Origin of the sequence: Nocardioides sp. ChNu-153, from assembly GCF_030466625.1 — a bacterium.
Classification (GTDB): Bacteria; Actinomycetota; Actinomycetes; order Propionibacteriales; family Nocardioidaceae; genus Nocardioides.
Window position 1 is genome coordinate 1 of the sequence record NZ_JADEVT010000003.1, and the last position, 57671, is coordinate 57671.

General features: G+C 75.1%; 53 protein-coding genes and 1 tRNA gene (1 of these 54 running past the window's edge). 24 read left to right on the forward strand and 30 right to left on the reverse strand.

The window, feature by feature from the left end; genetic code table 11:
* Positions 1-1608 (forward strand): hypothetical protein (locus INN71_RS06055; protein ID WP_301799852.1); only part of this gene is annotated, 1608 nt, incomplete at its 5' end.
* 117 nt (positions 1609-1725) lie between these two features.
* Here INN71_RS06055 and INN71_RS06060 read toward each other — a convergent pair.
* From INN71_RS06060 to INN71_RS06085, 6 genes are read right to left on the reverse strand one after another with little or no spacing between them, the layout of a single operon-like run.
* Entirely contained in the window at positions 1726-3483 is a 1758-nt protein-coding gene (locus INN71_RS06060; RefSeq protein ID WP_301799853.1) for a fused MFS/spermidine synthase, read from the reverse strand.
* Positions 3483-4367: a universal stress protein gene (locus INN71_RS06065; protein WP_301799854.1), complete on the reverse strand. Its 885-nt coding sequence runs from the start codon at positions 4365-4367 to the stop codon at positions 3483-3485. Before INN71_RS06065 ends, INN71_RS06060 begins: the two co-directional genes overlap by 1 nt.
* A complete protein-coding gene (locus tag INN71_RS06070; RefSeq protein ID WP_301799855.1) occupies positions 4364-4768 on the reverse strand; it encodes an amino acid permease C-terminal domain-containing protein in 405 nt (134 codons plus the stop codon). Before INN71_RS06070 ends, INN71_RS06065 begins: the two co-directional genes overlap by 4 nt.
* Positions 4765-5481 carry an amino acid permease gene (locus INN71_RS06075; RefSeq protein ID WP_301799856.1) on the reverse strand — a complete coding sequence of 239 codons (717 nt, stop codon included), beginning with the start codon at positions 5479-5481 and terminating at the stop codon, positions 4765-4767. Before INN71_RS06075 ends, INN71_RS06070 begins: the two co-directional genes overlap by 4 nt.
* A 31-nt stretch (positions 5482-5512) precedes the next feature.
* Positions 5513-5812 carry a peptide methionine sulfoxide reductase gene (locus tag INN71_RS06080; protein WP_301799857.1) on the reverse strand — a complete coding sequence of 100 codons (300 nt, stop codon included), beginning with the start codon at positions 5810-5812 and terminating at the stop codon, positions 5513-5515.
* Positions 5809-6759 (reverse strand): SDR family NAD(P)-dependent oxidoreductase, encoded by a 951-nt coding sequence (locus tag INN71_RS06085; RefSeq protein WP_301799858.1) that lies wholly within the window; start codon positions 6757-6759, stop codon positions 5809-5811. Before INN71_RS06085 ends, INN71_RS06080 begins: the two co-directional genes overlap by 4 nt.
* A gap of 104 nt (positions 6760-6863) precedes the next feature.
* Between INN71_RS06085 and dtd the strand changes: the two genes are divergently transcribed.
* On the forward strand, positions 6864-7301 hold the full coding sequence (gene dtd / locus INN71_RS06090) for a D-aminoacyl-tRNA deacylase (protein WP_277501324.1): 438 nt from the start codon (positions 6864-6866) through the stop codon (positions 7299-7301).
* Between the two features lie 103 nt (positions 7302-7404).
* Here the strand turns inward: dtd and INN71_RS06095 are convergent, their stop codons facing one another.
* The 3 genes from INN71_RS06095 to INN71_RS06105 are packed head-to-tail and all read right to left on the reverse strand — an operon-like array spanning position 7405 to position 10010.
* Positions 7405-8160: a GntR family transcriptional regulator gene (locus INN71_RS06095; RefSeq protein WP_301799861.1), complete on the reverse strand. Its 756-nt coding sequence runs from the start codon at positions 8158-8160 to the stop codon at positions 7405-7407.
* Between the two features lie 22 nt (positions 8161-8182).
* Positions 8183-8956: a 3-oxoacyl-ACP reductase FabG gene (gene fabG, locus INN71_RS06100; protein WP_301799862.1), complete on the reverse strand. Its 774-nt coding sequence runs from the start codon at positions 8954-8956 to the stop codon at positions 8183-8185.
* A gap of 43 nt (positions 8957-8999) precedes the next feature.
* The gene (locus tag INN71_RS06105; protein ID WP_301799863.1) at positions 9000-10010 is read right to left on the reverse strand and encodes a phosphotransferase enzyme family protein; all 1011 of its coding nucleotides are present in this window, start codon (positions 10008-10010) and stop codon (positions 9000-9002) included.
* Between the two features lie 142 nt (positions 10011-10152).
* On the opposite strand from INN71_RS06105, the gene INN71_RS06110 reads away from it, so the two are divergent.
* From INN71_RS06110 to INN71_RS06120, 3 genes are all read left to right on the forward strand, one after another.
* On the forward strand, positions 10153-11490 hold the full coding sequence (locus INN71_RS06110) for an aspartate aminotransferase family protein (RefSeq protein WP_301799865.1): 1338 nt from the start codon (positions 10153-10155) through the stop codon (positions 11488-11490).
* Between the two features lie 125 nt (positions 11491-11615).
* A complete protein-coding gene (locus INN71_RS06115) occupies positions 11616-13406 on the forward strand; it encodes a GAF domain-containing SpoIIE family protein phosphatase (protein ID WP_301799866.1) in 1791 nt (596 codons plus the stop codon).
* A 78-nt stretch (positions 13407-13484) separates the two neighbouring features.
* A complete protein-coding gene (locus tag INN71_RS06120; protein ID WP_367619024.1) occupies positions 13485-14723 on the forward strand; it encodes a CaiB/BaiF CoA transferase family protein in 1239 nt (412 codons plus the stop codon).
* Between the two features lie 18 nt (positions 14724-14741).
* On the opposite strand, the gene INN71_RS06125 is transcribed toward INN71_RS06120, so the two are convergent.
* On the reverse strand, positions 14742-15365 hold the full coding sequence (locus INN71_RS06125; protein ID WP_301799867.1) for a FadR/GntR family transcriptional regulator: 624 nt from the start codon (positions 15363-15365) through the stop codon (positions 14742-14744).
* 103 nt (positions 15366-15468) lie between these two features.
* On the opposite strand from INN71_RS06125, the gene INN71_RS06130 reads away from it, so the two are divergent.
* Positions 15469-16824, forward strand: coding sequence for an SLC13 family permease (locus INN71_RS06130; protein WP_301799868.1), 1356 nt, complete (start codon positions 15469-15471; stop codon positions 16822-16824).
* A gap of 20 nt (positions 16825-16844) precedes the next feature.
* Here the strand turns inward: INN71_RS06130 and INN71_RS06135 are convergent, their stop codons facing one another.
* Positions 16845-17528: an HAD family hydrolase gene (locus tag INN71_RS06135; protein ID WP_301799869.1), complete on the reverse strand. Its 684-nt coding sequence runs from the start codon at positions 17526-17528 to the stop codon at positions 16845-16847.
* A gap of 76 nt (positions 17529-17604) precedes the next feature.
* Here INN71_RS06135 and INN71_RS06140 point away from each other — a divergent pair, with 76 nt between their 5' ends.
* From INN71_RS06140 to nhaA, 6 genes are all read left to right on the forward strand, one after another.
* Positions 17605-18804 carry an MFS transporter gene (locus tag INN71_RS06140; protein WP_301799870.1) on the forward strand — a complete coding sequence of 400 codons (1200 nt, stop codon included), beginning with the start codon at positions 17605-17607 and terminating at the stop codon, positions 18802-18804.
* Between the two features lie 95 nt (positions 18805-18899).
* Positions 18900-20024 carry a ferredoxin reductase gene (locus tag INN71_RS06145; protein ID WP_277498986.1) on the forward strand — a complete coding sequence of 375 codons (1125 nt, stop codon included), beginning with the start codon at positions 18900-18902 and terminating at the stop codon, positions 20022-20024.
* A 67-nt stretch (positions 20025-20091) separates the two neighbouring features.
* Positions 20092-21339 carry an acyl-CoA desaturase gene (locus tag INN71_RS06150; protein ID WP_277498989.1) on the forward strand — a complete coding sequence of 416 codons (1248 nt, stop codon included), beginning with the start codon at positions 20092-20094 and terminating at the stop codon, positions 21337-21339.
* Positions 21336-21803: a hypothetical protein gene (locus tag INN71_RS06155; RefSeq protein ID WP_301799872.1), complete on the forward strand. Its 468-nt coding sequence runs from the start codon at positions 21336-21338 to the stop codon at positions 21801-21803. The genes INN71_RS06150 and INN71_RS06155 overlap by 4 nt, the downstream gene beginning before the upstream one ends.
* Positions 21804-21833: 30 nt before the next feature.
* Positions 21834-22931 carry a DUF6882 domain-containing protein gene (locus INN71_RS06160; protein ID WP_301799873.1) on the forward strand — a complete coding sequence of 366 codons (1098 nt, stop codon included), beginning with the start codon at positions 21834-21836 and terminating at the stop codon, positions 22929-22931.
* Positions 22932-23048: 117 nt separating this feature from the next.
* Entirely contained in the window at positions 23049-24308 is a 1260-nt protein-coding gene (gene nhaA, locus INN71_RS06165; RefSeq protein ID WP_301799875.1) for a Na+/H+ antiporter NhaA, read from the forward strand.
* 57 nt (positions 24309-24365) lie between these two features.
* Here the strand turns inward: nhaA and INN71_RS06170 are convergent, their stop codons facing one another.
* From INN71_RS06170 to INN71_RS06195, 6 genes are all read right to left on the reverse strand, one after another.
* The gene (locus INN71_RS06170) at positions 24366-25217 is read right to left on the reverse strand and encodes a PhzF family phenazine biosynthesis protein (protein ID WP_301799876.1); all 852 of its coding nucleotides are present in this window, start codon (positions 25215-25217) and stop codon (positions 24366-24368) included.
* A gap of 28 nt (positions 25218-25245) precedes the next feature.
* Positions 25246-26181, reverse strand: a complete 936-nt coding sequence (locus tag INN71_RS06175) for a peptidoglycan-binding protein (protein WP_301799877.1) — start codon at positions 26179-26181, stop codon at positions 25246-25248.
* 223 nt (positions 26182-26404) lie between these two features.
* Positions 26405-27259: a hypothetical protein gene (locus tag INN71_RS06180; protein ID WP_301799879.1), complete on the reverse strand. Its 855-nt coding sequence runs from the start codon at positions 27257-27259 to the stop codon at positions 26405-26407.
* Positions 27256-27642, reverse strand: a complete 387-nt coding sequence (locus INN71_RS06185; protein ID WP_301799880.1) for a hypothetical protein — start codon at positions 27640-27642, stop codon at positions 27256-27258. The genes INN71_RS06180 and INN71_RS06185 overlap by 4 nt, the downstream gene beginning before the upstream one ends.
* Positions 27639-30086 carry a WXG100 family type VII secretion target gene (locus INN71_RS06190; RefSeq protein WP_301799881.1) on the reverse strand — a complete coding sequence of 816 codons (2448 nt, stop codon included), beginning with the start codon at positions 30084-30086 and terminating at the stop codon, positions 27639-27641. The genes INN71_RS06185 and INN71_RS06190 overlap by 4 nt, the downstream gene beginning before the upstream one ends.
* On the reverse strand, positions 30086-30415 hold the full coding sequence (locus tag INN71_RS06195; RefSeq protein ID WP_301799882.1) for a hypothetical protein: 330 nt from the start codon (positions 30413-30415) through the stop codon (positions 30086-30088). Before INN71_RS06195 ends, INN71_RS06190 begins: the two co-directional genes overlap by 1 nt.
* A 201-nt stretch (positions 30416-30616) precedes the next feature.
* Here INN71_RS06195 and INN71_RS06200 point away from each other — a divergent pair, with 201 nt between their 5' ends.
* Complete coding sequence (locus tag INN71_RS06200) at positions 30617-30934, forward strand: WXG100 family type VII secretion target (protein ID WP_277499002.1); 318 nt, start codon at positions 30617-30619, stop codon at positions 30932-30934.
* The gene (locus tag INN71_RS06205; protein ID WP_301799883.1) at positions 30931-31230 is read left to right on the forward strand and encodes a hypothetical protein; all 300 of its coding nucleotides are present in this window, start codon (positions 30931-30933) and stop codon (positions 31228-31230) included. Before INN71_RS06200 ends, INN71_RS06205 begins: the two co-directional genes overlap by 4 nt.
* A gap of 34 nt (positions 31231-31264) precedes the next feature.
* On the opposite strand, the gene sppA is transcribed toward INN71_RS06205, so the two are convergent.
* From sppA to INN71_RS06235, 6 genes are all read right to left on the reverse strand, one after another.
* The gene (gene sppA, locus INN71_RS06210; protein WP_301799885.1) at positions 31265-33109 is read right to left on the reverse strand and encodes a signal peptide peptidase SppA; all 1845 of its coding nucleotides are present in this window, start codon (positions 33107-33109) and stop codon (positions 31265-31267) included.
* A gap of 23 nt (positions 33110-33132) precedes the next feature.
* Positions 33133-33870 (reverse strand): nucleoside/nucleotide kinase family protein, encoded by a 738-nt coding sequence (locus INN71_RS06215; protein ID WP_301799886.1) that lies wholly within the window; start codon positions 33868-33870, stop codon positions 33133-33135.
* 2 nt (positions 33871-33872) lie between these two features.
* Positions 33873-34736, reverse strand: coding sequence for a sugar phosphate isomerase/epimerase (locus INN71_RS06220; protein WP_301799887.1), 864 nt, complete (start codon positions 34734-34736; stop codon positions 33873-33875).
* 166 nt (positions 34737-34902) lie between these two features.
* On the reverse strand, positions 34903-35661 hold the full coding sequence (locus tag INN71_RS06225; protein WP_301799888.1) for an ATP-binding cassette domain-containing protein: 759 nt from the start codon (positions 35659-35661) through the stop codon (positions 34903-34905).
* Complete coding sequence (locus INN71_RS06230) at positions 35658-36683, reverse strand: ABC transporter permease (protein WP_277499012.1); 1026 nt, start codon at positions 36681-36683, stop codon at positions 35658-35660. The genes INN71_RS06225 and INN71_RS06230 overlap by 4 nt, the downstream gene beginning before the upstream one ends.
* Positions 36684-36730: 47 nt before the next feature.
* Positions 36731-37759 carry a substrate-binding domain-containing protein gene (locus tag INN71_RS06235; protein WP_277499013.1) on the reverse strand — a complete coding sequence of 343 codons (1029 nt, stop codon included), beginning with the start codon at positions 37757-37759 and terminating at the stop codon, positions 36731-36733.
* Positions 37760-37914: 155 nt separating this feature from the next.
* Between INN71_RS06235 and INN71_RS06240 the strand changes: the two genes are divergently transcribed.
* The 4 genes from INN71_RS06240 to INN71_RS06255 all read left to right on the forward strand — a co-directional run bounded on the left by INN71_RS06240 (position 37915) and on the right by INN71_RS06255 (position 44975).
* Positions 37915-39168 (forward strand): ROK family transcriptional regulator, encoded by a 1254-nt coding sequence (locus INN71_RS06240; RefSeq protein ID WP_301799889.1) that lies wholly within the window; start codon positions 37915-37917, stop codon positions 39166-39168.
* Between the two features lie 261 nt (positions 39169-39429).
* Positions 39430-43455, forward strand: a complete 4026-nt coding sequence (locus INN71_RS06245) for a (Fe-S)-binding protein (protein ID WP_301799890.1) — start codon at positions 39430-39432, stop codon at positions 43453-43455.
* Between the two features lie 337 nt (positions 43456-43792).
* Positions 43793-44275 (forward strand): SigE family RNA polymerase sigma factor, encoded by a 483-nt coding sequence (locus INN71_RS06250; protein ID WP_301799891.1) that lies wholly within the window; start codon positions 43793-43795, stop codon positions 44273-44275.
* Entirely contained in the window at positions 44262-44975 is a 714-nt protein-coding gene (locus INN71_RS06255) for a hypothetical protein (RefSeq protein WP_301799892.1), read from the forward strand. Before INN71_RS06250 ends, INN71_RS06255 begins: the two co-directional genes overlap by 14 nt.
* A 29-nt stretch (positions 44976-45004) precedes the next feature.
* Here INN71_RS06255 and INN71_RS06260 read toward each other — a convergent pair whose 3' ends face one another.
* Positions 45005-46195, reverse strand: a complete 1191-nt coding sequence (locus INN71_RS06260) for an MFS transporter (RefSeq protein WP_301799893.1) — start codon at positions 46193-46195, stop codon at positions 45005-45007.
* A gap of 114 nt (positions 46196-46309) precedes the next feature.
* Between INN71_RS06260 and INN71_RS06265 the strand changes: the two genes are divergently transcribed.
* The 3 genes from INN71_RS06265 (at position 46310) to INN71_RS06275 (ending at position 50700) form a co-directional block, all read left to right on the forward strand.
* Positions 46310-46864: a pilus assembly protein HicB gene (locus tag INN71_RS06265; protein ID WP_301799894.1), complete on the forward strand. Its 555-nt coding sequence runs from the start codon at positions 46310-46312 to the stop codon at positions 46862-46864.
* Positions 46865-46967: 103 nt separating this feature from the next.
* Positions 46968-47855: a DUF4097 family beta strand repeat-containing protein gene (locus tag INN71_RS06270; protein WP_301799895.1), complete on the forward strand. Its 888-nt coding sequence runs from the start codon at positions 46968-46970 to the stop codon at positions 47853-47855.
* 331 nt (positions 47856-48186) lie between these two features.
* Entirely contained in the window at positions 48187-50700 is a 2514-nt protein-coding gene (locus INN71_RS06275) for a CocE/NonD family hydrolase (RefSeq protein ID WP_301799897.1), read from the forward strand.
* Positions 50701-50709: 9 nt separating this feature from the next.
* Here INN71_RS06275 and INN71_RS06280 read toward each other — a convergent pair whose 3' ends face one another.
* The 6 genes from INN71_RS06280 to dcd all read right to left on the reverse strand — a co-directional run bounded on the left by INN71_RS06280 (position 50710) and on the right by dcd (position 56487).
* Positions 50710-51681, reverse strand: coding sequence for a siderophore-interacting protein (locus INN71_RS06280; RefSeq protein WP_277499023.1), 972 nt, complete (start codon positions 51679-51681; stop codon positions 50710-50712).
* Positions 51678-52601 (reverse strand): ABC transporter ATP-binding protein, encoded by a 924-nt coding sequence (locus tag INN71_RS06285; RefSeq protein WP_301799898.1) that lies wholly within the window; start codon positions 52599-52601, stop codon positions 51678-51680. The genes INN71_RS06280 and INN71_RS06285 overlap by 4 nt, the downstream gene beginning before the upstream one ends.
* On the reverse strand, positions 52598-53659 hold the full coding sequence (locus tag INN71_RS06290) for an iron chelate uptake ABC transporter family permease subunit (protein ID WP_301799899.1): 1062 nt from the start codon (positions 53657-53659) through the stop codon (positions 52598-52600). The genes INN71_RS06285 and INN71_RS06290 overlap by 4 nt, the downstream gene beginning before the upstream one ends.
* A gap of 5 nt (positions 53660-53664) precedes the next feature.
* A complete protein-coding gene (locus INN71_RS06295) occupies positions 53665-54729 on the reverse strand; it encodes an iron ABC transporter permease (RefSeq protein WP_301799900.1) in 1065 nt (354 codons plus the stop codon).
* 7 nt (positions 54730-54736) lie between these two features.
* Positions 54737-55795, reverse strand: a complete 1059-nt coding sequence (locus INN71_RS06300; RefSeq protein ID WP_301799901.1) for an ABC transporter substrate-binding protein — start codon at positions 55793-55795, stop codon at positions 54737-54739.
* A gap of 116 nt (positions 55796-55911) precedes the next feature.
* Positions 55912-56487 carry a dCTP deaminase gene (dcd, locus tag INN71_RS06305; protein ID WP_301799902.1) on the reverse strand — a complete coding sequence of 192 codons (576 nt, stop codon included), beginning with the start codon at positions 56485-56487 and terminating at the stop codon, positions 55912-55914.
* Positions 56488-56554: 67 nt separating this feature from the next.
* Between dcd and INN71_RS06310 the strand changes: the two genes are divergently transcribed.
* The 3 genes from INN71_RS06310 to INN71_RS06320 form a co-directional block, all read left to right on the forward strand.
* Positions 56555-57352, forward strand: a complete 798-nt coding sequence (locus tag INN71_RS06310) for an SGNH/GDSL hydrolase family protein (protein WP_301799903.1) — start codon at positions 56555-56557, stop codon at positions 57350-57352.
* Between the two features lie 28 nt (positions 57353-57380).
* Positions 57381-57456, forward strand: a tRNA-Gly gene (locus INN71_RS06315).
* Positions 57456-57671 carry the beginning of a DUF2461 domain-containing protein gene (locus INN71_RS06320; RefSeq protein WP_301799904.1) on the forward strand. It continues 468 nt past the right edge of the window, so 216 of the gene's 684 nt are visible here — the first part of the coding sequence; the start codon lies at positions 57456-57458; the stop codon falls past the right edge of the window. The genes INN71_RS06315 and INN71_RS06320 overlap by 1 nt, the downstream gene beginning before the upstream one ends.

Consider the following 57671-nt stretch of genomic DNA (forward strand, 5'->3'; position numbering starts at 1 on the left):
CCGCCCGCCGCGACCCCGCCCGTCACCGACCCGGCGCAGACCGCGGTCGTGCCGGTCGTCGCGGCCCCCGCGACGGCGCGCACCGCGGCGGCGGGCGACGACCGTCCCGACCGGCGCCGGTGGCTGGCGGCCGCGGCGGTCGCCGCGGTGCTGACCGTCGTGGCCGGCGCGGGAACCCTGCTCGTCGACCGCGACGGCGACTCCCCGTCGCCCGGCGCGTCCCCCACCGAGGGGTCCGACGCACCGGAGGCGAGCGAGGTCGACGCGCTGCTGGCCGAGAGCGAGACGGTGTACGGCGAGGTGGCCACCGCCGTCACCGGCACGGCCGACCTGGCCGGCCTGCCGGAGGCCGCCGCGACCGCCCGCGACGCCGAGGCGGCCAGCGCCGAGCTGGTGACCCGCGCGGAGGCGCTCGACCCCGCCCCGTCCGAGGAGGAGACGGCGCTGCTGACCCGGCGACGCGACTTCGTGGCGACGGTCGCCGCCTTCGAGGGCCTGGACACGGCGACGCTGGCCAACTTCGGCGATCTCAACGCGGCGCTGCGCTCCAGCGCCGAGCTGCTCGACACCGCCGACGCCACGGTGTCGCTGCAGCAGGCCACCGCCTCGGGGTCGCCGGGGTCCGGCGCCGCGGGCGCCGACGGCGAGGCCGCCGAGATCGCCGCCGGCCGCACCGCGCAGCACCTCGCCGAGCTCGTCGGCACCGCCGCCGCCCGCACGGCGACGGAGGACCTCACCGCCGTGCTGGGCCGCATCGAGCTGGCCGGGCGCACCGCCGAGGTCCGGGCCGCCGCCACCGGGGCGGCGACGCTCACGACGTACGTCCGCGCCGCGCGCACCGGCTTCCCCGACGACTCCAGCACTGCCGCCACCCTCGACGGGCTCCTGGGGATCCTGACGCCGGTCGGGGCGCTCGCGACCCTCGACGGCACGACCCTCGACCTGTGGGACGACGTCGACGACCCGTTCCGCGCGGCGGCGTCGTCGGCCGAGGGGATCCTCGGCGCGTCGGCGCAGGCGGCGTACTCCCAGCTCGACACCCTCGTCGCCGGGGCCCGCACCACCATCGCGGCCTGGGAGGCGGAGGTCGCCCGGCTCGAGGCCGCTGCGCCGGCGGCCGGGTCGGACGCCGCGCTCGAGGCGTACGCGACCGCCGCGGCCCCGCAGTTCGACCGCTACCGGGCCCTGCTCGCCGAGGTGCCGCTGCTGTCCGCCGACGCCCCGCCCAGCTCGCGCCAGGGCAACCGGCTGTTCCAGGCCTCGAACCGCCTCGCCGGCCTCGTGAGCGAGCTGCGCGGCGCCACCGTCCCGCCCGCGATGAGCGGCGGTCACGCCGCGCTCGTGGGGCTCGCGCAGGCCGGCCAGCGCGCCGCGGCGGAGGGCAACCAGGCGTCGCTGCAGGGCGAGCAGTGCGTCGCCCGCGGGGGTACGGCGAGCCAGTGCCGCCTGGGTGCGCAACCGTCGTGGCCCGCCTACACGAGCGCCCTGGGCGAGGCTCGGGCGCTCGACGCCGCCCGCACGACCTGGACCGAGGCGCTCGAGGCGGCGCGGCGCGCCACCCCCGCCGCGGGCGCCTCCCCCACCCTGCCGCCCCGCCCCGAGGTCTGACGCCCCTCGAGGTCGCGGTGGTTCAGGTGGGTGCGCCGCGTCCCGGTGGTTGAGGTGGGTTGCTCTGGCAACCCCTCGAAACCACGCCCGGAACCCCGCTGGTGGTTTCGAGGGCCGCTAGCGCGGCCACCTCAACCACCGCGCCGCGTCGACCTCCGGTGGTTGAGGTGGGTTGCTCTGGCAACCCCTCGAAACCACGCCCGCCATCCCGCTGGTGGTTTCGAGGGCCGCTGGCGCGGCCACCTCAACCACCGAACGACGCGGCCACCTCGACCACCGGGCAGCGCGGCCACCTTCGACCCCAGGTCGCGGTACCAGCGATAGCCACCGACTACCGCTCCTACCGCGACCCGCCGGCCGAGGGTACGGCTGCAGTAGCTGGTCCACGGGGGCGTGGTCGTCGGTCAGCACGTCGGCGTCGCCGACCCACGCGTCGAGCTCGGCGCCGGCGAGCACCTCCCACCCGGTGCGGCGCTCGTCCAACCCGACGGCGACGGCGTCGAGGTCGACCTCGCGGTCGGCGGCGAGCACCACGAGGTTGCCCCCGTCCCCCGCCGGGCCCCGGCCGAGGTCGCCCGGCTCGCCGAGGACCGCGACGTGGGCGAAGACGTCCGCCAGCGTCGCCACCTCCGCACGGGCGAACGCGAGGGGTCCGTGGTCGATGAGGTTCGCGGCGTAGACCCCGTCGGGGGCGAGCGCGCGCCGTACGTCGGACACGGCCTCGCGCGTCGTCAGGTGCCACGGCACGCTGACCCCGCCGAACGCGTCGCCGACGACGAGGTCGCGGCTGCCGGGCTCGAGGCGCCCGAGGCCGAGGCGGCCGTCCTCGACCCGCACGGCCAGCCCGTCGGGGGCTCCCTCGCCGCGCAGCCCCAGCAGCTCGCGGTCCACCCGCACGACGCCGGGGTCGATCTCGGAGACGAGGCTGCGGGTCCCGGGCCGCTCCGCGGCCAGCCACCGCGGGAAGGTCAGCCCGCCCCCGCCCAGGTGGTAGGCGTCGAGCGGCCCGTCCCCCGGGTGGGCCGCGTCCGTCACCGCCGCGAGGGCGCGGACGTAGGCGAACCGGAGGTACGTCGGGTCCTCGAGGTCGACGTAGGAGTGCTGCAGCCCGTCGAGCACCAGCACGCGGCCGCCGTCGCGCTCGTCGTCCTCGACCACCGACGCGCAGTGGTAGGTCGTCTCCGCGTCGCAACCGCCCGGCGCGAGGGGCACGACCAGCGCCCCCAGCACCACGACGAGGCCCGCGAGCCCGGCGCCCCGCGGCCGGCGCCGCAGCAGCAGCACCTCCACGAGCGCGGCCGTCACCGCGAGCACCACCCCGAGCCCGACGAGGATCCCGCTGACCGGCACGCGCGACACGAGCACGAACCCCGTCAGCACGGTGCCGGCGATGGACCCGACCGTCCCGATCCCCGACAGGCGCCCGACGACCGTGCCGGTCGTGGCCAGGTCGGTCAGCCGCAGCTTGGTCACCATCGGCGTCACCGCGGACAGCAGCGCGCCGGGCACCACGATGCTCGTCGTCGCGGCGAGCACCAGCAGCGTGCCGTCGCCCGACGAGCCCGCCGCGCGCACGACCGACGGCGTCAGCGCCACCGCTGCGCCCGAGATCCCGAGCGCCGGCGCGATCGTGCGCCGGGGGTCCACCAGGTCGGCGAGCCGCCCGCCGGCCCACGACCCGATCGCGATGGCCGCGAGCGCGACGCCGATGACGAGCGTGTTGGTCTCGAGCGTCAGCCCGAGGTACGGCGCGAGCAGCCGCAGCGCGACCAGCTCCACGACGAGCACGGCGGCCGAGGAGCCGAGGACGAGGGCCGCCGCCCCGCGCGGGCCGACACCGGCGGACGCGCCGGGAGGAGCCGAGGAGTCGTCCATCAGGGGACGACCACCACCGGCACCGGCGAGGAGCGCACGATCTTCGTCGCGCTCGACCCCAGGAACACCCGCGACACCAGCCCGGCCGGCGACGACCCGACGACCAGCACGTCGCCGTCGTCCCACGGCAGCGAGCCCAGCGCGTGGGTCCAGTCGCGGCCGGTGGCGGTGCGGCTCGTGACGTCGTCGGGGAGCGACCCCGCGAGGCGGCGCAGGGCGGCGGCCTGCGCCGTACCGGCCTGCTCGACGAACGCGGCGAGCACGTCGGCCTCGCCCCGCACCTCGGGCGGGAACATGGTGCGGCCCTCCACCCCGAAGGTGACGACGCGCAGCGCGGCGCCGATGCGCACGCACATGCGGGCGGCCCGCTCGAGCGCGGCCTCGCTGGCGCGGTCGCCGCGGAAGGCGCAGGTCACGCGGCGCACCCGCGCGTCGGCGGCCCCGGTGTAGCCGCGGGGGGCGAGCGCGACCGGCAGCGGCGCCGAGTGGAGCAGGCGGTCGGCGGCCGAGCCGAGCACGACCCGGCCCCAGGCGCCGTCGTCACCGGACCCGACGGCCACCACCGAGGCGCCGACGCGCTCGGCCTCGGCGAGCAGCTGCTGCGGCACCGAGCGGCCGGGCACGGCCACGGCCTCCGTCTCGAGGTCGGGCGCGACCTCGGCCAGCGTCGCCCGGGCGTCGGCCACGACCGCCTCGCCGAGCTCGCGGGCCCAGGCGGCGTGCTCCCGGTCGGTGCCGCCCGGCAGCGGCGTGGGCCACGGGGCCGGTACGACGGCGACCGCGCGCAGCGGCAGCCCGGCGCTGCGGGCGAGGAGCGCGCCGTACGCCAGCGGGGCACGCCCGGAGCCGTCCGCGCGCGGCGGGTGGCCGACGAGGACGGTCACCGCCCGTCCTCCGTCCCGGCCGCAGCAGGCGCCGTGCCCGCCGCCACGTCGTTGAGGACCGCGTGGCGCCGGCCCCACAGCAGGTAGAACGCCAGGACCACCGCGAGCCAGCAGCCGAAGATGATCCAGGTGATGGCGGGCAGGCCGGACAGCACGTAGACGCAGACGACGATCGTCAGCAGCGGGGTCACCGGGAAGAACGGCACCCGGAACGGCCGCTCGAGGCCCGGCTGGCTGCGGCGCAGCACCATCACCCCGAGCGCCACGACGATGAAGGCGCCGAGCGTGCCGATCGAGACCGTGTCCCACAGGTAGTCGCTCGGCACGAAGCCCGCGACCAGGGCGACCACGACGGCGACGACCACGGTGGTGAACGTGGGCGTCAGCGTGCGGGGGCTCACCCGCGGCCGCCGCCGAGACGCCCGCCGCGCCCGCTCCCCAGAAGTTCCCGAACCGGTCGGCCTCGAAGGCCGTGAACGCGATGACGGCGAAGAGCACCAGCACCGCGAGCTTGACCACCACCATGATCGCGTTGGCCCGCGCCGACTCGCTGGCGCCGCGCACGAGCAGCACCATGCAGAGCAGCACGAGCACGACGGCGGGCAGGTTCATCAGGCCCGTCGGGCTGTCCTCGTAGGGGATCGGGGAGTACGGACAGGCTCTGCGGCAGGGAGACGCCGAGCGTCGCGTCGGTCAGCTCGTTGAAGTAGCCGGACCAGCCGACGGCCACGGCGGCCGAGCTCACGCCGTACTCGAGCAGGACGCAGGCCGCGATCACCATCGCGACCAGCTCGCCGAGGGAGTGGTAGGCGTAGGAGTACGTCGAGCCGCTGACGGGGATCGCGCTCGCCAGCTCGGCGTAGCAGATGGCCGACAGCCCGGCGGCGAGGCCGGCGACGAGGAACGCCACGACGACCGCGGGACCCGCGTCGGGCACGGCCTCCTGCAGCACGAAGAAGATGCCCGTGCCGACGGTGGCGCCGACGCCGAACATCATGAGCTGGAACGTGCTGAGCGTGCGCCCGAGCTCGGGACCGTCGTGCGGCCCCCGGGGTCGGGCGATCGGCTTGCGCCGCAGCAGCTGGGTGCCGAACGAGCTCGACGGACCGGCCAAGGGGGCCTCCTCGCGGACGGGTGGGGAAACGCTAGTCCGCGGCCGGTACGGCGGGAAGCACCGGGCCCCCGGGGCCGGGCTCCCAGCCGCGCAGGAACGCGAGCACCTCGGCGGCCGGCATCTCGCACGGGCGGAAGGTCTCGCCGTCGGCACCGAGGTAGACGTTGGCGCTGACGAACGCGGTGCCGCCGAGCTCCTCGGCCCACAGCTTGAGGCTCCGACCGCCGGCGTACGACGCGACGCTCACCGCCCATGCGCGCCCGCCGTACCGCACCGTCGACGCGCCGCGCGGCAGCCGGGCCACGAGGTCGGCGACGGGGGTGGTGCTCACCGGCCCAGCACGCGGTCGACGGCCGCGGTCGAGAGGTCCCACAGGCGGGTCGCGGTCGCCGGGTCGAGGGCCCAGCGGCGCACGCCGGCCCCGACCTGCGCGTCGTCGTCGACGGTCTCGGCCTCGTTGCCGTCCTCCAGGTAGCGCCCGCCGATGCCCTCGAGCTCGGGAGCGACGGCGGCGACCAGCGTGGTGGCCGCGCCCTGCTGGGGGGTCTTGAGCCCCTCGTAGCGCCGCCACTCGGCCTGCGTCTCCTCGGGCACGTGGCGCTGCAGCCGCGTCATGATGCCGCCGGGCATGAGGGCGTTCGCCGTGATGCCGTCGCTCGCCCAGCGGCGCGTGGCCTCGACCGCGAGCAGCACGTTGGCGGTCTTCGACTGGCCGTAGGCGCTCCACGGGTCGTAGGGGCGGCGCTCGAACTGGAGGTCGTCGAGCACGACCGGCGAGGCGAGGTGGCCGCTCGAGCTGACCGACACGATCCGTGCGCCCTCTGCGGCGAGCGCGTCGTGCAGGCCGGTGGTCAGGGCGTGGTGGCCGAGGTGGTTGGTGGCGAGCTGCAGCTCCCAGCCGTACGACGTGGTGCGGCGCTCCGGGACGGCCATCACGCCGGCGTTGTCCACCAGCAGGTGCAGCGGCCCGTCCCAGGCCTCGGCGAAGCGGGCGACGCCCACCAGGTCGACGAGGTCGAGGTGCGCGACCTCCACCGTCCCGGCGCCCCGGACGTCGGCCAGCGACGCGGCGATGTCGGCGGCCGCGCGCCGCCCCGCCTCGACGTCCCGGACCGCGATCGTCACCTCGGCCCCGGCGCGCGCCAGGCTGCGGGCCGTCTCGACGCCGATGCCCGACGCGCCCCCGGTCACGACCGCGCGGCGCCCGGTGAGGTCCACCCCGGCGACGACCTCGTCGGCCGTCGAGCGGGCGCCGAAGCGGGTGGTGATCCTGGCCATCGCGTGCTCCTGTCCTCGGGCGGACCGGCCCCGCGGGCCGGCCACCCCACCATCGTGCCGGGCGGGCCCCGGGGCGCACCCGCGCAGCCTGCGAGACTGCGCGGGTGCGTGCCGTCGTCCAGCGAACCCTGTCCGCCCGCGTGCTCGTCGACGGCGCCGAGGTCGGCGCCACCGAGGGCGAGGGGCTGCTCGTCTACCTGGGCGTCACGCACGACGACGGCCCCGCCGACGTCGCGTGGATCGCGCGCAAGGTGTGGGAGCTGCGCCTCCTGCGGGGGGAGCGCTCGGCCGCCGAGGCGGGCGCGCCCGTGCTCGTGGTCAGCCAGTTCACGCTGTACGGCGACGCGCGCAAGGGCCGCCGCCCGTCGTGGTCGGCCGCGGCCCCTGGCCCCGTCAGCGAGCCCCTGTACGACGCCACCTGCGCCGCGCTCGAGGAGCTCGGCGCCCGCGTCGCCCGCGGGGTCTTCGGCGCCGACATGCAGGTCGAGTCGGTCAACGACGGGCCCATCACCCTCGTGCTCGACTCGCCCCGCCCGGCGTGACGGCGGGGGAACCCGGCCGCGCCGCGCGCCGTCGTACCCGCGTGCGCCGTCGCCTCCTCCTCGCCCTCGCCGTCGTCCTGGCCATCGCGACGGCGTACGGGGCTCAGCCCCGCGGCAGCACGTCGGCCCGCGAGGGCCCGCCGCGCCGTGCCACGATCTGCACCCGGTCGGCGCGGAAGAGGTCGTCGGAGAGCTCGAACGGCACGTCGTCGGCCGTCCTCGCCACGCGGTAGAGGTGCAGCAGGGCGGCGCCGGGGGGCACGTCGAGGTGCTCGGCCTCCCGTCGGGTCGCCTGCGCCACCGTGATGACCTCCTCGCTCACGTCGGGCGCGAGCCCGAACCGCTCCTCGAGGAGGGCGTAGAGCGAGCCCGCCAGGTCGGCCTGCGCCAGCCCCGGCACGAGCGCCGCGGGGAGGCGGGCCCTGTCGAGCGACAGGGGGAGCCCGTCGGCGTACCGCACCCGCTCGACCTCGACCACCCGTGCGCCGGGGCCGAGCCCCAGCGCGGCGGCCTCGGTCGCATCGGCGGCGCGCTCGCGCGCGGAGAGCACCACGGTGGCCACCTCGCGCCCGCCGCCGACCGCCAGTCGCTGCGGGAGTCCGAGCTGCTCGGCGGCGTCGCGCTCGACGACGCCGCGCACGAAGGTGCCGCCGCCGCGACCGGTGCGGCGCTCGAGCACGCCCGCGCGGTTGAGCGGCACGAGGGCGCTGCGCAGCGTGGCTCGGGAGACGCCGAAGCGCTCCGCCAGGGCCCGTTCGGTGCCGAGCCGGTCACCGGTGACCAGGGCACCGGTCGCGATCATCCGCACGATGCGCCGCCGCACCTCCTCGGCGACCGGCCCGCCCTCCGACTCCTGCACGGGCCCCATCCTGCCGGGCCGCTCAGGCCAGCGCCTCCGGCGACTCCGGCAGGGTCTGGCCGCCGTCGACCACCATCGACTGCCCGGTGACGTAGGCGGCCTCCCGCGAGGCGAGGAATGCGACCGCGTGCCCGATGTCCTCGGGCGTGCCGAGTTCCCCCAGGGGGATGGATCGTGCCATCCGCGCCAGGTAGTCCTCTCCCAGGCCCGCCAGGCCCTCCGTCAGCACGTTGCCGGGCAGGACCGCGTTGACCGTGATGCGCGCCGGCGCCAGCTCGATCGCGGCGCTGCGCAGGAAGCCGAGCTGCGCGGCCTTCGTCGCGCCGTAGTGCGACCACCCCGGGTAGCCGGTGACCGGTCCCGTGATCGACGAGGTCATCACCACGCGGCCCCGGCCGGACGCGGTGAGCGCGGGCACCGCCGCCTGCACCGAGAAGATCGTGCCCTTCACGTTGACGGCGAAGACGGCGTCGACGTCCTCCTCGGTGAGCTCGGCCAGCCGCGCCTCCGGGAAGACGCCGGCGTTCGCGCACAGCACGTCGAGGCCACCGAGCGCCGCCACGGCCTCGTCGACGACGGCGGTGGCGGCGGCTCGCGAGCCGATGTCGCCGGCGACGGTGACGACCTCGCGGGCGCCCCGGGCGCGCAGGTCGTCGGCGGCCGCGGCGAGGGCGTCGGCGTCCCGGGCGGAGACCGCGACCGCGGCGCCGGCCGACGCGAGGACCCGGGCGATGCCGAGACCGATGCCACGGGAGCCACCGGTGACGAGGACGCGGACGTCGGAGAGGTCGAACACGGGACGCTCCTTCGGAGGGGCGGGCAGGAGAGGCTACGGGCCCTCAGGCGGGTGCGCCGACGGCCAGCCAGGACGGGTCGTGCAGGTACCGGTCGGCGAGCAGCACCGTCCCGGCGGCGTACGAGGTGCCGAGCTGCTGCGCGGGTGGGGAGTCCGGATGGGTCCCCAGCCAGGCCGAGAGCATGAGGCGACGCAGGAGCACGAAGGTGGGCACCATGGCGTGGTCCGCCTCGGTCAGCGGCCGCACCGTCGTGTAGCCCGCGACCCACTCGGCGACGGTCGCCGGCGTCGACTCCTCGTGCTCGAGCCACGAGGTGACCGTGGCCAGGTCGTAGAGGAACCAGCCGAACCCGCAGTCGTCGAAGTCGATGACGGTGATCCCGCCGGCGTCGTCGATCATCAGGTTCGCGAGCCGCAGGTCGGCGTGCACCAGGCCGAAGCGGTCGGGTCCCGTGCCGTAGTCCGAGAGCCGCTCGGCCACGTGCTCCGCCGCCTCGGCCAGCAACGGGACCGCCGCGGCGGCCAGCCCGGGCACGTCACGCCAGGAGCCCCACCGGGCGTCGCGTCCGTCGCCCGTCCCGAGGCACGCCGCCGCGTCCCAGCGGAACCGGCGGAAGCCGTCGGGCAGCCTCCAGGCCTCGACCTGGCCGTGCATGCGGGCGGTCAGCGCGCCGAGCTCGGCGACGGGCAGCGGCAGGTCGGTCTCCTCGCCGTTCGCCCCGGCCACGTGCTCGAAGAGCGCCACGTGGCGCTCGCCCTCGGGCCGCCTGATCGTCGTGAAGCGACGGCCGTCGAGCGTGGGCACGACGGCTGGCGTGCGCACCCCGACCTGGGTGCGCAGCGCGTCGGTCCACGCCATCTCCGAGGCGATCGACGCGGCGTCCTGGTAGCCGTGGCGGTGCACCCGGGCGACCACCGTCCGCCCGCCCTCGCGCACGCGGTAGGTGCCGTTCTCCGACAGGCTGAGCAGCCTGACGTCGGCGGCTCGGGTGAAGCCGTACGCCGGCAGCGCGGCGGCGAGCAGGGCGTCGCAGTCGACGGTGGTCAGCAGCACGGGGGGCCCTCCTGGGTCGGCACAAGCTCGATCCAACCCGCCACGATCGCGAGCAGACCAAATCACACGCAGGATTCACACACTTGTTACAAGCGAACTGACATGCTCGCCCTGCACTGACCAGACCAAAAAGGGGCGACCCGTGACCCAGACCTCGAGCATCCTCGACGCCAACGCCTTCACCGGCACGTCGGTCGACGGCTCCCTCGTGCGACGCCGGGAGCGGGCGCTCGGCCCGGCGTACCGGCTCTTCTACCGCGAGCCCGTCGAGCTGGTCCGCGGCAGCGGCGTGCACGTCTACGACGCCGAGGGCCGGGAGTACCTCGACGCCTACAACAACGTCGCCTGCGTCGGCCACGCGCACCCGCGCGTGGTGGAGGCGGTCGCGCGCCAGGTCGGGCGGATCACCACGCACACGCGCTACCTCGACGCGTCGCTGGTCGGGTACGCCGAGCGCCTGCTCGCCACGTTCCCCGCCGCGCTCGACCGGGTCATGCTCACCTGCACCGGCTCGGAGGCCAACGACCTCGCGCTGCGCCTCGCCTTCGCCGCGACGGGCGGGACGGGGGTGATCGTGACGGAGGAGGCCTACCACGGCAACACCGCGCTGGTGACCGGCACGTCGCCGTCGCTGGGGGCCGGGGCGGCGCCGGGCGAGCACGTGTGGACCGTGCCCGCGCCCGACCCGTTGCGCCGCCCCGGCACCCCGGCCGAGGTGGCCGCCCGGTTCACCGCGGCCGTCGAGACGGCGCTGGAGGAGATGGCCGCCGCCGGCGTGCGTCCCGCAGCGCTGCTCGTCGACACGATCCTGTCCTCGGACGGCGTGCACGCGCACCCGGGCGGGCCCGGGGGGCTGCTCGCGGGGGCCGTCTCGGCCGTGCGTCGTGCCGGCGGCGTGCTGGTCGCCGACGAGGTGCAGCCGGGCTTCGCGCGCACCGGCGAGCACGTGTGGGGCTTCGAGCGGCACGGCCTCGTCCCGGAGATCGCGACGCTCGGCAAGCCGATGGGCGGCGGTCTCCCGATCGCGGCCGTCGTCGCCCAGGAGGCCGTGCTGGCGCCGTTCGCCGGCACGACGCCGTACTTCAACACCTTCGGCGGGACGCACGTGAGCATCGCCGCCGCGACCGCGGTGCTCGACGTGATCGAGGCCGAGGGGCTGCAGCGACGGGCCGCCGACGTCGGCGCCGGGCTCGCCGAGGCCCTGCGCGACGTGGCCGCGCGCCACCCGGTCGTCGCGGACGTCCGCGGCGCCGGGCTCTACCTGGGCGTCGAGCTCGTCGCCGAGCCCGGCAGCACGGAGCCCGGGGGGGCGCTCGCCGCCGACGTGGTGAACGGGATGCGCGCCCGGGGGGTGCTCACCTCGGTGTGCGGCAGGTTCGGCAACACGCTCAAGGTGCGCCCGCCGCTGGTGTTCGGGCTGCGGGACGTCGAGCGCTACTGCACCGAGCTCGACGGGGTGCTGACCGACCTGGGGTGGTGAGGCTCCACGTCGGCCACCGCGGGCCGGCGCCCCCCGGGTACCGCCTCCGGCACGGCCGCTGACCTGCGGCATCATTGCCCCCGGACGCCGGGCGAGGGACCGTCGCCGCGACGAGGGGAGGGCCGGTGGACACCACGCCCCGGCTCACCGATCCCGCCCGCCTGCGATCCGTCCGCGAGACCGGTGTCGGCCCCCGCCTGGACGCCGACCTCGAGCGCTTCGCCCGCCTCGCCTCCGCCGCCCTCGGTACCCCGGTCGCCCTCGTCTCGATCCTGGAGGCCGACCGCCAGGTCTTCCCCGGCCAGGTCGGCCTGCCCGAGCCGTGGGCGTCGGCCCGCCAGACGCCCCTGAGCCACTCCGTGTGCCAGCACGTGACCGCGAGCGCCGCCCCCCTCGTCGTCGCCGACACCCGCATCCTCGAGCTCACCCGCACCAACCTCGCCGTCCCCGACCTCGACGTGGTCGCCTACGCCGGCATGCCCCTGACCGACGCCGACGGCGAGGTGTTCGGCGCGCTCTGCGCCATCGACCACGAGCCCCGCACCTGGAGCCCCGAGGAGCTGCAGGTGCTCACCGACCTCGCCGAGGCCTGCAGCGCCGAGCTGCGGCTGCGCATCGCGCTGCGCCGCGTCGCCGCCGCCCACCACGAGCTCGAGGAGGGCCGCCGTCGCTCCGAGCTCATGCTGCGGGCCGCCGTGGTGCTCGGCGACGCGACCGGGCTCTCCGACCTGCGCCAGCGGCTGCGCGACCTCGTCACCGAGCCGCTGCAGCCGTCGTACGTCGGGCTCTCGCTCGTCCGCGACGACGGCCGGGTCCTGCGCGTCCCCGACCCGGGCCAGAGCGACGGCCTCGAGCTGCGCCACGCCACCTACAGCCTCGACGAGGCCTGGCCGACCAGCCGGTGCATCGGCGAGCAGCGCACGATCGTGGTGGCCGACACCGCCCAGCTCGCCACCGACGGCTACACCCCCCGCGTGCTCGAGGAGTGGCGCGCGCTCGGCCTCCAGGCGGCGACGTGCCTGCCCCTCGTCGGCAGCCAGCGCGTCCTCGGCGCCCTCACCCTCGGGTGGGACGCGCCGCATGCCGCCGCGCTCACCGAGGAGGCGGCGCTCCGCTCCGTCGCGGCCTTCGCCGCCACCGCGGTCGAGCGGGTCGGCGCCATCGAGCAGCGGATCACCGCGGCGACCCAGCTGCAGCGCTCGATGCTGAGCGTGCCCCCCGCGGTCGACGGCCTCGAGATCGCGACCCTCTACCGGCCGGCGGCGACCGCCGACCTCGTGGGCGGCGACTGGTACGACGTGCACCGGCTGCCGGCGCCCGCCGACGGGTCGGGCCCCTCCCCCGTCGTGCTGACCGTCGGCGACATCACCGGTCACGACATGCGCGCAGCCGCCGTGATGGGCCAGGTCCGCAGCATGCTGCGCCAGGCCGGCAGCGACCGTCCCGAGGACGGGCCGGCCCACGCGGTGCTCGCCGTCGAGGCGGCCGCGCGCACGCTCGGCCTCGACGCCACCGGGACGCTCGTGCACGGCCACCTCGTGCCCGACGCCGACGGGTGGACCCTCACCTGGGCCAACGCCGGCCACCCCTCGCCGCTCGTCCTCGCGGCCGACGGCAGCCGGACGGTGCTGCGCCAGGGCGACGTCATCCTCCACCCCGACCTCCGCGTCGAGGAGCGTCACGACCACCGGGTGCACCTGGCCCGGGGCTCCGTCCTGCTCGTGCACACCGACGGCCTGCTCGACGAGCGCCGCCCCGACCTCGACGAGATGCTCGACGAGGTGCTCACGGTGCTGGCGCGACTGGTCCACGACGAGGGACTCCCGCTCGACCGGGCCGTCGAGCAGCTCGCCGACGAGCTCCTCGGGCGCCGCTCCGACGACGACGTCGCGATCCTCGCCGTCCGCCTCGCCTGACCGCACCACCTCCCCGCTCCCGCCCCTCCCCGCCGCCGGCGCGCGGTGGCATAGTGGTCAGTCCACTGTGAGGACACCGTGACCGACGCACCCGCCCCGGCCCCCGACCCCACGAGCCCGGGCGGCGGCCCGGGCAACCCCACTGGGGGTCCGCTGCGCGACGTCCTCGTCGTCGACCTGTCCCGCGCGCTGGCCGGTCCGCACGCGACGATGATGCTGGGGGACCTCGGCGCCCGCGTCGTCAAGGTCGAGGCGCCGGGCCACGGCGACGACACCCGCGGGTGGGGTCCGCCGTTCGTGGGCGACGAGGGCGAGCGGCAGTCGACGTACTTCCTGTCCGCCAACCGCAACAAGGAGTCCGTGGCCCTCGACCTCAAGGACCCGGACGACAAGGACGTGCTGCTGCGCCTCGTCGACCGCGCCGACGTGCTGGTGGAGAACTTCCGCACCGGCGTGCTCGAGCGCCTCGGCCTCGGCATCGAGGCCCTGATGGAGCGCAACCCGCGCCTCGTCGTCCTCTCCATCACCGGCTTCGGCCACGACGGCCCCGAGGGCGGGCGCGCGGGCTACGACCAGATCGCCCAGGGCGAGGCCGGGCTCATGTCGCTGACCGGCTCCGGGCCCGACGACCCGCAGCGCGTCGGCGTGCCGATCGCCGACCTGCTGTCGGGGATGTACGGCGCGTACGGCGTGCTCGCCGCCCTGCACGAGCGCACCCTCACCGGGGTCGGCCGCGTCGTGCGCACCTCGCTGCTCGCCGCCACCGTCGGCGTCCACGCCTTCCAGGGCACCCGGTGGACCGTCGCCGGCGAGGTGGGGCGGGCGCAGGGCAACCACCACCCGTCGATCGCGCCGTACGGCCTCTTCCGCTGCCGCGACGGGGCGGTGCAGATCGCGCTGGGCAGCGAGGGGCTGTGGCGGAAGTTCTGCGCCGGGTTCGACCTCGACCCGGAGGCCGAGGGCCTCGCCACGAACTCCGAGCGGGTCGGTGCGCGCGAGCGCGTGATCGCGGTCGTCGAGGAGGTCTTCGCGACCTGGGACGCCGCGCCCCTGCTGGCCCGGCTGGCCGAGATCGGGGTGCCGGCGGGCAAGGTCCGCACGCTCGACGAGGTCTACGGGTGGGACCAGACGCGCAGCCAGGGCCTGCTCGTGGACGTCGAGCACCCCACGCTGGGCCGCCTGTCCCTCCCCGGACCGCCGCTGCGGTTCTTCGACGCCGCGGGGGCCGAGGTCACCCGCACCGACCACCAGGCGCCGCCGCTGCTCGACGCCGACGCCGAGCGCGTGCGCGCCTGGCTGGACGCGCCGCCCGCCTGAGCCGGGCCACCGGGGGGCTCAGCTCCCGAGCAACCCCTGGCACGCGGTCGCGGCGCGCACCGCGTCACCGTCGACGATCGCGTCGGCCACCGCGTCGAGGCGCCGGTGGATCCCGTCGTCGCCCGCGGGCGCGGGGGCGTGCTCGGCGAGCACGTCGTCGAGCTCGGCGAGGAGCGGGGCGGCCGAGAGGCGTCGTACGCAGCGCCAGGTGTGGTCGAACGTGCGGCGGCGCCCGTCGGGGGCGAGCATCGCGACGCGCAGCGAGCTGTCCGGGTTGGTCGCGGCCGCGCGGGCCAGGCCGGCGAGCACGGCCTCACGGGCCACGAGCACCTCCGAGCGCGGGCGGGCGGCGACCCGGCGGTCCCAGCCGTCGCCGTCGCCCGGACCGAGGTCGGGCTCGCGCACGAGCGCCCCGACGCCGTGGCGCACCTCGATGCGACCGCGGGTCTCCAGTGCCGCGAGGGCCCGGGAGAGCGTGGCCCGGCTGACGCCCAGCTCGGCGGCGAGCTGCCGCTCGGGGGGCAGGCGGTCGCCGCCGACGAGGCCCTGGGCCTCGATGAAGTCGGAGATGTGGGCGGCCAGGCTCTCGTAGAGGCGCTCGCGGCGCAGGGGCGGCAGCCGCCGCGGGGCATCACCGGACATGGCGTCATCGTAGGGACCGGTTGGTCCAGTTGCCAGGTGGCCTAGCCACTGACATGATCGCTCGGTCCGCATGACCTGCGTCACAATCCGATGGGAAGTTCTCGTGTCCACCGAACTCGTGTCCCTGGCGGTCCTCGTGGTCGTCTTCCTGGTCGCGACGCTCCGCGGCATCAACATGGGTGCGCTCGCGCTCGTGGCCGCGTTCGTGGTCGGCCTCAGCGTCTTCGACCTGGACGCCGACGGCGTGCTCGTCGGGTTCCCGAGCGCCCTGTTCGTCATCCTCGTGGGCGTCACCTACCTGTTCGCCCTGGCCAAGAACAACGGCACGGTCGACTGGATCGTGCACGCCGCGGTCCGCGCGGTGGGTGGACGGGTGGCCCTCGTCCCCTGGGCCATGTTCCTGGTCTGCGCGGCCGTCACGTCCATCGGCGCCGTCAGCCCGGCGGCGGTCGCGATCGTCGCGCCGGTCGCCATGGGCTTCGCCCTGCGCTACCAGATCAACCCGATGATGATGGGCATGATGGTCGTGCAGGGCGCGACCGCCGGCAGCTTCTCCCCCATCGGCATCTTCGGCAGCATCACGAACGGCGTCGTCGACCAGAACGACCTCCCGGGCAACCAGCTGGTCCTCTTCCTCACGACCTTCACGGCCGCGGCCCTCATCGCCGCCATCACCTACGTGGCCTTCGGCGGCCGCGCGCTGATCGCCCGCGGCAAGGAGACCGAGACCGTGGCCGCGATGGCCGTCGAGGCCGAGGCCGCCAGCCACGCGGCGACCCGCCCCGGCGGTCCGGGTACGCCGCACTCGGCCGTCGAGGCCGCCCGCGCCCGCGCGTCCCACGGCGACGCGGGCGCCCCGCACGCCCTCGACGCGCAGCGCATCGTCACGCTGGTCGGCCTCGTCGCGCTCATGATCGGTGCGCTGGGCTTCGACCTCGACGTCGGCTTCACCGCGCTCACCATCGCCGTGGTCCTCACCCTCGTCTTCCCCGAGTCCGCGAAGGGCGCGGTCGAGAAGATCAGCTGGGGCACGGTGCTGCTCATCGGCGGCATCGTCACCTACGTCAACCTGCTGCAGTCCGAGGGCGTCGTCGACTGGGTCGGCGAGAAGGTCGCCGAGGTCGGCGCCCCGCTCGTCGCCGCGCTGCTCCTCTGCTTCATCGCCGCGGTGGTCTCCGCCTTCGCCTCCACGACCGGCATCATCGGCGCCCTCATCCCGCTCGCCGTGCCGTTCCTGCTCACTGACCAGGTGAGCGCCGTCGGCCTCATCGCCGCGCTGGCCATCTCGAGCTCGGTCGTCGACTGCAGCCCGTTCTCCACGAACGGCGCCCTCGTGGTGGCCAACGCCGACGACGAGGACCGCGAGCTGGTCTTCAAGCGCCTCATGCAGTGGGGCATGTCGATCGTCGTCGTCGCCCCGCTCGTGGCGTGGGCGCTGCTGGTGGTGCCGACCGCCTGAGGGCCCACCGGCCGCGAGGATCAGCCCCGCGCGACCCGCTCCACCGCCTCGGCCAGGGCCGCGGCGTCGGTCACCTCGACCGGCGGCCGCGGCCCTGCCGCGTCCACGACGTGACCGGGGCGCACGAGCCGCACGGTCGCCAGCCCCGCCTCGAGCGCGCCGCGCACGTCCCGCCCCGAGGCCGCGACGTGGACCAGCCGCTCGGGGGCCAGGGCGGCCGCGGCGGCGGCGTACAGCTCGAGACTCGGCTTGTAGGCGCCCAGCCGCTGCGAGGTGAGCACGAGGTCCGGGTCGACCAGGGCGTGCGCCCGGGTCCGTCGGGCCAGCGCGTCGTCGACGTTCGAGAGGATGCCGACCCGGTGCGCCCGCGCGAGAGCCGCGACGCCCGCGGCCACGTCGGGCCACAGCGGCCAGTCGGCGACCGACCCCTCCAGCAGGGCGAGGTCGGCGTCGACGTCCGCACCGTCACCCGGGCCGTGGCCGAGATCGGCCCAGGCCCGCGCCAGCGCCTCCCGCGACAGGTCGTGGAAGGTGGTCGGCGCCTGCGCGGTGCGCTGCAGCGCCTTGTTGTGGCCGTCCCACGCGTCGTACAGCTGCTCGCCGGTCTCGGGCCAGCCCCGCTCGCGGGCGAGGCCGGCCAGCACGGGGGACCCGCCGCGGCGGCTGTCGGTGAGGGCGCTGAAGAGGTCGAGGGTGACGATCACCCTGCCGACCGTAGCCCGTCCCGCATGTCGAGACCCATGTTTCACATGATGGACGTCGCGGCGTTGACTGCCCCTCGTGACCGACGTCGAGGTGCCCGCGCACGAACGCATCAGCGGCGCGCGGCGGTGGTCGATCCTCGGCGCCGGCACGGTGGCGCAGGCGGCCTCCGCGATCACCGTGAACGGCCCCGCGTTCCTCATCCCCACGCTGCACCGCGGCGAGGGCCTCACGCTCGCCCAGGCCGGTCTCGTCGCCTCTGCCCCGCTCGCCGGCATCATGGTCACGCTCTACGCCTGGGGCGCGGTCGTCGACCGCCGCGGGGAGCGCTTCGGCCTGCTCGCCGGCCTCCTCCTCGCCCTGCTCGGCAGCGTCGTGGCCACGCAGGTGCACGCCCTGCCCGCGCTCGCCGCGGCCCTCTTCGTCGCGGGCGCCGGTGCCGCGGCCACGAACTCGGCCTCGGGCCGGGTGGTCGTCGGGTGGTTCCCGCCGCACCGGCGCGGGCTGGCCATGGGCATCCGCCAGATGGCGGCCCCGCTCGGCGTCGGCATCGCGGCCGCGACCGTCGCGGTCCTCGCGGAGCGGTACGGCGTCGCCACCGCCCTGGGGGTGCCCGCGGTCGCCACGCTGGTCTCGATCGTGGTCGTCGCGGTCGTCGTGCTCGACCCGCCGCGGCCCGCCACCCCGCTCACCGCGGCCCCGAACCCCTACCGCGCCGACCGGTTCCTGGCCCGCATCCATGGCGTCTCCCTGCTGCTGGTGGTGCCGCAGTTCGTCGTGTGGACCTTCGCGCTGACCTGGCTGGTGACGGACCTCGGCTGGTCCGCCGCCGCCGCGGGGGCCGTCGTGGCCGGCGCCCAGCTCGTCGGGGCCGCCGCACGGGTCGGTGCGGGCTGGCTCTCCGACGTCGTCGGCTCGCGGATGCGGCCCCTGCGCTGGGTGGCGTGCGGCGCGGTGGCCACGATGCTGCTGCTCGCGCTGTCCGCTGAGGTCGCCCCCGCCGTGGCGGTCGTGGTGATGGTCGTCGCCTCGGCCGTGACCGTCGCGGACAACGGCCTCGCGTTCACGGCGGTGGCCGAGCGCGGCGGACCCTTCTGGGCGGGTCGCGCCCTCGGTGTGCAGAACACGGCGCAGAACCTCGTGGCCGCCGCCGTGCCGCCGGTGGCGGGGCTGACCATCGCCGCCTGGGGCTACCCCGCGACGTACGCCCTGGCCGCCCTCTTCCCCCTGCTCGCCATCGCCCTCGTCCCCGTGCGCGGGGAGCGGCCGGCGACCTGAACCGCGTCGTCGCCCCCCTTCCCCCGTCACCACCGTCGGTGTACAACTGACCACTGAGTCAGTGACCCGCATCACCCGATCACCGGGAGCCGCCCGTGGCACTCCGCACCGCCGTCAAAGAGCTCTCCCCCACGCGTCGCCGCCGTGACTGGCACGCCGTCCGCTCGCTCGCCGACGGGCTGACCACGCCGCTGCACCCCGACGACTACCTCCGCTTCGTCAACCCGCTGTGGACCTCGCGCGAGCTGCGCGGACGGGTCGAGTCCGTCGTGCGGGAGACCGACGACGCCGCGACGCTGGTCATCCGGCCCGGCTGGGGGTGGCGCTTCGACCACCAGGCGGGGCAGTACGTCGGGATCGGCGTCCCCGTCGAGGGCCGCTACCAGTGGCGCTCCTACTCGCTGACGAGCACGCCGCGACGCCGCGGTCGACGGATCACGATCACGATCCGGGCGATGCCCGAGGGGCTGCTGTCGGAGCACCTGATCAACGGCCTGGAGCCCGGGACGGTCGTGCGTCTCGCGGCCCCCGCCGGCGACTTCGTGCTGCCCGACCCGCCCCCGGAGCGCATCCTGTTCCTCGTCGGCGGCTCCGGCATCACGCCGGTGATGGCGATGCTCAAGACCCTGGTGCGGCGGGCGGGCGAGGGCCGTTGGCCCCTGCCGGACATCCACCTCGTCTACTCGTCCCCGACCCCGGACCGGATGATCTTCCGCGAGCGGCTCGAGGAGGTGGCGGCCGAGCACGCGTCCGTGACCTTCACGCCGATCTACACCGACACCGACGGCATGCTCACCTTCGACCGGCTCGGCGAGGTCGTGCCCGACTGGCGCGACCGGCAGACCTGGGCCTGCGGGCCCTCGCCGATGCTGGACGCGGCGGTCGAGCACTGGCGCGAGGCCGACCTGGAGGACGCGCTGCACCTCGAGCGCTTCACCCTGCAGATCGGCGACGACGTCGGCGAGGGCGGCAGCATCTCGTTCCAGAACTCGGGCAAGCAGGCCGAGGTCGAGCCGGGTACGACGGTGCTCGAGGCCGGCGAGTCGGTCGGCATCGGCATGCCGTTCGGCTGCCGCATGGGCATCTGCCACACCTGCACGCTGACCCTGGTCGAGGGCTCCGTCACCGACGTCCGCAACGGTGACCGCTACGACCAGCCCAACGAGCGCATCCAGACGTGCGTGGCCGTGCCCAACGGCGACTGCACGATCGCGATCTGACCGTCCCCCGACACCCTCCCCGCACGAGCACCCGCAGCACCGACCCCGCACGAGAGGCAGGCACGGCATGGCCATCGCCGACGTCAAGGAGTACACGCACCTCAGCGAGGAGGAGGTCGAGACCATCGGCCGCCGCCTCGACGAGCTGCGCGCCCGCATCGAGGCGTCCCGCGACGCGAAGGACGCGGCGTACATCCACCGGCTCATCAAGGTGCAGCGCGGGCTCGCCTTCGGCGCCCGCGTGGCGATGCTGGCCGGCTCCTACGCCCCGAAGGAGCGCAAGGCGCTGCGCCGCGGCTCGATGGTGGCCGGCACCGCCATGCTCGGGCTGGCCAAGATCCTCGAGAACATGGAGATCGGCCACAACGTCATGCACGGCCAGTGGGACTGGATGAACGACCCCGAGATCCACTCCTCGACCTGGGAGTGGGACACCGCCCAGCCCGCCGAGCAGTGGAAGCACTCGCACAACTACATCCACCACCAGTTCACCAACGTGCTCGGCTACGACAACGACATCGGGTACGGCATCCTGCGCATGGCCCGCGAGCAGAAGTGGCACCCGGCGAACTTCGGTCAGCCGGTCTACAACGCGCTGCTCAGCCTGCTGTTCGAGTGGGGGGTCGCGCTCCACGACCTCGACATCGAGCGCATCCGCAAGCTGGAGAAGGACCCGGCGGAGATGAAGCGCCAGCTGGCGCAGATCTTCCGGAAGGGCCGCAACCAGATCCTCAAGGACTACATCGTCTACCCGGCGCTGTCCGGCCCCGGCTGGAAGCAGACGCTGAAGGCGAACGCGGCGGCGAACATCACCCGCAACGTGTGGTCCTACGTGATCATCTTCTGCGGCCACTTCCCCGACGGGGCGCTGCACTTCACCGAGGAGCAGATCGAGGACGAGACCCGCGCGGAGTGGTACCTGCGCCAGATGCTGGGCGCCGCGAACTTCAACGGCAGCCGGGCCCTGCACATCCTGTCGGGCAGCCTCGGCTACCAGATCGAGCACCACGTCTTCCCCGACCTGCCGAGCAACCGCTACCCGGAGATCGCGGTCGAGGTGAAGGCGATCTGCGAGGAGTACGGGATCCCCTACACCACGGGCCCGCTGCACAAGCAGTACGGCCAGGCGCTGCGCACGATCACGCTGCTGAGCCTGCCGAACTCCTGGACCAGCCACGCCAGCGAGAAGTACGGCGAGATCACCCCGCCCACGAAGACCGTCACCGACCGCAGCCGCAAGAGCGACGCGGAGCGGCCGCGGCGGCGTACCGAGCTCGGCGGCTGGTCCCGTGCGGGGGCGAAGGCGCGCGCGTGAGTGCCCTGAGGATCGGCGAGGGGCTGACGCGGCTCGGACTGGGTGACCGGTCCGGGCCGCCGGCCCACCTCGTCGGCGTGCCCTTCGTCTGCACCGACCCGTCGGGGGTCGGCGACCTCGAGCAGCTGCGGCGCGCCCGCGTGCTGCAGTGCGCGCTGAGCCGGGTGTGCGCCGTGTGCGCGCAGACGCTCACGCACCCCCTCGTGCTCGTCGGCACGCCCGCCGAGGCCGACGACAACGCGTTCCGGGTGCCGCCCGTGCACCCCGGGTGCAGCGACGAGCTGCTGTCGCTGCTGCACGCCGCGACGGGCCCGGTGCTCGGGCACCCCGTGCCGGCCGCCGGGCGCGAGCGGGGCTGGACGGTCGTGGCGACCGGCGGCTTCGACCTCGTGCGGCCCGGCACGCGGGACGGCCTGCACCTGTTCCGCCCCAACTCGGTGGTGGAGCGGCGCGACGACGCGTGAGCGGGGCGTCGGTGGGGTAGGCACGGGGCCGTGATCCCCGGCCTCCCGTTCTTCTCCGGACCCACGCACCTGTCCTCGCCGCGCGACGACGCGGCGTGGGCGCACCTCGTCGACGACGCCCGCGTCGCGATGCAGGCGCGCCACGACGGCCACGACGCCGCCTGGGGCCTGGGCGGGATGCGCTGGGAGGTCCGGATGGACGAGGGCCTGCTGCGCTTCGTCGACGACGCGACGGGCCGCACCGCGGACTGCTCGATGCAGGTCGTCGGCACCGTCTCCCCCGAGGGCACGTGGCTGTGGGGCTGGGACCACCCGTCCGTGCCGCCCGCGCTGCGCGGCGCCGCCGAGCGGGTGCGGGCCCACGGCGTGGAGCACGGCCTCGACGCGCTGACCACGCGGCTGGCGGAGGCCACCGTCGAGGACGGCTGGGACTACTGCGCCGTCGCCGGGCGCCTCACCGGCGCGCAGGGCGTCTACAAGGGCACCGCCGGCGAGACCCACGTGTTCATGGTCCACGGGCCCGCCCGCGTCACCGAGCCCGACGGGACGGTGCGGGTCGTCGCGCTGCCCGACCTCCCGCCGTACGTCGCCCCCGCCGCCCTGCCGAGCCTGCCGCCGGTCGTGCCGACGAAGCACCTGCCGGAGCCGCGGACCACCGGGCCCGTGGCGGGCATGCCCCTGATGAGCGGCACGCCGGAGACCGCCGGCCCGGAGCCGGAGGTGCGCGCCGAGCAGGTGCTGCGCTTCGTGCAGCGCTACTTCGCGGCCCTGCGACCGACGTACGCTGTGGACCCCGATCGGCGTCGCCGCGGCCGGACGGACGAGGAGCGGGAGGACCGTCGGCGGTTGATGCGCCTGCAGCGGACCCTGCAGGAGCGGCACTGGCGCCGCGGCGACACCTACTTCATCGGTGGTGTGCAGGGCACGGGCTCCGACTACGACCTCGACGCCCACGACGAGTGGGAGGCCGTGCGCATCGCGCCGCGCCTGTGGCAGGTGACGTGGACCCAGCACGTCGGCGGCGCGGTCCGCGCGCGGTACGGCGGCTACGTCGTCGGCGTCTTCGACGACGGGTTCTGGCTCGTCGACGAGCTGGAGGAGGAGCTGGACCTCCGCCCCCGCTCCTGAGCGCGGTACGGCGGCGGCCCCCCGCCCCGCTAGGCTGGTCCGCGGTGTGCCGGGAAGTCTGGTCGGCGGTCGCCCCGGACCTCCCGGGGTCCGGACCCGACCCGTCGTAGGAGCACCGTGACCGCTCACGTCGAGCCCCACCCCACCCGCCGGCAGCGCCTCGCCACGTGGACCCGCCGGGAGACCACCGGCGGCATCCTGCTGATGATCGCCGCCCTCGTCGCCCTGGTCTGGGCGAACTCGCCGTGGCGCGACGGCTACGCCGACCTGTCAGCCTCCACGTTCGGCCCCTCGGCGCTGCACCTCGACCTGTCGCTCGCCACCTGGGCGGCCGACGCGGTGCTCGCGGTCTTCTTCTTCGTCGTCGGGCTCGAGCTGAAGCACGAGCTCGTCGTGGGGTCGCTGCGCAACCCGCGCGAGGCGGCCGTACCGGTGCTCGCCGCCGTCGGCGGCGTCGCGGTGCCCTCGTTGCTCTACCTCGCGGTGGTCGTCGGCAGCGGCGACGCCGGGCACCGCGACGGCTGGGCCATCCCCGCCGCGACCGACATCGCCTTCGCCCTGGCGGTCCTCGCCGTCTTCGGCCGTGGTCTCCCCGTGGCCCTGCGCGTCTTCCTGCTCACCCTCGCGGTGGTCGACGACCTCATCGCGATCACGATCATCGCGGTCTTCTACACCGCCGACCTCGACCCGGTGTACCTGCTGCCCGCCCTCGCGCTCGTCGCGCTCTTCGGGGTGCTGACCCGCCTGCGCCGGCCCCCGCTGTGGGCGCTCGTGCCGATCGGCGTCGTCACGTGGGTGCTGGTGCACGAGTCGGGCGTGCACGCCACGGTTGCCGGGGTGCTCCTCGGCCTCGTGGTGCCCGCGATCGCGGTCCACGGCGAGCGGGCGGGCCGCGCCCACCACTACGCCGACGGGTGGAACCCGTGGTCCTCGGCGATCGCCCTGCCCGTCTTCGCGTTCTTCGCCGCCGGCGTCACCGTCGTCGAGGACGGCGGGCCGCTCGCCGTGCTGCGCGAGGAGGTCGCGCTCGGCGTCATGGCGGGTCTCGTCGTCGGCAAGATCGTCGGCGTGCTCGGCACGACCGCACTGGTGACCCGGGCCACCCCGTTCCGCCTGCCCCAGGGCATCGGCGTGCGGGACCTGCTGCCCATCGGGTTCCTCACCGGCATCGGGTTCACGGTCGCGCTGCTCATCGCCGAGCTGTCGTTCTCCGAGGAGCACTTCGTGGCCGCGGGCAAGGCCGCCGTGCTCCTCGCGTCGGTGGTCTGTGCCGTGCTCGGCGCGCTGCTGCTGCGCTGGGACGCCCGCCGGGCCCGCACCCGCGACATGAACGAGGACGGCATCGACGACGGCGACCTGCCGCTCATCGGCGGCTGACCCCGGTTCGTGGGAGCAGCGCCGCGGAATGTCTGGCGCTCCTCCCACGAACGGGGCTCAGAGCTCGACGACGCCCTCGACGAGCCCGAGGGTCGCGCCGCCCACCCACACGCGCCCGTCGTCGCCGGTGGTGACGACGACCCGGCCGTCGCGCCCCAGCGCGGTGCCCTGACGGGCGACGTACGACGGGGGCAGCACCCCCGCGGCCGTGAGCCACAGCGCGAGCCCGGCGTTCAGCGAGCCCGTCACCGGGTCCTCCGGCACGGAGAGCGACGGCACGAACGCCCGCACCTCGACGTCGGCCGGGCCACCCTCGGGGTGGGCGCCGACGACGCCGACGCGGAGGTCGCCCATCGTCGCGAAGTCCGGCTGCAGGGCCAGCACGGTCGCTGCCGCGTCGAGCCGCACCCCCAGCCACCCGGGGCCGTTGTCGACCCATGCGAGGTCGAGCACCGCGTCGGGGTCGACGCCGAGCGCGGCGACCGCCTGCGCCCGCACGTCGTCCTCGACCGGGCCGGAGCGCAGCAGGGCGGGCGCCGCGAACGCCAGGCCGTCGGCGTCGCGCCGTACCTCCACGAGGCCGACCCCGCACTCCTGCACCACGACGTCGGCCTGCCGGGGCACCCCGCCCGCGGCGAGCCACGCGTGCGCGCTGCCGAGGGTGGGGTGCCCGGCGAAGGGCAGCTCCCGGCCCGGCGTGAAGATCCGGAGCCGGTAGTCGGCACCGGCCGCCGCGCCCTCCGGCGTGGGCGGCAGGAGGAAGGTCGTCTCCGACAGGTTGGTCCACCGCGCGAAGGCGGCGAGCCGCTCGTCGGGGACGCCCTCGGCGTCGTGGACGACCGCGACCGGGTTGCCGGCGAGCGGGCGGGGGGCGAAGACGTCGACCTGGTGGAACGGGTGCGTGCTCACGGCCCCCACCGTAGGCCGACCGCGGGGCTCAGCCGATGCAGCCCGACGTCGGCAGCGACGACGGCGACGGCGGGGTGCGGCCGTCGTACAGCGCCAGGGCGAACGCCTGCGGGCACCGCAGCGCGCCGCCCGCGGTGATCTGGAAGTGCAGGTGCGGCCCGGTGGAGTTGCCCGTGTTCCCGGTGCGCCCCAGCAGCTGGCCCGCCGCGACCGTGCGGGTGCCCGAGAACGCGTGGCTCGAGAAGTGGCAGTAGAGGTACGTGACGCCACCCGCGACGAGGCTGACGCCGTTGCCGCAGCGGCTGTTGCTCGTCGCCGTCGCGGTGCCGCCCGTCACGGCGTACGCCGGCACTCCGGTCGCCGTGGGCAGGTCGAGGGCCGGGTAGTCGTGGTGGGGGTCGTCGAACTCCGAGCGCGGCAGGTTGGAGCGCGGGATCATCAGCGCCCAGCCGGCGCTGCCGCCTCCGCCCCCGCCGGCCAGCGCCTCCCAGGTCACCGGGCCGACGATGCCGTCGGCGGTGAGCCCGCGGGCCGACTGGAAGGAACGCACCGCCGCGGCGGTGCCCGCCCCGAACGCACCGTCGACCCCGAGACCGGCGCCGTGCTTGTTCAGCATCACCTGCGCGGCCCGCACCGCGGGGCCCGAGTCCCCCTGGCGCACGGTGACCACCAGCGCGCCCCAGGTGGCCTGGCCGACCACGCCGTCGGCCGCGAGACCGCGGGCGGACTGGAAGGCCCGCACCGACGACGCGGTCCCCGGCCCGAACGCCCCGTCCGCGCCCGTGGCGTGGCCGCGCGCGGTCAGCAGGTGCTGCACGGCGGTGACATCGGGGCCGCTCGAGCCCTGCTGCAGCACCGGCCAGGCGGCCTGCGCCGGCGGCGCGGCCGCGGTCAGGGCGAGGCCGAGGGCGGTCACGAGGGTGAGTACGACGGCCGCGAGCCGTCGGCGGAACGTGCGGGTCATGGGTGGTTCCTCCCGAGAACGACCCGGTCGGCACCCGTCTGCGCCGACCGCTGCGCCCAGGCTGGTGGGCGGCGCGGACCCCGGACAAGGGGCTCGCCACCGGAAGGTGCCGGGTCGCGACGGGCGAGACCTGCGTCACGGCCTGTCGTTGCGCTGGTCACCGGGTGCCGGTGGGCCCGTGCCGGCGCGCTGGGGCCGTCGGCACGGGGCCGGCCCCGTCAGCTCACTCGGCCGCGACCGCGCCCGGCAGCGACCGCTCGCGCGCCTCGAGCTCGACGAGCTCGGCGCGCGGAGCGACGACCTCGAAGCAGCCGGGCTCGACCTCGGTCGCCCCGAGCCGCTCCACCGCGGGGGCCGTCGCGACGGTGAGCTCGAGCCGGGCCGACGTGCCGTCCTGCTCGAGCACGCGGACCTGCTGACCCCGCCAGCGGGCCGCCACGACCAGGTCGTAGAACCGTTCGCACGCGTCCAGCTCGACGAGCAGCCGCCGCACGCCGGGGCGCACCTCCTCGAGGTCCTCGAACCCCTCCGCCGCGTCGGCCGCCGCCCCCACGAGCACGACCTCGACGCGGTCGCGCTCGGGCGTGAGCTCGGCGGGCAGGTCGCGGCCGCGGAACACGGCGCGCGTGCCCACCAGGTCGACCGGGGGCCGGTAGCTGCGGGCGCCCGACCAGCCGAGCGCCGGGGAGGCGTACGTCGAGAGGTGCTGCTGGGTGCCGTCCGCCTGGATCCGCCAGTACTCGGCGCCCATCGGGATGCGGGTGCGCTCCAGCCACCACACGGGGGCGCCGTCGCGGAGGAACCCCATGTCGTACGTCGGCCACGGCTGCGGACCGACGGCCGCCGGCGTCTGCAGGTTCATCAGGTCGTGGGTGCGGAAGCGGAGCAGGTCCACGTACCCGAACGCGTCGAGCCCCAGCGCCGCCGGGTCCAGGCCGTAGGCGTCCGCCATCTGCGCGGGCGTCGCGTCCGCGAAGTCACCGGCGCCCACCACGGGGCCCTCGACGTGGCCCGCACCGGAGTGGGTGATGCGGCGGGCGGCGTCGCGGGTGAGCAGCTTCTGCAGCACCGCGGTCATGGTCGGCCTCCTCGGGGGGTTCTCTCGGTGACGCTCTCACGCCAGTCGGACAGCCGGTCGACCGGCACGCGGTACTGCCAGCCCTCCTGGCGGTCGCCGCCGACGGGTTCCAGCCCGACCGCGGCCAGTTCGTCACGCAGCTGCGAGCCGTTGACCCGCCACCAGGCGTGCTCGTCGTCGAAGCCCAGCAGCACGACGAGCACCCCGTCGTACGACGCCTCGACCCGCACGTCGACCACGGCGTCGAGGTCGGCGCCGTCGACCCGCTCGAGCGAGCCGTCGACCCCCACGAGGTACGACGTGCCCCTCCCCGGTCGCGCGGGCACCTCCGTGCCGTCGCGCCGGGCGTAGAGCCCGGGCTGACGCTGCACCCGTGCGCTCACGGCGTCCGCACCCACTTCAGCTCACCGTCGACCAGCGTGTACTCGCCCATCAGCCGCTCGGTGCCGTCCGAGCGCAGCTCCCAGATCTGGGCGCCCTCGCGCAGGACCGCCGGGTTGTCGCGGTCGGGCGTCGTCCACTCGGGCCGCGGGATGTCGCCGCTGGTGAAGCCGTTGCCGGTGAACGGCGGCGGGTCGTCGTAGCTCCCCCGCTGGTCCGGGGCATCCATGCCCGTGCCCTCGTAGAGGCTCGGCCGCGTCGGCACCTCGTAGACCGAGACGTCCTCGACCTGGTAGCGCATGACGGGGATGGAGTCGCGCAGCTGACCGGTGTCGGGGTCGTTGAAGGGGTGTCCGCCGTAGTCCAGCGCCAGGTCGTCGAAGGCCTCGCGGGGCGTGTTGATGTCCGCGACGTCCTCCAGGCGGGCGGTGAACCCGCCCGCGGTCCGGCTGAACTGGTTGTTGTCGAGGATGCCCTCGACGTGGTTCGGGTTGAGCACGCGCTGGAACTCGGTGTCGGGGTTCAGCTCGTACTGCGCGCGCTGCTCGATGAGCAGCTGACGCTGCTCGACCGTGAGCTCGTCCACCGGCGTGCGGACGGCCTCCTGGAACTCGCGGTAGGCCTCCTCCGAGCCGAGCTGGTCGCGCAGGTCGTGGCGGTACTCGCTGTACTCCCGCGGCGGGATGTCGCCGTCGCCGTCGCCGTCGCGGTCACCGTCCCGCGGCGGGTCGCCGGGCGTGCTGTCGTCGTCGCCGGTGCGCGGGTCGTCGGCGTCGTCGCCGTCGCCCCGGTCTCCGTCACCGCGGTCGCCGTCGCCGTCGTTGCGGTCGCCGTCGTTGCGGTCGCCGTCGTTGCGGTCGCCGTCGTTGCGGTCACCGTCGTTGCGGTCACCGTCGCCACGACCCTCGCCGTCACCACGGCCGTCACCACCGCGGTCACCGCCCCCGGTGTCGCCGCCCTCGACGTCGCGCGGGGGCCGGCTGCCGCCGTCGTCCCCGTCGCCGTCCGGCTTGCCCCCACCGGACGGGTCGGACGAGCCACCGGAACCGGACCCACCGGGCTGGCCGGAGCCGCCGGACGAGCCGGAACCACCCGTCCCGCCACCGGACCCGCCGCTGGACCCGCCGGACGAGCCGGAGCCACCCGAGCCACCGCCGGAACCACCCGAGCCGCCCGAGCCGCCGCCCGTGCCCCGGTCCTCGGGGGCGCCGGGCGTGCCCGGACCCTCGGGCGAGCGCGGGCCACCCGGCGAGCCGGAGCCGCCACCACCCGGCGTACCCGGGGAGCCCGGGGAGCCCGGGGAGCCCGGGGAGCCCGGGGAGCCCGGACCGTCGGGACCGCCGGGGCCGTCGGGGCCGTCCGGGGAGGGGCCGTCGTACAGGTCGGGGGTGCCGCCGCGTCCCCCGGGCAGCCCGCTGCCGGGGAGGTCGAGGCCGTCGAGCCCGCGGCTGCCGCGGCTCGCGGCCTGCAGCCCGTCGAGCACGTTGTCGATGCTGCCGGCGCCGCGGGTCGCGGCCGTCGCCGTGCCGCCCGAGAAGACCGCCGCGATGGCGTCGGGCACGAGGTGGCCGATCGCACGAGCGGGGTCGTCGGCCCAGGTGTCCCAGTCGAGCAGCCCCTTGCCGAGCTGCTTGCCGAACTCCAGCGGGTCGTCCTGCAGCGCCTGCAGCATGGCCTCGGCGTCCTCGACGCGGAGCTGCCACTGCATGGCGTACTCCTCCGGCGTGAGCTGCCCGGTGGAGAGCTTCCAGGCGGCCTCGACGATGGAGACGAGGCCGAGCGGCGACATGGAGACCAGGTCCCAGAGCGCCTCGCCGGCTCCCGTGAAGACGCCGCCGACGAAGTCGAGGCCCGACTCCAGCCAGTTCGGCTCCTCGGGGGCGTCGGCGCAGCCGGCCCGCACCTCGGAGGCGCAGGAGCTGCCGGCCCGGTCCCACTCGGCGCGGGCGCGCTCGAACTCGGCCTCGGCGTTGCGGCGCACGTCGTCGCCGGGGTCGGAGAAGGGGTGGATGGTCAGGTTGACGGTCTGGCCCTGCGCCCGCAGGGCGTCCGCCTCGCTGCGGGCCCGGCTGACGTCGGCGTCGTACGCCGAGCGGGCGTCGGCGGTGACCTGCTCCCCACGCTCGTACTCGCGCGTCGCCCACTCCGCGGTCGCCTGGGCCGACTCGACGACGTCGGCGAAGCCCTCGAGCGCGCGGGCGGCCCGCATGAAGCCGTTCCCCGCCTGCGTCCAGCGGTGCGGCTCGGTCTCGTGGGCGTCGCGGAACATGTCGGCGGCGCGCCCGATCCAGCCCTGCGTGTCGATCCGCGACAGCGCGTCCCCGGTGTCGAAGAACGTCTGGCCCTTGGCGCGCATCGTCGCCGCGCGGCTCCGGATCGCGCCCGGGTCACCCGGGATGTGGAAACGGCCCGTGCCCGCCAGCGCGGGCGGCCAGCCGGTCGTCATCAGGCACCCAGGACGTCGACGTCCCCGACCGAGCCGGCGACGCGGGTGAACCCGTCGTTGCCGGCCTGGTCGGCCTCCGCGTAGTTCATGGTGATCTTCCCGAGCCGGCCGGCCATCTCCTCGACGTCCTGGCAGAGGTTGTTCATGCCTTCCTCCCACCGCCCCTTGAACTCGTCGACCGCGTCCCACAGGCCGTCGTGGCCGATGGCGTCGCGGGACGGGACGAGGTCCTCCACGTCCTTGTCCTTGAACAGCTGCACGGTCTCGGCGAGACCCTGCGCGGCCTCGGCGAGGCTCGGCAGGTCCACCTCGTAGTCGTAGGACGGCACGGTGCTACCTCCTGCTGCTGGACGGGTGGACGGGGCGGGGGGCCGGCGACACCCGAGCTCGCCGACCGGCACCAGGGATCCCCGGGGCGGGACGCGCCCAAACCCGCGGATCGAGGTTTGACCCGGCCGTGCGGTGCCGACACTGCCCCTCGGGCCGACCGCGGTCGACCCTCCCCCGGCACCCGGACGAAGGACCCCGCGATGGACATCCAGCTCACCGTCGGCGAGCAGTCGACGGCCGCCCAGACGGTGCAGACGGCCTGCACCACCTTCCAGGAGTTCCTGCAGTCGCTGAGCGACTCCCTCGAGACCGACCTGACCGGCTTCCAGGGCAACGCAGCCGTCGCGTTCGGCACCGCCGTGAGCGGCTGGTTCGAGTCCGCCGCCACCCTCGTGCCGGCGCTGCAGTCCTACGCCGAGGCACTGGCCGGCGTCGACGCGGAGCACGCGCCCAACGACGTGCAGGTCGCCTCGACGATGGCCTCCCTGACCTCGCGGCTCGGCGGGGGTGCGGTGTGAGCGAGCGCGGACTCGTCTACCACGAGGCGTCGCTCGACGCGATCGCCCAGACCCTGCGGGACGCCACGGACGAGATCCGGACCTTCATCTCCGACCTCGCCGAGGCGGTGGACCGCCAGACGGCCGGCTGGTCGGAGGAGACCGGTTCCCGGGTGGCGCAGCGCCGCACCGAGCAGCGGCTGTCCACCGACGTGGACAGCCTGGCCGAGGCCCTCACCCAGGTGGTGGGCGAGGTCGAGAGCCACGCCGAGCGCTGCCGCGAGGCGGAGGTCCGCAACGCGGCCCTGCTGGGCTGACCCCACGCCCGGGCGGGGCACGCCCCGCCGCCGCTCAGCGCAGCGTGATCCGCCCCGGCATGGTGAGCGCGCCGTACGCCGGCAGCCCGGCGTGGGTGACGAGCAGCCGGAGCACCTGGTCGACCGCGCCGACGCCCTCGCCGGCCTGGCCGAGCAGCGCTGCGGCCACCGACGGGGCGGGGGGACCGGTCAGGTACGCCGCCGCGGGCGCCTCGCTGCTCTCGGGCGGGGTGAGCGCGGCGAACGGGTTGGGCTTCGGCCAGGCGCGCACGTCGACGTCGCGGCGCGTCGTACCGGCGAGGCCGCAGGCCCGGTCGACGGCGTGCGCGAGCCCGCCGAGACGGTCGACGAGGCCGCGCTCGGCCGCGTCGGCGCCCGTCCAGACCCGGCCGCGGGCCACCCGCTCGAGGTCGGCGACCGCCATGCCGCGGTCCTGTGCCGCCTTCGTCGTGAAGTCGTCGTAGATGGCGTCGAGCCAGCCCTCGACCCGCGCCCACTCCTCCTCGTCGAAGGGGCGGTCGGTGGAGAACATGTCGCTGAACCGCCCGGCGCGCACGGTCTCGCGCTCGACGCCGATGCGGGCCAGGGTGTCGGAGAGCACCTGCTTGCCGCCGAGCACGCCGATCGACCCGGTGAGCGTGATGGCCCCGGCGACGATCTCGTCGCACGGCATGGCGATGAAGTAGCCGCCCGAGCCCGCGACCGCCCCCATGGACGCCACGACGGGGGTGCCCTCGGAGCGCACCTGCAGGACGGCGCGTCGCACGGCGTCGGAGGCGACGGCGGAGCCGCCGGGGCTGTCGATGCGCAGCACGACGGCGCGCACGTCCGGGTCGTTGCCGGCCGTGCGCAGCGCGGTGGCCAGGGAGTCGGACCCGATGCTCGGCCCGCTCATCGGGTTGGGTCCGCCGTTGCGGCCGAGGTGGATGGGGCCGTAGGCACCGACGACAGCGACGACGCCCTTGCCGCGGCCGCTGGGCAGCTGGTCCTTGAGCCCGCCGAGCGGGCCGCCCGGCTTCGCGTAGCGCTCGACGAAGCGCAGCACGGGCCCGTCGGCGTCGACGTCCCCGTCCGTCAGCGAGGCGCGCACCGCCGCGTAGACGTCCTCGCGGTAGCCGATCCGGTCCACGAGGCGCCGCGCGAGCGCGTCCTCGGGGGTGAGCGGGCCGGCCTCGAGGGCCGCCCGCACGTCGGTGACCGGGAGCCCGCGGCCCCGCGCGACGTCGGCGACGAGCGTCTCGGTCACCGAGTCGACGATGCGCGTCATCATCTCGCGGTGGGGGTCGGTCATGCCGCGCTCGAGGAACGTGTTCGCGGCCGACTTGTACTCGTGGCGCTGCCCGAGCTGCGTCGTCACGCCGAGCTTGTCGAGCGCGCCGCGCAGGAACACGACCTCCGCGTGCGCCCCGACGAGGCCGACCTGCCCGGTCGGCTGCACCCACACCTCCTCGAAGGCGCTGGCGAGGTGGTACGCCGCGTTGCCGCCCACCATCTCGCCGTAGGTCTCCGCCCAGGCCACGGCGCGCTTGCCCGAGGCCCGGAAGCCGGTCACGGCGGCCCGCAGCTCGTCCCCGGCGCTCAGCCCCAGGTCACCGCCGAGGTGCGCGACGAGCCCGACCACGACGTCGTCCTCGGCCGCCTTGCCCAGCGCGGTCACGAGGCCCCGCAGCGTGGGCGTCTGGAGCGACCGCAGCGCCGCGACCGGCGAGGTCGGCGGCGCCTCGAGGAGTCCGCGCGTCAGGTCCAGCTCGAGGAGCAGGCGCTCCGTGCCCCGCACCCGACGCAGGCGGGCGAGGGCGGGACCGCCGGCCGAGCCGAGCGGGCCGAGGAGCGGCTCGAGGTAGGGGCGGACAACGTCGGGGAGTCGGACGGGCGCCATGACCTCGACCCTACGGGGGCGGGTCAGAGCCCGTCGGGGTCCACGACGAGGTCGGCGAGCGCGCGTCCCGTGGCCACCAGGCGTGCGTTCGGCTCGTCCACCGTGTCCACCCAGGCGGCCGCGTCCGCGGGCGTCTTGCCGAACCGCACGTGCCGGGCGACGAGCCGCTCACGGCGCACGGCGTCGGGCACCTCGACGTACCAGGTCTCGTCGATGGCGGCCGCGACCTCGCCCCAGCCCTGCTCCTGGTGCGCCGGGTCCCCGCCGTCGCCGGCAGCCCCGGCAGCCCCGGCAGCCCCGAGCAGCAGGTAGTTGCCCTCGGTGACGACGAGCGCGGCCTCGGGCAGCACGGCCAGCGCGGCCGCGAGCGGCTGCTCGAGGGTGCGCTCGAAGCCGGGCACGAAGACGGTGTGCTCCCGCTCGGTGCGGCAGCGCCGCAGGGTCGCGGCGTAGCCCCGGGCGTCGAACGTGTCCGGCGCGCCCTTGCGCTCGCGGCGGCCCAGGCGGTCGAGCTGGGCGTCGGCGAGGTGGTACCCGTCCATCGGCAGGTGGGCGACCCAGCCCGGCCCCTGCCCGGTGGGCGGGCTCGCCGCGAGCGCGGCGAGCAGCGTCTCGACGAGCGTCGACTTGCCCGCGCCGGGGGCGCCGACCACGCCGAGGACGGCGCGGCCCCCGCCCGCCGCCGCGACCCGCGCCACCAGGGCGTGCGCGCGAGCGACGAGGCCGGGGAGACCGGGGAGGTCGGGACCGGACGCGGGCACGCTCACCCCTGGTGGGCGGCCAGGCGCGCGGCCATGAACTCGCGGGCGTGCACGGCGAGGTCCATGCCGTCGTCCCACAGGTTGCGCCACACGGCGAGGTCGTTCGACAGCGTCGGGGAGACGACGGCCGACGAGAACGACTCGAACGTGATGGGGCCGGTGTAGCCGATCTCCGAAAGGGCGCCGAAGAACCCGTCGAAGTCGATGTGGCCCTGCCCGAGGTAGCCGCGGTGGTTCTCGCCGACGTGGACGTAGCCCAGGCGGTCCCCGACGAGACGGACCGGCTCGGAGAGCGAGTCCTCCTCGATGTTCATGTGGTACGTGTCGAGGTGGATCGTCACGTTGTCCGCGCCGATGTCGTCGGCCAGGCGCAGCGCGTCCGCGGCGGTGTTGATGACGTTGGTCTCGTAGCGGTTGCAGATCTCCAGGCCCAGCGTCATGCCGCGCCCGGCCGCCTCGGCAGCGAGGTCGGTCAGCACCCGCACGACGTTGGCGCGGCCCTGCGTGCTCAGGGGCGCGCCGTACTTGCCCAGGGCGGAGTAGAGCGCGCCGGTGAAGTGCGTCCCGCCGAGGTCGTGGGTGGTGACGAGGGAGTCCTGCAGCAGCTTCTCGCCGCGCTCCACGACGGCCCCGTCCGCGCTCGAGACGTCAGCGTCGAAGGCCAGCCCGCGGGAGCAGGCGACGGCGAGGCCGGCCTCGTCGATGGCCGCGCGGGCCGACGCGACGTCCAGGTTGACGGCGTCGTGCAGCGACAGCTCGAGGAGGTCGTAGCCGGCCTCCTTCGTCTTCGCGACGGCGGTCGCGACGTCGGCGGGCGTGGTGCCACCGACCCAGACGAGGGCGTGGACGCCCAGCGGGTTCGTCATCTCAGGGGTGCCTTTCGGGTGCAGGGAGGTACGGCGCCGGGTCGCGGCGGCCGGGGACGCGCCGGGGTGCGGCGGGTGTACGGCGTTGGGTGCGGCGGGTGGGGCCGGGGGTACGGCGTGGTGGCCGGCCGGGCGGCCGGCTCGCGGCCGACCACCCGACCGGGGCTCAGGCGGCGATGGCGCCGGTGATGAGGCCGACGATCTCCTGGCCGGTGGTCGCGTCGGTGCGGCGGCCCGCGACGCAGCGGCCGGCGCGCATGACCCAGACCTGCTGGCTCAGGCGCACGACCTGGTCGAAGTTGTGGCTGATGAGGAGCACGGCGTGGCCCTCGTCGCGCAGGCGCAGGATGAGCTCCTCCACCCGGGCGGTCTCCTGCACGCCGAGCGCGGCGGTCGGCTCGTCCATGATCACGAGGCGCGAGGAGAACCCGGCCGCGCGGCAGATGGAGACGGCCTGGCGCTGGCCGCCGGAGAGCCGGCGTACCCGCGAGGTCACCTCGGGCACGTTGACCGCGAGCTCGGAGACCATCTTCTGGGCCTCGGCCTTCATCCGACGGCGGTCGAGCATGCCGAAGCGGGTGAGCTCGCGGTTGAGGAAGAGGTTCTGCCAGACCGTGAGGTCCTCGACGAGCGCGAGGTTCTGGTGGACCGTCTCGATGCCCGCGGAGCGCGCGGCCTCGGGCGAGGAGAACGCGACGGGGCGGCCGTCGAGGAGCACCTCGCCGGACTGCGGGCGGTGCACGCCCGAGAAGCAGCGCACGAGGGTGGACTTGCCGGCGCCGTTGTCGCCGACGAGCGCGGTGATCTCGCCCGGCGCCACGGTGACGCTGACGTCCTGCAACGCCTTGACGCTGCCGAAGGACAGCGAGACGTTGCGCGCCTCGACGATCGGGCCGGCGGCGGTCTTCTTCTCGAGCGCGTTCACTTCTGGAACCTCATCAGGAAGGCCGCCGCGACGACGACGACACCGACGGACAGGGGCTGGTAGTACTGCGAGACGCCGAGCGTCGTCAGGCCGTTGAGCAGCACGGTCAGCAGCAGCGCACCGAAGACGGGGCCGAGGATGCTGGCCTTGCCGCCGAAGAGGCTGACGCCGCCGAGCACGACCGCGGCGACCGAGTTGAGCAGGTACGCCGTGTTCGCCGCGGGCGGCGTGGACCCGAGGCGGGCCACGATGATGATCGCGGCGATGCCGGCGAGCAGGCCCGCCACCGCGTAGACGGCGACCTTGACGCGGGCGGTCGAGATGCCGGTGGCCGTCGCCGCCTCGGGCGAGCCACCGGTGGCGAGCACGTGCGTGCCGAACCGGGTGTGGAAGAGCACGACGTGGGCGACGACCGCGATGACGGCGGCGATGACGACGATCCAGGTCACCATCTCGACCGGGCCGTCGAGGGAGATGTCGAAGAAGAAGGACTCCGTGACGGTGACGGGCTGGCCGTCGGAGAGCACCAGCGCCAGGCCGGAGGCGGCCGACAGCATGCCCAGGGTGACGACGAAGTCGGTGATGCCCGCCTTCGCGACGAGGAACCCGTTGAGGAGCCCGGCGAGCAGCCCCGCGAGGACGGCGCCGGCGAACGCCACCCCGAGGGACTGCCCGCCGGCGTACAGCTGGCCGAGGACCACGATGCCGAGCGTCGTCACCGACGCGATCGACAGGTCGATGCCGGCCGTGGCGACGACGAAGGTCTGCGCGACGGCCAGGATCACCAGCGCCGCGGAGGCCGACAGCATGCCGGTGACGTTGCCCGAGCTGAGGAACGACGGCTCGAGCGCCGTGAAGACGGCGACGAGCACGATCAGCCCGACGAGGGCGGCCCAGTCGGCCCAGAAGCCGACGTCGCGCAGGCGGCTGGCGACCGCGTGGCCGGCGCCTCCCCGGTTCGCGGGGGGCGTCGCCTTCGACGCGGTGGGACCGGCCGGCGTACCGGTGGCGGCGGTGGACATCGTGGCTCCTCGGTTGCTGTGCGGGGGTGCGGTGCGGTGCTCGTGCGTCAGTCGACGAGCGCGGCGAACGGGTCGTCGTACTCCTCGAACGGCGCCGGGGCGGCGTCGAGGGCGTCCTGCACGTTGTCGGCGGTCACCAGCGCGATGGGCGCGGTGACCTCCTCGGGAAGGTCCTCGCCCGCGATCGCGGCGCGGCAGGCGTTCACGCCCATCTCGCCGATGGCGTAGGGGTACTGCGCGACGACCGCGGAGATGCCGCCCTCGGCGACGCCGTTGAGACCGTCCTCGACCCCGTCGACGCTGATGATCTCGACCTCGCCGGTGCGCCCGACGTCGGAGACCGCGCGGGCCACGCCGAGCGCCATGTCGTCGTTCGCGACGAAGAAGCCGGCCAGCTCGGGGTTGGCGCGCAGCAGGGTGGTGGCCTGGGTCAGCGCCTCGTCGCGCGACCAGTTCGCCGACACGGTCTGGACGATCGAGACGCCGTCGCCGGCCGCCTCGGTGAAGCCGTCGAGGCGGGCGTTGCTGGTCACGTCGCCGGCGATGCCGCCGATGAGCGCCACGTCGCCGCCCTCGGGCAGGAGGGTCAGCATGTGCTCGCCCGCCATGCGGCCGGCCTCGGTGTTGTCCGTCCCGATGTACGTCGCGGGGGTGGCGTCGGCCTGGCTCGCGGCGTCGGCGTCGACGGGGCTGTCGATGTTGACGATCGGCACGTCCTTCGCCGCGAGGGCGGCGAGGCCCTGCACGAGGTTGGTGCCGTCGATCGGGTTGACGATGACGCAGCCCGGGTCCTGGCCCGCGACGACGTTGAGCTTGTCGAGCTGGCCCGTGGTGTCGGTGATGTCGGCCGCGGCCTGCACGTCGACCTCGAGGTCGCCGTCCTGCGCACCGGCGTCGATGCCCGCCTCCATCTGCTGGAAGAACGGGTTGTCGAGGCCCTTGATCACGGCGGCGACGGAACCGTCACCACCGCCCGAGCCGGAGGACGAGTCGCTCCCGCAGGCAGAGGCGACGAGGCAGAGGCTGGCCGCGACGGCGAGGGGGGCCAGGCGGCGGAGGTGGGGCGCACGACTCATCGGGGGGTCCTTCGGATCGGTGCCACGACGACGTCGTCGCGGCGGGTGCTGTGACCCGGGTCATGGGGTCCGGAGCATCACACCCTGATTAATGACTTCTGTCAATCATTAATCACCCTCTTTTCGTCGTGGCCGTTCCTTAATAGGGTGCAGCCATGACGACCACGCCCGCCGGGCCGATCGGGACGCCGCCCCTCGGCGTACCCGTCCCCCCGGCCGGCATCGTCGGCCCCGGCGAGCTGCTGGCCCTCTTCCGCGCCCGCTCCCCGCTGACCCGCACCGACGTCATGACGCTGACCGGGCTGTCGCGCTCCACGGTCAACCAGCGCATCGACCTGCTCACCGAGGCGGGGCTCCTGGTCGAGCGCGGGCCCGACGTCGTGCCGGGCCGCGGCCGCGGTCGCCCCGCCGGCAGCTTCGCCTTCAACGTCGAGCGCGGCGTGCTCCTCGTCTGCGACATCGGGGCGACCGCCCTGCGGGCCGCGATCTGCGACCTGAGCGGGCGCGTGCTCGAGGACCGGCCCCTCGTCAGCGACGTCACCGAGGGCCCCAAGGCCGTGCTGGCCCGCGTCGACCCCCTCTTCGCCGAGCTGCTCACCGCCTGCGGGCGGACGGCGGCCGACGTGCGGGGCGTCGCCCTGTCGGTGCCCGGCCCGGTCGACCGCGAGCAGGCCACCGTCGTCAGCCCGCCGATCATGACGGGCTGGGACCGCTTCGACATCCGCGGCTGGTTCGCGCGCACCTACGACTGCCCGCTGCTGCTGGAGAAGGACGCCACGGCGATGGCGTGGGGCGAGTACCGCACGCACTACGGCACGGCCGACACCTTCCTCATGCTCAAGCTCGGCACGGGCGTGGGCGCCGGCATCATCGCCGGCGGTCGCATCCACCGCGGGGCCGACGGCGCCGCGGGCGACATCGGGCACACCCAGGCCACGGGCGAGGACGGCGACGTCGGCCCGCTGTGCCGCTGCGGCAACAGCGGGTGCGTCGAGGCCCGCGCCGGCGGGTGGGCGATGATCCGCGACCTGGCCGCCGCCGGGCGGGACGTGTCGACCGTCGACGAGGTCGTGGAGCGCATCCGTACGGCGGACCCCGTCGCCGTGGGCCTCGCGCGCGCCGCCGGCCGGGTGCTGGGCGTGGCCCTGGCCGAGACGGTCAACATCCTCAACCCGCGCGTCGTCGTCGTGGGCGGGCAGCTGGCGGAGGCCGAGGAGCAGATCTTCGCGGGGCTGCGCGAGATGGTCTACTCCCGCTCGCTGCCGCTCGCCACGCGCCGCCTCGAGCTGCGCCGCAGCCGCCTCGACGAGCGGGCGGGGTCCGTGGGCCTCGCGCTCCTGCTCGCCGACCACGTCTTCGCGCCGGCCACCGTGGACGCCGCGCTGGCCGACCCCGCCGCCTCGGCCTGAGCCTCGGCCCGACTCCCGGCCCGCTCCCGGCCTGCTCCTGCGCGGCTGCCGGCCCGCTCCCGGCTGGTCTCCGGCCCCCTCGCCACCCGCCCCGCGGACCGGGGCGGGCAGGGCGCGCCGTACCCTCGAAGTTACCGCCTAGTAGGATCCGTGTCACAGAAGTTGGTGTGACGCAGCGAACGCCTGAACACTAAGGTCGGACGACGCGCGCGTGCCGATGTGGCCGGCACGAGCGCCTGTGATCAGAGGAGCCCCGCACACATGAGTGCTATCCAGATCGTCGCCATCGTGGTCTCCCTGGCGTTCACCGCCGTGGCGGTCGCGATGACCACGAAGGCAGTCCGGTCGATCGTGTCGACCGTCCGCGTCGGGCAGCCGGTCACCGGCCGCACCGACCTCCCCGTCAAGCGCACGCTGACCATGGTGAAGGAGACCTTCCTCCACACGCGGATGCTCCAGTGGCACTGGGTCGGCATCATGCACTGGTTCGTGTACGCCGGGTTCCTGCTGCTCTCCACCGCGGTGGCGACCGGCTACGTCCAGCTGTTCGCGCCGGACTTCGCCCTGCCGATCATCGGGCACTTCTTCCTCTTCGAGTGGGCGAGCGAGGGCCTCGGCCTGCTCAGCACCGTCGGCATCATCTTCCTCATCGTCTACCGCCAGCTGCACCACCCGCGGCGCGAGGGGCGCAGCAGCCGGTTCTACGGCTCGAACCAGTGGATGGGCTACTTCGTCGAGGTCATGGCCCTGCTCGAGGGCTCCGCGATCCTGTTCATCCGCGGCGCTGAGTACAACCTCGGCCAGATCGACAGCGACCACCCCGAGGACTTCTCGACCTTCCACTTCCCGCTGAGCTCCCACGTCGGCAACGCGCTCTTCCCGAGCGGCGCCGGCTCGGAGGCCACCCTCGAGAACATCATCGTCGTCATCGCGATGATCAAGATCCTGCTCGCGATGGTCTGGCTCATCGTCATCTCGGCGAACCTCAACATGGGCGTCGCGTGGCACCGCTTCACCGCGTGGCCGAACATCTGGTTCAAGCGCGAGAGCAGCGGCCGCGTCGCGCTCGGCGCCATGAAGCCGCTGACCTCGGGCGGCAAGCCGGTCACGCTCGACGACATCGACGACCTCGACGAGGAGTCGACGCTCGGCGTCGGCAAGATCGAGGACTTCTCGTGGAAGGGCATCCTCGACTTCACGACCTGCACCGAGTGCGGTCGTTGCCAGAGCCAGTGCCCGGCCTGGAACACCGAGAAGCCGCTCTCCCCGAAGCTGCTCGTCATGGGCCTGCGCGACCACGCCTACGCCAAGGCGCCGTACAGCAAGGCGGGCGGCGAGGAGAACGAGGCCGCGGTCGCCCTGCTCGAGAAGGACGAGGTGCTCGCCCGCGAGGCCGAGCGCCCGCTGGTCGGCGACACCGGCGACGACTGGTTCTACATGCCGGAGAACGGCGCGGCCGTGATCGACCCCGACGTGCTGTGGTCCTGCACCTCGTGCGGCGCCTGCGTCCAGCAGTGCCCGGTCGACATCGAGCACGTCGACCACATCATGGACATGCGCCGCTACCAGGTGCTCGTCGAGTCGAACTTCCCCGCGGAGCTCAACGGCCTGTTCAAGGGCCTGGAGAACAAGGGCAACCCGTGGAACATGTCGCCCAACGCGCGCATGGACTGGGCGAAGGGCCTCGACTTCGAGGTGCCCGTGGTCGGCGAGACGATCGAGTCCCTCGACGAGGTCGACTGGCTGTTCTGGGTCGGCTGTGCCGGCGCCTACGAGGACCGCGCGAAGAAGACCACCCGCGCCACGGCCGAGCTGCTCAACATCGCCGGCATCAGCTTCGGCGTGCTCGGCAACGGCGAGACCTGCACCGGTGACTCCGCGCGCCGCGCGGGCAACGAGTTCGTCTTCCAGGGCCTGGCCCAGCAGAACGTGGAGACGCTCAAGGAGTTCAAGGCCAAGAAGGTCGTCTCCACCTGCCCGCACTGCATGAACACGCTGAAGAACGAGTACAAGGACTTCGGCATCGAGCTCGAGGTCATCCACCACACCCAGCTGCTCAACCGCCTCGTGCGCGACGGCAAGCTGACCCCGGTGGCGGACGGCGCGGGCGCCCACCAGCGCAAGATCACCTACCACGACCCCTGCTACCTGGGGCGTCACAACCAGGTCTACTCCCCGCCCCGCGAGCTCCTGCAGATCATGCCGGGCGCGGAGCTGAAGGAGATGGAGCGCAACTCCGAGCGGTCCTTCTGCTGCGGCGCCGGCGGCGCGCGCATGTGGATGGAGGAGAACATCGGTGAGCGCATCAACGTCAACCGCACCAAGGAGGCGGTCGGCACCGGTGCCGACCAGATCGCGGTCGGCTGCCCCTTCTGCCGCGTGATGATCTCCGACGGCCTGACCTCCCAGCAGTCGAAGGGCGAGGCCCGCGAGGAGGTCGAGGTCCTCGACGTCGCGCAGATGCTGCTCGCGTCCGTGAAGGGCGAGCAGGCCACCAAGCTGGCCCCGGGCCAGGGTGCCGCTGCCGCGAACGGTACGGCGGGGGCCGGCGCCAAGAACGGCACCGCCAAGGCAGCGCCGACCGGCGGGGACGACGTGTCCACCAAGGCGGAGCCCGAGGCCGGCGACGAGACGATCACCGAGGACACCGTCACCGAGACGGCCAACGCGGGTCCGCTCGCGAAGGCGTCCGGCGGTGACTCCCTCTTCGACTCCCCGGAGGCGAAGAAGGAGGAGCCGAAGAAGGAGGGCACGGGCGGCTCGCTGTTCGACGCCGGGTCCGCCTCGTCGCTCTTCGACGACGACGCCCCGTCGCAGCAGCGCACGCCGGCGAACGCCGGGACGGGCGAGGCCGAGACGAAGGCGGAGCCCGCCGCGAAGCCCGCCTCCGGTGGTTCGCTGTTCGACCTCGGGGGCGACGAGCCCGCGACGCCGGCGGCGAAGGCCGAGCCCGCGACGAAGGCCGAGCCGGCGGAGCCCGCGGAGCCCGCCGCGAAGCCTGCGGCCGACCTCGGCTCGGGTGGGTCGCTCTTCGACGTGGCGGGCGACCAGCCCGCCGCCAAGGCGCAGCCCGCTGCCCCGGCCGAGCCCGAGGCGAAGGCGGAGCCGGCTGGGGAGCCGGCGGCGAAGCCCGCGGCCGACCTCGGCTCGGGCGGCTCGCTCTTCGACATCGCCGCGTCCGCTCCGGCCGCCCCCGCGAAGGCGGAGCCGGCTGCCGAGCCCGCCGCCGAGCCGGCCGCCGAGCCGGTTGCGCCGACGGCGGAGGAGCCGAAGGCCGAGCAGCCGAAGGTCGAGCAGCCGAAGGTCGACCTGTCGTCGGGCGGATCGCTCTTCGACATCGTCGCCTCGCAGCCGGCCGTGCCGGCGGCCAAGCAGGCGGCCGAGCAGGCGGCGCCGCAGCCCGAGGCGCAGCCGGAGCCCGCGCCGACGGCGGTCGAGGAGTCCGAGCCGCAGGCACCTGCCGCGGAGCCGGCGTCGGCTGCCCCGGTGGCAGCTGCCGCCAGCCCGAAGCCGGCGTCGCCGCAGGCCCGACCCGCGACGACGATCCCCGAGGGTGGCTCGCTCTTCGACCTCGCGGCCCCGGCTCCCGTGGCCAAGGCCGGCCCGACCGACGGTGGCACCACCGCCCCGGTCGAGCCCGCCGAGCCCGAGGTGGAGGCGCAGCCCGAGCCCGTGGTGGAGGAGACGGCACCCGAGGCGGAGCCCGAGCCCACCGCCCCGGCGTCGGAGGTCGCGGCGGCCCCGAAGGCCACCGCGCCCGCCACGCCGGCCGCCCCGGCCTCGTCGGGCACGGTGAGCACGCCGCGGTCGGACGTCGACATCCACGGCGCCGGGTCGCTCTTCGACATCCCGGCCCCCGAGGTGACGGCCGCCCCGGCCGCCGCCGCTCCGCCCGCCGCGACGCAGTCGCAGGTGGCCGAGCCGGAGGCGACCGTCGAGTCGAAGCCGACCGTCGAGTCGGAGCCGACGGTCGAGCCGGAGCCCGAGCCGCAGGCCGTCGAGGCCGAGGTCGAGGCCGTCGAGGTCGAGGCGACGGTCGAGCCCGAGGCGGAGCCGCAGGCCGTCGAGGCCGAGGGCACCGACCTCGAGACGGAGGCAGTCGCGGAGGCTCCCGCCGTACCGGAGCCGGACGTCGAGGTGCCGGAGCAGGCCGTCGAGCCCGTGGAGGAGGACGAGCCCGCGCCCGCAGCGGAGCCGGTGGCAGAGAAGCCGCGGTCGAGCGGCGCGACGCACACGCCGCGCACGGACGCCGACATCCACGGGAGCAGCTCGTTGTTCGACCTGTGACACCGGCGGCCGACGATCGGTGACGAAGGGGCGGTCCCACCTCCGGGTGGGGCCGCCCCTTCGCCGTGAGTGCGCAGGTTCAGCCTGACGGGCCGCCGGCGACTGAACCTGCGCACTCCGACAGCCCAGCGCAGCCGGGGCGCCCTGGGGCCGCTCTCCCGCCGTACCGACGTCCGCTGCGGTGCTGGTGTCTGCTGCGGCGCCGGCGCTACTGGGTCAGGGGCCGACCGCGTGTCCAGTGGCCCGGACACCGCGTTACAGGTGCGCGGGGCGACGGGTACGGCGGCGGGAACCGCGGCGGGGGGCTCGCCGGTCGTACGCGGGAGAGGAGGTGAGGATGGAGCTCGAGGCCTACGTCGCGGCGCGGCGCGGTGCGCTGGTGCGCTCCGCGGTGCTGCTGGGCTGTCCCGCCGATGACGCCGAGGACCTGGTGCAGACCACGCTGGCCCGCTGCCTGCGATCCCGGCGCCGCGTCGAGGCGGCGGAGAACCCCGACGCCTACGTCTACCGCGTCCTCGTCAACACCTTCCGGGACCTCCGGGCACGGCGGTGGCACGGCGAGGTCCCCACCGAGCACCTGCCCGACCGGCCGGATGTGGACATCGACACCGCCACGGGCCTGGCGGTGCGTGCGGTGCTCGGTGAGCTGCCCGTGGAGCTGCGGGAGGTGCTGGTCCTCCGCTACTACGCCGACCTCACCGAGCGCGAGATAGCGGCCGTCCTCGGCGTGCGGCCCGGCACGGTGAAGAGCCGTGCCTCCCGGGCGTTGGCCCGGCTCGCCACCCACCCCCGACTGAGGAGCACCGATGCCGCGACCTGACGCCGAGCACGAGGCCCGCAGGCTCCTGTCCCTCGCCGCCGCGACCATCGACGTGCCCCCGCAGCGCCCGGCGCGGACCGCGCGGACCGCACGGCCCCGCCGTACGCCGGCAAGCGCCCTCGCCCTCGCGACCGCTGCTGCAGTGCTCGCGGCGGTCCTCGCCGGTTCCTTCGCGTGGACACGCGGGGCGGACCGCGGGCCAGGGCCCTCCGGCCCACCTGCTGCGACGGCGAGCGACGCGGCCCCCGGCGTCACGTCGACGAACCCACCCGATCCCTACGCCGGGGACCAGGCACGGGCAACGGGGTTCCTCGAGTTCGCGCGTGGTGAACGTGCTTTCGACCTCGGACCCGGTCCGGTCGACCTGTACGTCGACGGCCTGCTGCAGGGCAGGGTCGGGGCCCCGCGGCTCGAGGACCGGGACGCCTGGACGATCGCCGACGTGGTCTCGTCGGGCGGGGTGAGCGGTCCGCTGTCGGTGCTCGACCGCCTCGCGCGCGAACCGGTCGTGGTGCGACCCGGGTCCGCGACAACGAGCCACTGCCTGCCGAAGCCCATCCCCGTGCTGGACGACGTCGGGGGCTCGATCGTCACCGTGCTGCCCACCGACCCGCCGGTCTGCATGGCGGCCTGGGCGGCCGAGCTGGCGTTCGTCGGTGACCGTCTGGTGGCGGTGAACGTCATCCTGGGCGAGCTCTGACCCCCCTTCGCGCGGTCGGGTACGCCGCCTCAGCCGCGGCGGGTGCGGTGCGCGACGTAGAGCCCGCAGGCGAGCGCGAGCGCGACGAGGCCCGCGACCCAGGTGACGACGCCGGGCCAGCCGTGGCTCGTCCAGGCGGTGCCGACCCAGGCGCCGAAGATGCTGGAGCCGGCGTAGTAGCCGCAGACGTAGAGGGCGCTGGCCTGGGTGCCGTGGGCTCCGCCGACGACGGGGGCCCAGCCGCTGGCCACGGCGTGCGCGGCGAAGAAGCCCGCGGTGAGCACGACGAGGCCTACCACGACGGCCGGCAGCGAGCCCGGCAGGGTCAGCAGCAGACCGGCCAGCATCACGACGACGGCGCCCACGAGCACCACCGGGCGACCCACCCGGTCGGCGGCGCGGCCGGCGAGGGCGGAGGAGGTGGTGCCGGCGAGGTAGGCCAGGAACACGAGCCCCACCAGCGCCACCGGCAGCGAGAACGGCGGCGCGACGAGACGGAACGTGAGGAAGTTGTAGACCGCGACGAAGCCGCCCATCAGCAGGAACGGGACGGCGACGAGGGCCAGCACCGCCGGGTCGCGCAGCAGCGCCCGGAACGCGCGCGGCGAGACGCCGCTCCCCCGCCCGTCGGCCGACGCCGCCGGCAGCAGGCGCCAGAACACCGCGGTCGCCACCAGCGCGGCGAGCGCCAGCAGGGCGAGCGCGAGGCGCCACGACCCGACGTCGGCCGCCCCCGCCGTGATGAGCCGCCCGCCGACGCCGCCGAGGGAGTTGCCCGCGACGTACAGGCCCATGGCCGCACCCAGCCCGCTCGGGTGCACCTCCGCACCCACGTGGCCCATCGCGACGGCGACGACGCCCGCAAGCACGAGCCCCAGCAGCCCCCGCAGCGCGACGAGCACGCCGAGCGTCGGGGCGGCGGCGCACGCCAGCCCGAGCACCGCGGCGAGGAGCAGGCCGACCCGCATGGTGCGGACCCGTCCCCACCGCGACGCGAGCGCCGTGACCGGCACGACCGCGACCGCGAGCACCCCCGTGCTCGCCGAGACGGTGAGGCTGGTGTGGGCGGCGGTGGCGCCGAACTCCTCGGCGATCTCGGGCAGCACCGGCTGGGTCGCGTAGAGCAGGCCGAAGGCGGCGAGGCCCGCGCCCAGCATCGCCAGGTTGAGGCGGCGGTAGCCCTCGGTGCCCGGTCGGTGGAGATCGTCGGGGCCGGGCACCGCTCCAGCATCCCAGCGCGCGCGACCGCGCCCGCCACCGGCCCCGCGGAGGGGTGACGCCACGTGACATCAACAACTCTTGTCATGACGTCATGATGATGTCATCGTTGCGTCATGGACATCACGCCGTACGTCGCGGGCCTGCGTCGCGACCTCGTCACCGCCGCCGAGGCCGGCAGCGACGACATCCGCGCCGCCGCCGAGCGGCTGGCGATGGCGATCGACCCGGCCGCGCGACTCGTGCTCATGGAGGCGCTCTCCGACGCCGCCTCCCAGATCTCGGCCGAGCTGCCGCGCGGCAGCGTCGAGGTGCGCCTCGCCGGCCGCGACGTGGAGTTCGTCGTCGACCCCGGGGCACCCGAGCCGCTCGCGCCGCCGGCGCCGCCCGCCCCGCCCACACCCCCCGCACCGCCGACGCCGGACGGCGAGCCCGACGCCGACGGCGCGGTCGCACGGGTCAGCCTGCGCCTCCCCGACGCCCTCAAGCAGCAGGCGGAGGCCCGCGCGGCCGACGCCGGCCAGTCGCTGAACACCTGGCTGGTCGCTGCCGTGCGGGCCGCCGCCACCCGCGACGCCGGCGACGTGGCCATCGACCTCACCAGCCTCCCGCTCGGCTCGCCCGCCGACCCCTTCCAGCGCCGCGGTCGCCGCATGACCGGCTGGACCTGACCCGCCCCGCCCGACCCCGCCTCGACCCCGCCCCACCCCACCCATCCCGCCCCGCACGGTCCGGCGCCGCCGGCCCGGCGGTCCCGCACACCCTGGAGCAGCCATGAGCACGACGCCCGCCGTCCACACCATCGAGGCCCCCGCACCCGTCGACCTGTACGTCGAGCTCGGCGCCGGCAGCCTCACCGTCACCGCCGCCGACGACCCGGAGGTGCGGGTCGAGCTCACCGGCTCCGGCGCCGAGGAGACCACCGTCGAGGAGCGCGACGGGCGCCTGGCCGTCCTCGCCCCCCGCACCAGCGGGTTCCTCGGTCACCACCGCGAGGTGCACGCCCGCATCCGCGTCCCGACCGGGAGCCGGCTCGCGCTGCGCTCCGGCTCGGCCCCCGTGACCGTGACCGGGACGTTCGCGGTCGTCTCGGCCGAGACCGGGTCGGGGGCACTGCGGGTGGAGCAGGCGGGGTCCGACGCGCTGCTCGGCGCGGGCTCGGGCGACGTCACCGTCGGCGCGGCGGTCGGCCGGCTCGAGATCGGCGTCGGCTCGGGCGACGTCCGCGTCGGCTCCGCGGGCGGCGAGCTGCTCGTCAAGTCCGGGTCCGGCGACGTCGCCGTGGAGCACGTCGCCGGCGACGCCCTCGTGCGCACCGGTTCCGGCGACGTCCGCGTCGCGGCGAGCGAACGTCGCCTCCAGGTCAAGACGGGGTCCGGTCGCCTCCACGTCGAGCGGGCGGACGGCGACGTCACCTTCACCAGCGGCAGCGGGGACGTCCGCGTCGACCGGCTCGGCACCGGCGCCCTCACGGCCCGCACCGCCTCGGGCGCCGTCCGCTGCGCCGTCCCCCACGGCACCCCCGTGTGGACCGACGTCACCACCGTCTCCGGCCGCATCGTCTCCGGCCTCGCGAGCCTCGGCGCGCCGGCCGAGGGGACGCCGTACGTCGAGGTGCGGGCCAGCACCGTCAGCGGCGCCGTCGAGCTCCGCCACGTCTGACCCCCCGCGTTCGTGGTAGCAGCGCCACGGAATGTCCGGCGCTCCCACCACGAACCGCTGCTCCAGCCGACCACCAGCGTCACCCGCCCCCCACCCCCCCACCGAGGAGCCCCCGATGCACCACCCCGACACGCTCTCCGCCCTCGCCCGCCTCCGGCTCGAGGAGGCCCGCGGCGCCCGGTCGCGCCGTTCGCGCCCCCGCACCGGCCCCGACGACGACGGGCCGCCACGCCCGCGGCCTACGCGTCGGTAACCCCGGCCGCACCCCGTCGTTAGCCAGGTCACACCCGACGACGACCGGGATCGTCGGTGCCCCGCCGCAGGAGTGACCATGAGCCGCGCCCCCCGCCCGCCGCACCGCTGGGCGGCGTACGCCGTCAGCCTCGCCGTCGCGCTGACCGTCACCGTCGCGCCCGCGGCGACCACCACCCCCGCGGCGGCCGCCACCACCGGCACTCCCGCCGCCGCGCCCGCCGCCGCGAGCGCCACCCTCCCCAGCGGCTGGACGCCGCGCGGCGAGGACCACCCCGCCACGGTCACGCAGCGCGACCTCGAGATCCCGGTCTCCGACGGCACCGTGCTGCGCGGCGACCTCGTGCTCCCGGCCGATGCGGACGGCACCGCCGTGCCCGGCCGGTTCCCCGTGGTCGTCACCATCACGGCGTACAACAAGTCGGCCTCGGGTGCCTCCGACCTCGCCGGGTCGGGCGCGGACTACCTCGTGAAGCGCGGCTACGCCCAGCTCACCGTCGACGCCCGCGGCACGGGCGGCTCCGCCGGCACGTGGGGGGCGTTCAGCGCCCGCGAGAACCAGGACGCCGCCGAGATCGTCGCCTGGGCCACCTCCCTCGACCGCCCCTGGAGCAACGGCTCGGCGGCGATGCGCGGCCCGTCGTACATGGGCATCAACCAGGTCTTCGCGGCGGCCGGGAAGCCGGCCGGCCTGAAGGCGCTCTTCCCGCAGGTGCCCGCGGCCGACGTCTACCGCGACGTCGTGGCCTCCGGCGGCCAGCTCGACGTCGGCTTCATCCCGCTGTGGATGGGGCTCGTGACGGGCACCGGGATCATCCCGCCCGCCTACGGCGCCACCGACCCCGCCGCAGCGCTCGGCACCGTCTTCTCCCACCTCACGGCGGCCGCCACCTTCTCGGCGCCGCTGCTGCTGGGCTCGCTGCTCGGGGGCGAGACGGCGTACGACGGCCCGTTCTACCGCGAGCGCTCCCCCATCGAGGTCATCGACCAGGTGGACGTGCCGACGTTCCTCGTCGGCGGCCAGCACGACCTCTTCCAGCGCGGCACGCCGCTGCTCTTCGAGGACCTGCGCAGCCGCGGGGTGCCGACCAAGATGATCTTCGGCCCCTGGAACCACCTCGAGGGATCCTCGGGCGAGGGCGTCGCCGACGCCGGCTACGGCACCCTCGACGAGCTGCAGCTGCGGTGGTTCGACCACCACGTCCGCGGCATCCCGGACCCCGGCCTCGACACCGACATCGCGCCGCTCACCTACTACGAGCAGAACGCCGACACGTGGCGCCAGGCGCAGGACTGGATCGGCGACAACCTCGACGCCACCACGTTCCGGCTCTCGGGCGGGGCCACCGCCGGCGGACTCGCGAACGGCACGCTCACCACCGGTGACGCCGCCCCGGGCACCGCCGTCGTGCCGCCCGTGCCCGTCGCCGGCCTCTGCAGCCGCTCGACCGACCAGTGGACCGCCGGGCTCCCGAGCCAGGTCCTCGCCGACCTGCCGTGCTTCAGCGACAACCGCGCCAACGACCTCGCCGGCGTCGTGTGGGACACCGAGCCGCTCACCGAGCCGCTCCGCTTCCAGGGCCCGCTCAACGCCCGGCTGCACACCTCGACGCCCGCCGGTGACGGCACGCTGTCGGTCGCGGTCTCCTCGGTCGCCCCCGACGGCACCGTCCACCGCATCACCGGCGGCTGGCAGGTGATCAGCCACCGCGCGCTCGACGAGACCCGCAGCCGCTACCTCGACGGCGAGCTGATCCAGGCCCACCACCCCTTCACCGCGGAGGCGAAGCAACGGGCCGCCGCCGACGAGGTCGTGCCCGTCGACGTCGAGATCTTCCCGACCGGCGCCCAGGTGCCGGCCGGCCACCGGCTGCGCCTGGCCGTGCAGGCCTTCGACGTGCCCCACCTGCTCCCGGTGCTGCCCGACCTCGTCCCGACGCTCGTCCCGATGACCATCCACACGTCCGCCGAGCACCCCTCGGTGCTCACCGTGCCGGAGGTCGAGCCGTTCGCGACCTCGACGTACGTCCGGCTCGCCGAGACCTCCACCCCGGCCGGCGCCGGTACGACGGCCCGCGTCGCCGTGGGCACCACCGGCTTCGGCGCGCCCCAGGGGTCGGTGCGGGTCACGGTCGACGGCCGTCCCGTCGCCGACGTGCCGCTCGCCGGCGGCCGGGCCGACGTCCCCCTCCCGGCCGGTACGGCGGCGGGCACCCACGTGGTGCGCGCGACGTACTCCGGGAGCGAGGTCGCGGCCCCGTCGGAGCGGTCGGCGACGTGGACCGTGCGCCCGCCGGCCCAGCAGGCGACGCGCACCTACGTGCGCCTCGACGCGAACCCGACGCTGCGCGGGGGCGTGAACCGCGTGCGGTTCGCCGTGGCCCGGGCCGACGGCTCGCCGGCGACGGGCCGGGTGCGCGTGCTGCTCGACGGGGTGCGCCTGCGCGACGTCGCGCTGGTCGACGGCTACGGCACGCTCGGCCTGCCGGGCCAGCAGCGCACCGGGGGGCACGCCGTGCAGGTCACCTACTTCGGCGACGCGCGGGGCCAGGCGTCGGTGGGGCGCACCACCTGGACGGTGCGCCCCCGCTGACGGCGAGCGTCAGGCCTTCATGGCGACGCCCTCGCGCCAGTAGCCCATGAACGCGACCTGGTGGCGGTCGATGCCGAGGTCCTTCACGAGGGCGCGGCGCAGGCCGGTGACGACCTTGGACTCGCCGGCGATCCAGGCGTAGAGCCCGGCGTAGGGCCCCTCCACGGGGCCGTCGCCGCTGACCTCCTCGCCCGAGGAGGAGTACGCCGGGGTCTCCCACAGGTTGGGGTCGATCTCCTCGTCGGCCACGACGAGGTCCGCCGCCGCGGCGAGCACGCGGGCGTGGTCCTCGGCCGTGCGGTCGAGGCGCTCGAGCACCCGCACGCGCAGCTCGTCGCCGCGCGGGGCGCCGTCGCGCGGCAGCCACACGACCTCCACGCCGGGCGGTCCGACGACGTCGTCCAGCACGTCGTCGCGGTGCGGCACCTCGACGAAGGCCACGCCGCGGGCGTCGGCCGGCAGGTCGCGCAGCACGCCGTACACGGCCGGCAGGGCGGTCTCGTCGCCGACGATCATCAGGTCGGTGGCGTCGCCGGGCGCCCACTCGATGCCGCCGAAGAAGTGGCCGCGGCGCGGGGCGAGCACGATGACGCGGTCACCCACGGTCGCCGAGCGCGCCCAGTCGTTGCCCGGCCCGGTGGCCTCGCCGTGCTCCCCCGGGTCGTGCACCACGATGTCGACGACGAGGCGGGTGTCCGTGCCCTCGCCGACGACGTCGCGCACCGTGTAGGTCCGCACGCAGCCGCGCTCGTCCTCGGGCAGCGCGAGCCACGCCTGGTACCAGGTGTCGTCCGACGGGATCGGCGGCAGCGGGCAGCCCGGCGACGGGAAGATCAGCTTGAACCGCTGGTCCAGCCACGGGCCGTCGGTGCCGAGGTCGGCCAGCTCGTCGGCCCCCAGCTCGACCCGCACGAAGGACGGCGAGACCCGCCGTACCGCGCGGACCTCCACCTCGGCCAGGACCAGGGACTGCTCGCTCACGACGACTCCTCGTTGTGCGGGTGGGACCCGACGCCGGCCGGTACGGCGGGCTCGTGCTCGGGCTCGTGCTCGGGGTAGCCGGCCGGGGCCGGCGGGTGGACGGCGCGCCCGAGGTGGCGGCCCACCGGCACGACGAGGGGCGTGTGGGAGACCGGGTCGGGGATGACGCGGCTCTCCAGGCCGAAGACGTCGCGCACGACGGCCTCCGTGACGACCTCGTGGGGGCCGCCCTCCGCCACGATGCGGCCCTGCTTCATGGCGACCAGGTGGTCGGCGTACCGGGCGGACAGGTTCAGGTCGTGGAGCACCATGACGATCGTCGTCCCGGAGCGCGCGTTGAGGTCGGCGAGCAGGTCGAGCATCTCGACCTGGTGGGCGACGTCGAGGTACGTCGTGGGCTCGTCCAGCAGCAGCAGGTCCGTGCCCTGCGCCAGCGCCATCGCGATCCAGACGCGCTGGCGCTGCCCGCCCGACAGCTCGTCGACGACGCGCTCGGCGAGCTCGGTGGTGTCGGTGAGCGCGAGCGCCTCGGCGACCGCGCGGTCGTCCTCGTGCCCCCAGCGGCGCAGCGCTCCCTGGTGGGGGTGCCGGCCGCGGCCGACGAGGTCGACGACGGTCACGCCCTCCGGCGCGATGGGGTTCTGCGGGAGCAGGCCGAGGGTGCGCGCCACCTGCTTGGTGGGCAGCGAGTGCACGGCCTGCCCGTCGAGCAGCACGGCGCCGCCGCGGGGGCGCAGCAGGCGGGCCATGCCGCGCAGCAGGGTCGACTTGCCGCAGCCGTTGCCGCCCACGATCACGGTGACCTGGCCGTCGGGCACCGCGACCGTGAGGTCGTGCACGATCGTGCGGTCGTCGTAGCCGAGCGAGACCCCGTCGGCGTACAGGCGCGTGGGCGCGGCCTGGGTCCTTGCCGCGGTCATCGCGGACTCCTTCCGGATGCGCCCCGGGCCATGAGCCAGAGCAGGAACGGTGCGCCGACGGCGCCGGTGAGCACGCCGGCCGGCACGTTGACGGTGCCGATGAGGTACTGCCCCGTGAAGTCCGCGGCGAGCAGCAGGGCGGCGCCGACGAGCGCCGCGCCGACGATGCTCGTGCGGCCCGCGTTCAGGCCGCGCGCGATGGGCCCCGAGAGGAAGGCGAGGAACGAGACGGGCCCGGCCCCTGCCACGCCGGCGGCCACGAGCAGCACCGCGACGAGCATGAGGAGCTCCGCGCGCCGGGAGGTGACGCCGAGGCCCGTGGCCGCGTCGGCGCCGAGCTCCGTGATGCGCAGCGAGCGCGCCGACCACCACAGCACCGGCAGGAGCACGACCAGGACGACGACGAGCACCCGCACCTCGGGCCAGCCCGAGCCGGCCACGCTGCCGGTCAGCCAACGAAGCGCGAGCTGGGCGTCCCACACGGCGGCGCGGGTGAAGAGGTAGTGCACCACCGAGAGCAGGGCGGCGGACAGGCCGACGCCGACGAGCACGAGGCGGTAGCTGCCGATCCCGCCCGCGACCCAGCGCACGGCGAGGGCGGTGAGCACCGCGCCGACGGCGGCGGCGAGGGCCACGACGTCGCTGCGCAGGCCGAGGGCGAGCAGCGCGAAGACCGCCGCGGCGCTCGCGCCCGTGCTGATGCCGACGATGTCGGGGCTGGCCAGCGGGTTGCGCAGCACGGTCTGGAAGACGGCGCCGCCCGCGCCGAAGCACAGCCCGACGCACAGCGCCGCGAGGGCGCGCGGCAGCTTCTGCTCGAGCATGAGGAACTCGGCCGTGGGCCGGTCGATGCCGACGCCGGCGATGATCCGCGCGGCGTCGGGGAACGTGTACGTGTAGTCGCCGAGCAGCAGGTTCACCACGAGCGCGGTGAGGGCGGCCGCGCCGGTGCCGGCCACGACGAGGGCGTGGCGGCGGCGCGGGCCGCGCCGGGCCCGGCGCACGGCGGCCACGTCCGGTACGACGGCAGCCGGCGCCCCGACGGGGCGTTCGTCCACGGCGGTCACAGGCTGGCCAACCTTCCGCGACGGATCATCAGGATGAAGACGGGCGCGCCGATGACGGCGGTCATGACGCCGACCTGCACCTCGCCGGGCGGCAGCGCGAAGCGCCCGACGGTGTCGGCGACGACGAGGAGCAGCGCGCCCCAGGCCGCGCTGAGGGGCAGCACCTTGGCGTAGTCACCGCCCACCTGGCGGCGCACGAGGTGCGGCACGAGCAGGCCGAGGAAGGCGATGGGTCCGGCGAGGGCGACCGATCCGCCGATGAGCAGCATGACTGCGACGCCGACGAAGGCGCGGTCGCGGGCCAGGTTGCGGCCGAGGCCGCGGGCGAGCTCGTCGCCGAGCGCGAGGGCGTTGAGCACGCGCGCGCTGGCGAGCGCGATGACGATGCCGACGACCAGGAAGGGCGCGACCGTGAGGAAGGCGTCCGTCTGCTTGCCCGCGACGCTGCCCACCTGCCAGGCGCGGATCTGGTCGAGCGTCTCGCGGCTGGTGAGCAGGATGCCGGTCGTCCAGCTGGTGAGGGCGGCGGTGAGCGCCGCGCCGGCGATGACGAGCTTGGCCGGGGTGGCGCCGCCGCGACCGATGCTGGCCACGAGGTGCACGCCGAGGGCGGCCGCGCCCGCGCCCAGGAAGCCGAACCAGATGTAGCCGCCGAGCGAGCCGGCGCCGACGTAGGTGATGCCGGCGACCATCGCGAACGCGGCGCCGGCGTTGATGCCGAGGAGGGCCGAGTCGGCCAGGGGGTTGCGGGTCAGGCCCTGCAGGGCGGCCCCGGCGAGCCCGTAGGCCGCCCCGAGCAGCAGGCCCACCATCGTGCGCAGGAGCCGGGCGTCCATGACCGCGTGGTCGGGGTGGCCCGCGTCGAGGAGCGCGCGCGGGTCGACGGCGCGGTTGCCGATGCACAGCGACGCCAGGGTGGCGACGACGAGGGCCGCGACGCAGATCGCGGCACTCGTCGTCGTCCTCCAGCGTGGAGTCCGTGCCCGGCCGGCTGTGGCGGTCCGGCCGGGCAGGTCCGGGGAGTCCTCCGTCTCGGACGAGACGGTCGAGGACGTGGTCATGGGGTGCTCAGTTGACCTGGGGGGTGCCGTCGATCGCCTGGGCGACCTTCGGGAGGAAGGCGTCGAGCGCGACCGGGATGCCGAGCACCGACGGGAAGGAGAGACCCAGGGTGTCGTTGGGCTCGAGCGAGATCACGTAGTTCTCGTTCGCCACCGGCGGGATCTGCTGGGCCAGCGGGGTGGCCAGCAGCTGCTCGGCCTCCTCGGCGGAGTTGCCGTAGGCGATCATCACGTCGGCCTCGAGCTCGGCCGCGCGCTCCGAGGAGACGTCGAAGAAGAACGTCTCGGTGCCGGCCTCCTCGACGATCGCCGGGTTCGTCATGCCGAGCTCGGCGAGGATGCCGGGGCGGTTGTCGGTCTCGGTGTAGATGCTGACCTTCGACAGGTCCGTCGGGTAGAAGAACGTCCACAGGAAGGACGCGCCCTCGACCTGCGGGTTCTCCTCGACGGCGGTGGCCATGGCCTCCTCGACGTCGGCGGCGGCCTCCTCGGCCTGCTGCGTGCGGCCGAGGGCTTGGCCGACCATCTCGATCGACTGACGCCACGTGGTCGCCCACTGCGTGCCCGGGTAGCCGACGACGTCGATCCCGGCGTCGGTGAGGGTGTCGTAGTCGTCCTGCGTCAGGCCCGAGTTGGTGCCGATGACGACGTCGGGCTCCAGCGCGATGATCTCCGCGGTCGGGATGCCGTCGGTGACGTCGAGCAGCTGCGGCTCCTCGGCGCCGTCGATCTCGGCCAGCGCCTCGTCGAACCAGTCGGTGCGACCCTCGGCGTTGCCGCCCCAGCTCATCTTCTCGATCGCGATCGGGGCGACACCGAGGGCGACGGCGTTCTCGCCGTCCACGCCGAGGGTGACGACCTTCTCGGGCTCGTCCTCGATCGTGACGTCACCGAAGCTCGTGGCGATCGTGACGGGGAACGCGTCGGCCTCCGCCGTCGTGTTGGCCGTCGACTCGCCGGCGGAGTCGGCGTCGGAGGAACCGGTGGAGCAGGCGGTGAGGCCGAGCAGGGCCACGCCGGCCGCAGCCGCGAGGGCCGTGGAGCGGCGCAGGGAGGGGAGAGACAACGGAGTGCCCTTCGGGTGACGGGGGATGACAACCCGGCGGACGCTACTAAGGTGTGCCTAACCTTGGCAACTCCCCGTGACCCGGGTCTCACGCCCGCCCGCCCGGCGGGCGACGCTCAGATGGCCGTGCGGTGGAAGTTGAGGAACGACCGCGACGGCGTCGGGCCCCGCTGGCCCTGGTAGCGCGAGCCGTAGCGCGCGGAGCCGTACGGGTGCTCCGCCGCCGAGCTGAGCCGGAAGAAGCAGAGCTGGCCGATCTTCATCCCGGGCCACAGCTTGATGGGCAGGTTCGCCACGTTCGCCAGCTCGAGCGTCACGTGCCCCGTGAAGCCGGGGTCGATGAAGCCGGCGGTCGAGTGGGTCAGCAGGCCGAGGCGACCCAGGGACGACTTGCCCTCCAGCCGCGCAGCCACGTCGTCGGGCAGCCCCACGACCTCGTACGTCGAGCCGAGCACGAACTCGCCCGGGTGGAGGATGAACGGCTCGTCGCCGGTCACCTCGACCTCGCGGGTGAGGTCGGCCTGGTCCTCGGCCGGGTCGATGTGGGCGTGGAGGTGGTTGTCGAAGACCCGGAAGAACCGGTCGAGGCGCACGTCGACCGACGACGGCTGCACCATGGCGGGTTCGAAGGGGTCCAGCGAGACGCGTCCGGCCTCGATCTCGGCCTGGATGTCGCGGTCGGAGAGCAGCACGGCGCCCAACCTAACCCGGGACCGGCCCCCCGGAGGCGGCGCCCGCGCGCACCGGCACACTGGATGCGTGCCCAGCGAGACCGTCTTCCACCGTTACGTCGCCCTCGGCGACTCCTTCACCGAGGGCGTGGGCGACCACGACCCGACCCGCGCGAACGGCGTGCGCGGGTGGGCCGACCGGGTCGCGGAGGTGCTGGCGGCCCGCACCGACGACTTCCGCTACGCCAACCTCGCGATCCGCGGCCGCAAGCTGCTGGGCATCGTCGAGGAGCAGGTGCAGCCCGCGATCGACCTCCGGCCCGACCTCGTCACGGTGTACGCCGGCGCCAACGACATCGTCCGCCCGAAGGTGGACCTCGACGCCCTGGCGGTCGTCTACGACGAGGCGGTCGGCCGCCTCGCCGCCACGGGGGCGCGGATCGTGCTCTTCACCGCGTTCGACCCGGGCAGCGGCGGCATCTACGCGCCCATCCGCGGACGCTTCGCCCTCTACAACGAGCACGTGCGCGAGATCGCGGAGCGCCACGGCGCGACGATCGCCGACTCGTGGCGCATGGCCCGCCAGCTCCCCGCCGACCTGGCCTCCTCCGACGCCCGCCTGTGGGACGAGGACCGGATGCACCTCGGCCCCGCCGGGCACCAGTTCGTCGCGATGATGGTGCTCGACGCGCTCGGGGTCCTCGAGCACGGGCTGGAGCCGCTCCCGCTGTCGGAGATCCCCGACGTACCCCGGCTCGCCAAGGTGCGCGCCGACCTCGACTGGACGCGCCGCTACCTCGGGCCGTGGGTCCACCGGCGGCTCACCGGCCGCTCGTCGGGGGACACGGTGGCCCCTCGGCGCCCCGGCCTCGCGCCGATCGAGTAGCATCGGCGGCGGCCGGTCACCTGGTCGTGCGGATGTAGCTCAGTTGGTAGAGCGCGACCTTCCCAAGGTCGATGTCGCGAGTTCGAGTCTCGTCATCCGCTCCATGTCCTCCCCGACCTCCCCCGAGCCGGGCCCCTTCACCGGGTTCCCCGAGGCCGCCCTCGACTTCTACGACGACCTCGAGGTCGACAACACCCGCAGCTTCTGGCTCGCCCACAAGGAGCAGTACGACGCGTCCGTCCGCGCGCCGATGCTGGCCCTGACCGCCGCGCTCGAGGACGAGTTCGGCGCCGCCAAGGTGTTCCGCCCCTACCGCGAC

What these genes read in the sequence shown, in the direction of transcription:
- INN71_RS06060 (WP_301799853.1), bottom strand. Translation starts at nt 3,483, where the DNA reads ATGGACGACTCCTCGGCTCCTCCCGGCGCGTCCGCCGGTGTCGGCCCG.
- INN71_RS06085 (WP_301799858.1), bottom strand. Translation starts at nt 6,759, where the DNA reads ATGGCCAGGATCACCACCCGCTTCGGCGCCCGCTCGACGGCCGACGAG.
- INN71_RS06125 (WP_301799867.1), bottom strand. Translation starts at nt 15,365, where the DNA reads ATGTCCGGTGATGCCCCGCGGCGGCTGCCGCCCCTGCGCCGCGAGCGC.
- INN71_RS06150 (WP_277498989.1), top strand. Translation starts at nt 20,092, where the DNA reads ATGGCCATCGCCGACGTCAAGGAGTACACGCACCTCAGCGAGGAGGAG.
- INN71_RS06175 (WP_301799877.1), bottom strand. Translation starts at nt 26,181, where the DNA reads ATGACCCGCACGTTCCGCCGACGGCTCGCGGCCGTCGTACTCACCCTC.
- INN71_RS06180 (WP_301799879.1), bottom strand. Translation starts at nt 27,259, where the DNA reads ATGACCGCGGTGCTGCAGAAGCTGCTCACCCGCGACGCCGCCCGCCGC.
- INN71_RS06190 (WP_301799881.1), bottom strand. Translation starts at nt 30,086, where the DNA reads ATGACGACCGGCTGGCCGCCCGCGCTGGCGGGCACGGGCCGTTTCCAC.
- INN71_RS06200 (WP_277499002.1), top strand. Translation starts at nt 30,617, where the DNA reads ATGGACATCCAGCTCACCGTCGGCGAGCAGTCGACGGCCGCCCAGACG.
- sppA (WP_301799885.1), bottom strand. Translation starts at nt 33,109, where the DNA reads ATGGCGCCCGTCCGACTCCCCGACGTTGTCCGCCCCTACCTCGAGCCG.
- INN71_RS06220 (WP_301799887.1), bottom strand. Translation starts at nt 34,736, where the DNA reads ATGACGAACCCGCTGGGCGTCCACGCCCTCGTCTGGGTCGGTGGCACC.
- INN71_RS06230 (WP_277499012.1), bottom strand. Translation starts at nt 36,683, where the DNA reads ATGTCCACCGCCGCCACCGGTACGCCGGCCGGTCCCACCGCGTCGAAG.
- INN71_RS06235 (WP_277499013.1), bottom strand. Translation starts at nt 37,759, where the DNA reads ATGAGTCGTGCGCCCCACCTCCGCCGCCTGGCCCCCCTCGCCGTCGCG.
- INN71_RS06240 (WP_301799889.1), top strand. Translation starts at nt 37,915, where the DNA reads ATGACGACCACGCCCGCCGGGCCGATCGGGACGCCGCCCCTCGGCGTA.
- INN71_RS06245 (WP_301799890.1), top strand. Translation starts at nt 39,430, where the DNA reads ATGAGTGCTATCCAGATCGTCGCCATCGTGGTCTCCCTGGCGTTCACC.
- INN71_RS06250 (WP_301799891.1), top strand. Translation starts at nt 43,793, where the DNA reads ATGGAGCTCGAGGCCTACGTCGCGGCGCGGCGCGGTGCGCTGGTGCGC.
- INN71_RS06255 (WP_301799892.1), top strand. Translation starts at nt 44,262, where the DNA reads ATGCCGCGACCTGACGCCGAGCACGAGGCCCGCAGGCTCCTGTCCCTC.
- INN71_RS06265 (WP_301799894.1), top strand. Translation starts at nt 46,310, where the DNA reads ATGGACATCACGCCGTACGTCGCGGGCCTGCGTCGCGACCTCGTCACC.
- INN71_RS06270 (WP_301799895.1), top strand. Translation starts at nt 46,968, where the DNA reads ATGAGCACGACGCCCGCCGTCCACACCATCGAGGCCCCCGCACCCGTC.
- INN71_RS06275 (WP_301799897.1), top strand. Translation starts at nt 48,187, where the DNA reads ATGAGCCGCGCCCCCCGCCCGCCGCACCGCTGGGCGGCGTACGCCGTC.
- INN71_RS06285 (WP_301799898.1), bottom strand. Translation starts at nt 52,601, where the DNA reads ATGACCGCGGCAAGGACCCAGGCCGCGCCCACGCGCCTGTACGCCGAC.
- INN71_RS06295 (WP_301799900.1), bottom strand. Translation starts at nt 54,729, where the DNA reads ATGACCACGTCCTCGACCGTCTCGTCCGAGACGGAGGACTCCCCGGAC.